This is a genomic window from Rhizobium sp. R634 (assembly GCF_002211305.1).
In the GTDB taxonomy this organism is placed as follows: Bacteria; Pseudomonadota; Alphaproteobacteria; order Rhizobiales; family Rhizobiaceae; genus Rhizobium.
Window position 1 is genome coordinate 1 of sequence record NZ_LOKW01000014.1, and the last position, 40,747, is coordinate 40,747.

A 40,747-nucleotide genomic window follows, 5' to 3' on the forward strand; every position below is an offset into this window, starting at 1 on the left:
ACCGCATCGATGCGGCGATGATTGCGCATTACGCCGAAGCTAGGCGGCTGTCGGCCCTTCCGCCGCCGAAAGCCGCGCAGCTGCGGCTGTCGGCGCTGATGACGCGGCTGTCCCAGGTCACGCGTGATCTGACAGTCCAGAGGCAGCGCCGCAGTGCAGCTCGCGATCAGCAGTGCGAGGCAAGCCTCAACGAAGTGATCGCGCTTCTGGTCCGCCAGAGCCGCACCCTCGAAGGCGAGATCGCCTCGATGATCGACGACGATCCGCTCTGGGCTTGCCTCAACCGGGCCTTCCGCTCGGTCAAGGGCGTGGCCAACCGCACCGTTGCCCGGCTGATGGCCGAACTGCCCGAGATCGGCCGGATCTCCAACAAGGCGATCGCCAAGTTGGCCGGTCTTGCGCCGATTGCCAACGACAGCGGCAAGCGCAGCGGACACCGGCCGGTGCGCGGTGGACGCTCCGGACCGCGAGGCATCCTGTTCGTGGTTGCCGCCACTGCGGCCAGACACGATCCGCACCTGGCTGCTTTCAGGCAGAGGTTGCAAAGCGCCGGCAAACCAAAAATGGTCATCCGCATCGCACTCGCCCGAAAACTCCTGGTCATTCTCAATGCAAAAGCACGAGATGCGCGAAGAGAATTCGAATATGCAACTTGACAGCCCAGATAGTCGCTCATTCCTGTGCTCGTCACAGGAATCCAGTGCGCCCAAGTCCTTGAGCGCGGAAGACTTTCTTCGATGTCATAGGTTCATTCACCGCGTGGACACGCGGTGGCTGGATTCCTGTGACGAGCACAGGAATGAAGGAGGAGAGGTCAGCGGCAAAACCACGAATGTTTGGAGCGGAAGAGAGGGGCAAGTGCCGCGCAGCCCCTCGCCCTTCTCACCACCACCCATCAAAACGACCGATTGACCGCCTTGTCATTCTCCAGCCGCGTCACGCATCCCTCCAGCTTCGCAAGCAACAAATCGAAATCGAGCGGCTTCGTCAGATAGTCCGCGGCCCCGGCGCGCAGGCCGGCGAGCGTGTTTTCGCGGTCGGTCAGCGCCGTCAGCAGGATGAAGGGAATGTTGGAGAATTGCGGGTGGTTGATCTGGATTTCCGCCAGCAGCTGGTGGCCGTCCATGACCGGCATCGAGATATCGCTGATGACGATGTCGGGCCATTTCGACAGGATCATTTCCAGGCCATCGGCGCCGTTTGCGGCTTCGAGCGTCCTGTATCCAGCTTCGTTCAGCTCCTCGACGAGGAGGTTGCGGATCTCGACTTCATCTTCAATGCACAGGACGGTGACCATAAGCTATTCCTCAAGCTGCAAAATGTTGATCCTGCAATAGACGCTCTATCGGCAGGAGAATGGTGAAAGTGGTGCCCTTGCCGAGCTCGCTCGCCACCTCGACCTTTCCGCCATGCAGTTCGACGACCTGCTTGACGACGTTGAGGCCGATGCCGGTTCCGGCGATGCCGGTGGCGCTGCGGGCGCGGTAATAGGGCTGGAAGAGTTTCGGCAGATCCTCGGCGTCCATGCCGATGCCGCTGTCGGCGACCGAAATCTCCACCGTCTTTTCGTCTGCTCGCGCGCGGATATGGATATCTCCCGCATTTGGCGAATATTTGACGGCGTTCGAGATCAGGTTGGTAAACACCTGCTCCATCGCGCTGCGGTCGAAGGTCTGGCGGTCGGGGATCGGCGCGAGATCGAGATGGAACACATGCGCGCGGCTCAGCGGCCGCTGCCGCTCGCAGCACTCGACGAGCAGCGCTTTCAGATCGCCTTCGCTGGGCTTCAGGATGATCTGCCCGGTTTCCAGCCTGCCGCTCGCGAGGATGCTTTCCATGAGGCCGACCATGCGCACGACCGCGCTGCGGATCACGCCGGCCTTTTCCAGCACGTAATCGCCGCTGACATTGGCGGTCGAGCGGCAGAGCCGCTGGGCGGCGGCGTCGATGATGGCGAGCGGCGTGCGGAACTCGTGCGAGGCCATGGCGACGAACTGGCGCTGCAGCGCGTTGACGTGGCGCTCATGCGCGAGAAGCCGGTCCAGCTCCTCCCTCTGCCTGTCGATTTCGGCGGTACGGTCGGCCACCATCTCTTCCAGATGGTTGCGGTGATGGGTCAGTTCGGCCTGGCTGTCGAGCAGGGTCATCGACGTCCGGTGCAGGCCGCGTCCGAGCCAGAACACCGCGGTGATCAATATCGCCAGGCAACCGATGCCTGCCGGCGCGATCTGCTTCAGCAGCATGAAGCCGGGGCGGATCGGCGGCCAGACGAGATAGCCGATCGTGCCGCCGTCATGCGAGGCCACCGCCACCTGCGCCCGCGCGTCCAGACTTTTCGAACGTGTAAAGCGCAGGCCTTCGAGCCTGGCGTAATGGGCGATGTTCTCGGCGACTTTGCCCTCGATGAACTTCACCGAGACGGCGATGAACTCCTGGCCCGGTTCGATCTGCATCCTGGCCGAGCTCGGCAGGATGGGTCGGGCGCTGGCGATCGCCGGCCGGTTGCCGATCATCACTGTGCGCACATGCGCCAGCCGGCCGATCGGTAAGGCCCCGGGCTTTCCGGCCCCGTCGACGAGTGCGGCGCGCATCTCCCCGGCAAGGGCGGTCATCTCGTTTGCATCGTCGCTGCCAAGCCGCGGCGGCATGGTGTCGGCCCCGTTGCGGAAGGCGAACATCAGCCGGTTGGTCTCGTCGAAAATATAGGTCCGGTCATGCCCGAAATACCGGCTCGTCCACCGGCCGATATTGTCGACCAGCCAATCATGGTTGCGCTGCTTGGCGTAAAGGAACGCATCGTCCCACTTGGTGATGCTTTCCTGCTCGCGCGGAAGCGCGTTGATCTGCTCTTCCAGCCCCTGGCCGACGAAATCGGACTGGCGGCGCAGCGAGATGTCATCGACCTTGACGGAGGCAAGCCAGGCAAAGCCGCAAAGCAACACCGCCGCCGCAGAGGTGAGCGCCACCAGAACGAACGTGATGTGCGATGTGAGCCCGACCTTCAATCCCCGCAACCTTTTGACGGCTTTCGCTGCCGGAGAAATTGACACGCAAAAGTTGACGGACGATGAATTGCTCTCGGAGAGAAATTGCCCATCCTTCGTCATGGCCGGCGTGCTTGCATTCGCCGTTTCGCCGAGCAGCCCCCTCATCCGGCTGCCGACTCTCTTCTCCCCAGCGGGGGTCCGAAGGACGGGTCGAGACCCGTGGCTCGACCCAGGTCGGCGGCCCGAAGGGTCGGATGAGGGGGCCACGGGCACATCGCTAAAGGCAAGCCGGACGCCCTGCCCCGGAGAAAGCAAGAAGCAGCGTTGGAGCGCGTGCTTCGAGGCTCCGCCCTCGCGGGCTGCGCACCTCAGCATGAGGGACCGTTGGAAGTTGCCGCGCGGGGAGAATGCCGCCGCGCTATCCAAGAGAGTCACCGCCGCACTCACGAGAGCCTCATCCTGAGGTGCCCCGTAGGGGCCTCGAAGGACGAGGCGGGTGCTCCGGCGATCGCCGGATGCAATAATTCACCCGCCAGCACTCACGGCCGGCGCACCGCGCGGATCTTGCCGCTGCTGCCGCCGCCGCAGAAGAAGCAGCCGGCACCATCGGATTCGAGGCCGGAAACGCCGGTGCCCTCGGGCATATCGAGCCGCTCCAGCACCTCGCCGGTCTCGGGATCGATGCGCCTGACGTCGCTGTCGTCGCCTTCCCAGGTGCCGTGCCAGAGCTGGCCATCGACCCATGTCACGCCTGTGACGACGCGGTTGGATTCGATGGTGCGCAGGATCTTGCCGGTCTCGGGATCGATCTGGTGGATCCGGCGGCCGCGATGCTGGCCGACCCAGAGCGTGCCCTCGGCCCAGGCGAGACCGGAATCGCCGCCATTGCCGGGGGCCGGGATGGTGGTGAGGATCCGGCCGCTCTTCGGATCGATCTTGTGGATGAGGTCCTCGGCGATCTGATAGAGGAATTCGCCGTCGAAGGCCGTGCCGGCATGGGAGGCGACCTCGATGACGCGCACCACCTCGCCGCTGTCGGGATCGAGCGCGTTCAGCCTGTCGCCCGAGGCGAACCAGACGTGCCGGCCGTCGAAGGTGACGCCGTGGACGCGCTCGGCATCCGGAAAAGGCCCATATTCGCGCAGGATCTGAGCAGCCGAATTCTTCATCTCTTCCTCCTTGTGGATGGAACCATACTAGTCGCTCGGCAGAGGTCCGGGGAGTAACAAGATCGTCGGGAATGAGGAGAGCGGCGGGCTCATCCAGCGCCGCGCCCGCCCGCGCCCGAGCGAGCGCACCCGGCCCTCGCCGGCAAGCGTGTCGAGCGCCCGCTGCACGGTACGCGGGCTCGCCCCAAGTGCGATCGCCAACGCCGAGCTCGACCACGCCTCGCCATCGGCGAGCAAGGCGAGCACCGCCGCATGCGGCCCTTCCACGAGCGGCGCCAGCACCGCAACCTTGCCGCCGCCGCGCGGCGAAAGCGCAAAGCCGCGCTTGGTCGCCGAGACCTCCGCCAGCCCGGCAAGTTCGGCGCGCAGCCGACCGATCTCGACGCGCAGCCGCGCGCGGTGGGATTCGTCGGCATGCTTGCCGCGAAAGGCGCGCGCAATCAGCGCGCCGCGCGCCACATCCGCCGGCCAGGCTTCGGCAAGCGCGCGGGCAAGCGCAAAAAGCACCGGCCGGCTTGCCAGCGGCACGACCGCGCCGGCCGCGCGCACGACATGGCGGCAGGCATCGACGACGAGCGTGCCGGATGCAAACAGCGCCTCCACCTCGGCAAGCAGCAGCGGGCGCTCGCCACCGGGCGAAACCAACCGCGCCGCGGGAAGATCGAGCACGCGGGCTGCGGCTTCGACCTCCGCCGTCAGCACCGGCATATCGGCATGGCGCGCCGCAAGCCCTGCCCGGTCGAGTGCGGCGCGCGCCGCATCCGTTCGCAGCCGCCGGATGGCGATGCCGGCCGCGACCAGCTCGTGAGCCGCCCGCAATGGCGGCGGCAACGGCGCCGGATCGAGTGCCGCCATCGCCTGCTCGGCTTCGTCCAGGCGGCCGATCAGCACCAGCCGGCGCACGGCGATATTGCCGGCATGGGCTGAATTGACCCGGTCGCCATGCGCTTCCAGAACCTTGCGCGCACCATCCAGCGCCTTGACCGGCCAGCCGAGATCGCGCGAGACGAGCGCGATCTCGGCCTCGGCGACCACACAGCGGGCGCGGGCCACCGCCTCGCGCGGGCCGAAGGCGCGCGCGGCGCTCTTCAACAGCGCCTTGGCGCGCACGAGATCGCCGAGCTGCGCCATGGCGATGCCGCGCAGCGCCAGCGCCGCCGCATCCTCGCGCAGCGCCACCCGTTTCAGGGCGCCCAGCACATCGCCCGATGCCAGCGCCCGCGCCGCGGCCGTGATCAGCGAGTCCATTCAAATCCCGTCACACTTGTCACTCCCGCCATTCGCCCGTCCGGCCATAATCTTCACTCGATCTCAGGCCACCGCGCCGGATGCTACGACGAGAGACAGGCAAAGGAGAAGACCATGACGGCAATGCTGAACGCAACCCGCGAGCAGTGGCTGGCGGCAAGACTCGATCTGCTCGAGGAGGAGAAGGAACTGACGCGGCAGAGCGATGCGCTGGCGACCAAGCGCCAGCAATTGCCGCGCGTCAGGATCGACAAGGAATACCGCTTCGATACCGACGGCGGCAGCGTCTCGCTGAAGGATCTCTTCGGCGGGCGTTCGCAGCTTCTGATCTATCACTTCATGTTCGGGCCGGATTACAGCGCCGGCTGCCCCTCCTGCTCCTCGATCGCCGATGGCTTCAACGGTTTCTTCGTCCATCTGCAAAACCATGACGTCGCCTTCTGGGCGGTCTCGCGGGCGCCGCTTGCCAAGCTCGACGCCTTCAAGCGGCGGATGGACTGGAGCTTCCCCTGGGCCTCCTCGGCCGGCAGCGACTTCAACGGCGATTTCAGCGTCTGGTTCAGCGCCGAAGAGCAGCGCTCGGGCGGCATCGAATACAATTACCGCCGCGAGCCGCCCGCCCCCGAGCCGGCGCCCGGCAGCACCCTGCAGGAATGGCAGCTGCGCGGCAGCGAAGCGCCGATCGTCCAGATCGCGTCGATGACCGGCACCGACGTCGCCACCTACACCCGCGACCGCCCCGGCGTCAGCGCCTTCGAACTGATCGACGGCGCCGTCTACCACAGCTATTCAAGCTATGCGCGCGGGCTGGACGGGCTCTGGGGCATGTATCAGTGGCTCGACCGCGCCCCGAAGGGCCGCAACGAAACCGGCATCTGGTGGCGCCACCACGACCGCTACGGCAAGGAGTGAGGCCGATGCCGCTCGCCGCCGCCGATTACCTGTCGCTGGCCGCCGCCCCGACCTTCGCCCTCATGGCTTTGCTGACGGCCGCAACCGGCAGCCACGACATGATCTGCATGACGACCCCGGATGCCTTCCCGATCGGAGGGATGGTGCCGATGTACCTGCTGATGAGCGGCTTTCACCTGGCGCCGTGGCTGAGGCTGGCGGGCGGGCGGGGTGTTGGCCGGCGGTGATTTCTTCCGCCAAATCGGCTTACGTGCCGCATGGCACCTCCCTCTGCCTTGCCAGGCATCTCCCCCACAAGGGGGGAGATCGGCAAGCGGCCCAAACTCCGCCCCCATCTACCGTTTCGCAGGACCGTCACGCTCGTTGTTTGGGGAAACCATTGCGCCCAGCCAATCTCCCTCCTTGTGGGGGAGATGCCCGGCAGGGCAGAGGGGGGTGCCGCGCGCTCGCCACAAAAAAACCAGCACCGCAGACCCCGCAACCACCTACAAAAACCGATGCCGGTTGCCCAGAGCCGGCCGCCGGCGCGGCGGCGTCCTCGCGGCAGCACCCAGCGCCAGCACAGCGACGGCGACAAGCCCGAGAAGCAGCGGCGCCGCATATCGGTGCGGCGATCGCAGCCCGCCGTCGATGCGGGCTGCATCCGTGGAGGGCCGGTAGAGATTGCCGTCGCTTTCGACGGCGCGCGGCGCCCGCTTGAAATAGGCGGCCATCAGCCGGCCGAGCGTTCTGGCGGCGAGATTGGGCGCCAGCAGATGGGCGAGCCTCGTCGCAGTGGTGACCATGCCGACCGTGGTGGTGGCGCGCGGCGATCGGGCGACGCCGACGATCGCCTCGGCCACGCGGCGCGCATCGAGCACCGGCGGCGGCGCGGAAACCTGCCGCCCGACGAAATTCGCCCCGTGCCGCAGGCCCGGCGTATCGACGAAGGCGGGGTAGATGTCGCAGATGTGGATGCGGGGCTTGTCGGCGAGCTCCGCCCTCAGCGCCTCGGAGAAACCGCGAAGGCCGAACTTGCTGGCGCTGTAGGCCGCCGCAAACGGTGCTGCGGCAAAGCCGCCGAGCGAGATCATGTTGATGAAGGTACCTCTGCCCTGTTTCAGGAAGATCGGCACCACGGCATGGGCATCGTTGATGTGGCCGATCAGGTTGGTGCGGATGATCTGCTCATGCGCCTCGATCGGCGTTTCCTCGAACCGGCCGACCGCGCCGACGCCGGCATTGCTGACCCAGACGTCGATCCCGCCGAGATCCCCAGCCTTGTCGGCGAGCGCCTTGACGGCGGCAGGCTCGGTCACGTCGGTCACGACGGAGATCGCCTCCGCCCCGAGCCCTCTGCACGTCTCGGCAACCTTTTCCAAAGCCTCGCCGTTGCGCGCCGCCAGCACCAGCCTGCTGCCGCGCCGGGCAAAGGCCTCGGCGGTGGCCTGGCCGATGCCGCTCGACGCTCCCGTAATGACCACGACTGCATTTTCGAGCTTGATAGACATTCTTCCGCCTTTCGGTCCTTGGGAAACGCAGCTCCACGGCAACGCAGGCATTAAACCCATCTGCGAAACCCGAGTTCCCGGGCAATCGCCGTCCGTGCCCGCAGCGCGGGCGAAAACGACTCGTTTTCGGCCGCTTACGGAGATTGCTTCGCATCCCGCTTCAGCGGTCATATCGGTCGAAGCCGCCGCTCCGTCCGATCCCGATTGTCTTCCCGCCTGGAATTGTGCCATGACCTCTCGACCCAGCCACGAAAACCAAGGTGCGGCACAGCATGAAGAAGATCGGATTTCTCTCGTTCGGGCACTGGACGCCCTCGCCCCAATCGCAGACGCGCTCGGCGGGCGATGCGCTGCTGCAGTCGATCGACCTTGCAGTGGCGGCCGAGGAGCTCGGCGCCGACGGGGCCTATTTTCGCGTGCACCATTTCGCCCGGCAGCTTGCAGCGCCCTTCCCGCTGCTTGCGGCCGTCGGCGCGCGGACGAAGCGGATCGAGATCGGCACTGCCGTCATCGACATGCGCTATGAGAACCCGCTCTATATGGCCGAGGATGCAGGTGCCGCCGATCTCATCGCCGGCGGGAGGCTGCAGCTCGGCATCAGCCGCGGTTCGCCCGAGCAGGTGATCGACGGCTGGCGGCATTTCGGCTACGGCCCGCCGGAAGGCCAGAGCGATGCCGACATGGCGCGGCGCCACGCCGAAGTCTTCCTCGAAGTGCTGCGCGGCGAAGGTTTTGCCAAGCCGAACCCACGGCCGATGTTTCCGAACCCGCCGGGCCTTCTGCGCCTGGAGCCGCATTCAGAGGGCCTGCGCGAACGGATCTGGTGGGGCGCAAGCTCCAACGCCACCGCCGTCTGGGCGGCCAAGCTCGGCATGAACCTGCAGAGCTCGACGCTGAAAGACGACGAAACGGGCGAGCCTTTCCACGTCCAGCAGGCCGACCAGATCCGCGCCTACCGCGCCGCTTGGAAGGAAGCCGGCCATGCCCGCCAGCCACGCGTTTCCGTCAGCCGCAGTATCTTCGCCCTCGTCGACGAACGCGACCGCGCCTATTTCGGCTATGGCGGCGACGAAGGCGACAAGATCGGCTTCATCGACGAGAAGACCCGGGCAATCTTCGGCCGCAGCTACGCCGCCGAGCCGGATCGACTGATCAAGCAGCTCGCCGAAGACGAAGCGATCGCCGAGGCCGACACGCTGCTGCTCACCGTGCCCAACCAGCTCGGCGTCGAATACAACGCCCATGTCATCGAAGCGATCCTGACCCACGTCGCGCCGGCGCTCGGCTGGCGGTAGGGTTACGGTTGCTGTGATGGGTTGATGGACGAGCGGGCTTGGCGCGGGCCTTTACATGCCATGACGAGAGGGCGTGCCGTGTGTCACCCCCCTCTGCCCTGCCGGGCATCTCCCCCACAAGGGGAGAGATCGGCAAGTCGCGCAAACTTCGCGTCCGTCGACTGTTTCGCCGGGCTGTGAGACCAGTTGTTTGGGGAAACCATCGTGCCCCAGCCGATCTCCCTCCTTGTGGGGGAGATGCCCGGCAGGGCAGAGGGGGGTCATCCCACGACACGCTCTCTCTCCTTGTCCTGTCCCCACTAAATCGCGGGCGTCCCAACAGAGCGCATCTCCCATCACATCCACCCCAAAACCAAGCCTCGGGACCTTCCTGCCTCGCTGGGCGTTGATGGTGCGAACCTTGAATCGGCCGCAGCACGACCGAATTAAGGCCGTAGCCCGAACCGCTCGAGTTGCCTCATGCCGCGCACGAACCTGAATGACATCCTGATCTTCATGGCCGTCGTCGATGCCGGGAGCTTCGTCGGCGGCGGGCAGGCGATGGGGCTGTCGCGCTCGGCGGCGGGAAAGGCCGTCATCCGCCTGGAAGACCGGCTCGGCGCCCGCCTGCTCAACCGCACGACGAGAAGCCTGAGCCTGACCGAGGAAGGGCGGCTGTTCTACGAGCGCGGGTTGCAGATCCTCGCCTCGGTCGACGAGGCCGAAGCGAGTGTCTCGGGCAAGAGCGGCGCGCCGCGCGGCGTGCTCCGCCTCACCGCTCCCGATGCCTTCGGCCGCCTCGTCGTGCTGCCGCTGCTCGAAAAATATCTTCGGGCCTGGCCAGACCTGCAGGCCGAGGTGAGCTTCACCGACCGCCTTGCCGACATCGTCGAGGAGGGCTTCGACCTGGCGATCCGGATCGGCGCGATCCCGGCGGCGACAGACAGCCGGCTGGTCTCACGCGTGATCGCCAGCGACAGGGCGCGGCTCTGCGCCTCGCCCGCCTATCTCGCCGAGCGCGGCGAACCGCGCGATCTCGACGATCTCGCCGCGCATGACTGCCTGTTCTTTGCGAGCCGCAATCAAAGGCAGGGCTGGCGCTTTCGCGGCGAAGGCGGCGCCTGGGTCAAGGCGCAGGGCCGCAGCCGCCTGCGGCTCGACAACGGCGAGGCGATCCGCGACGCCGCTCTCGCCGGCCTCGGCATCGCCCTCCTCCCCGACTTCCTCATCGCCGGCGACCTTACCGCCGGCCGCCTCCGCCAGATCCTGCCCGACCTCGAAACCGACGACGCCAGGATCGTGGCGCTCTATCCCGACAAGCGCCTGCTCGAACCCCGCGCGAGCGGCTTCATCGACCTGATGATTGAGGAACTTGGCCGCAGCTAGAGCCGGATGCTTCAGGCGAGGCCCGGTCAAACCCGCGAAAACTCTTCAGCGCCAGCGGCGCAAGCGTAGTCGCAAGATAGCCAATCCCCATCAGGAACAGCGCCGCAGCAAGGCCGAGCGTGCTGATCAGCGCGCCGCCGGCGAGGCCGCCGAAGGGGATGAGGGCGAAGCAGAGGGCGGTGTTCAATGCGGTGACGCGGCCGGTCAACGGCTTGGGGATGCGCTCGAAGATCACCGCCGACAGGATCGGGTTGAGGAAGCCCGAGGCAAAGCCTGCGATGGCGAGCGTCGCGAAGACGAGGCCGATCGGCGCATCCAGCGCCGGAACGAGAAAGCGCGGAAAGCCGGTCAACAGGAAGGCCACGGTATAGACGGTCAGGCGCGGCATGCGCTCGCCGATCGCCGCGGCAATCGCAGCACCCGCGATCGAGGCGCCGGCGAAGGCGGCGAACATCGCGCCGAGCAGTTCGGGACCATGGCCGGCATCCCGCGTCCAGACCGGCAGCAGCACCGCATGATAGGCCTGGTCGAAGAGATTGGTGACCGCCACCATGGCGACGATGCTGACGAGCACGGCATCGCCGCGCAGAAACCGCCAGCCCTCACGGAGATCGTCGAGATAGGAAGCCCGTTCGGCCGATGGAATTTCCAGCGCGGGCGTGCGGCGCGTCGCGGGTATGCCCACGGCAACGATCAGTGCCGCGGCGGCGAAGGTGGCGGCATTGACGAGCAGCGCCTGGCCCGGACCGATCAGCCCGATCAAAGCGCCGGTGCCGGCCGCCCCCGCCGTCGAGGCCAGCCGCTCGATGGCGCTGGCGACGCCGGTCACCCGTTCGAGCGGCACGCCGGAGAGCGTCGCAATATCGGGAACCATTGCCTGCTTGGCCGCATCGGAAGGGCCGCGCAGCACGCCCATCGCAAAGACGAGCGGCAGCAGCACCGGCATGCCGAGCAGGCCGAAGAGATCGAGAAGCGGCACCAGAGCAACGACGAGCACCGAGGCGGTGTCTGAGATGATGGCGATGCGCTTGGCGCCGACGCGGTCGATCAGCGGTCCGCCGAGCGCCTTGGCGACGACATAGGGCAGCATCTCCACCATCGCCGTCAGCCCCGTCAGCACGGGGCTGCTCGTCGTGCTCAGCACCAGCCAGGGAATGGCGATGGTCGAAAGCCGCGTGCCGGAAAGCGAGAATGTCTCGGCGGCGGCGAGCGCCAGGAACGGCCCGCCCCGTCTCACGGCTCGCCCTCGCCTTCGCGATGCGGCAGGCGGCCGGGATAGGGAAAGGCGTGCAGCATGACATAGAAGGGAACCATTCCGGCTTCCTGAGACGCCGCCTCCCCCAGCCGCGGGGCGGCCTGCATCGCTTCCAGGATGACATCCCTCAGCCGTTTCGTCAGCGCCTCGGCCTGATCAGCCGTCATCGGGATGATGATGTCGTCGGCGGCCGTCGCCTTGCGCCACTCGGCCGGCAGCTCGGCATATTCCTCCAGCGCCTGCTGCATCTGGCCGACCTGCAGCGAGAGTGCGGCCTGGTTGAAGGCGATGTCGAGATCGAGCGCCTCGCCTTCGGCTTCGCTCGCCGGCACCGAGGTGAGCTCGTGGCTGGCGCGCCACCAGCGGTCGCGCCGCGAGGCATGCGGCGCCTCCTCGATGAAGCCGTATTGGGCGAGCTGGCGCAGATGATAGCTCGTCGCGCCGCTGTTCAGGCCGAGCCGCGCGGCAAGCTGCGTCGCCGTGGCAGGCCCATCGATCCGGAGCATGCCGAGCATGCGCAGCCGGACGGGATGCGCCAAGGCTTTCAGCGCGGTCGGCTCGGGCACGACCCGGCTGACGGTGCGGGCATCTGCGGCAGGTTGGGGGTGCGGATGTTTCATGCCTCAATCATACAATCGCAAACATATCTTTGCAAAGATTTCTTTGTAAAAAATCACGAACGTCGAAAGACGTTTGGAAACCGCCTTCCGATCTAGCCAAGCATGACCCCACATCCTAAGACCGTCCCCGTGATCGGCATGATGTAAGGGGCAATGGGATGACCGAGGACGCACAGAAGAACATCGGCACGTGGTATATCGATCCCGATGCGGAAGATCGTATGGCCGATGGACATGCGCCCATCTGGCGCCACCTGATCGATCTCATCCTCGAGCGTGACCTGACGGACAAGAGCGTGCTCGATTTCGGCTGCAATCAGGGCGGCCTGCTGCGCCACCTCTATGCGATCCGCCCCTTCCGCAAGGCGCTCGGCATCGATATCGCCGAAACTTCGATCGCCAAGGCCGAGACGCTGAAGGGCAACCTGCCGATCCAGCATCAGGTCGGCGGCAGGCTCGACGGCTGGAGGGAAGAATTCGATCTCGCCCTCAGCCACGAAGTCATCTATCTCGTTCCCGATATCAACGCCCACGCCGCCGACATCTGGCGGGCGCTGAAGTCCGGCGGCGTCTATTATGCGGTGACCGGATGCCATACGGACAACCCGCTCTGGCCGAAATGGCGCGAGCTCGTCGCCAACCGCACCAACACCGTCGTCCAGGACCGGTCGATCACCGATTACGGCCGCGCCTTCGAAAAGGCGGGCTTCGACGTCTCCGCCCGCAAGCTCGAATATGACGGCTTCATTCCCTTCGTCGCCGACGGCTGGACGCCTGATTTCGCCGATGCGCTGAATTACTACACCCAGACCAAGATCGTCTTCAGGCTGGTGAAGCGCTAAGCTCGCTGAAGTTTCATCAGCTCGACATCGAAATGCGGCGGGCTGTCGGGGGCGACCTGGACGAAGCGGCCCCTGACGCGGAAGATTTCCTGGATGAGCCCGCGTTCGGCAAGATCGCGCGGGGCGCCGTCGAATCTTAGCTCGCCTTTTTCGAGCAGCGAGATGCGGTCGCTGACGGCGATGGCCTGGTTGATGTCGTGGATCGCCATGACGACGGTCACGCCCTTTTCCCGGCTCAGCCGATGCACGAGATCCAGCACCTCCACCTGATAGCCGATATCGAGGAAGGAGGTCGGCTCGTCGAGCAGCAGGATCTCCGCTTCCTGGGCGAGAGCGGCCGATATCCAGGCTCTTTGCCGCTCGCCGCCGGACAGTTCCCGAAGGCTGCGGTCGGCGAGCCCGGACAGGCCGGTGCTTTCGAGCGCCCATTCGATCGCGTCTTCGTCACGGCTGTCATAGGAGCGGAACAGGCCGACATGCGGATAGCGGCCCTGGCGCACGAGCTGGGCGACGGTCATTTCGTCGGGTGCTGTCGGCTGCTGCGGCAGGAAGGCAAGCCTCTTCGCCAGCATGCGGCGCGACAGGGAGGCGACGGCAACGCCGCCGAGCGACGCCCGGCCTCCGGCCGGCCGGATCAGCCCGGCCAGCGCATGCAGCGCCGTGCTCTTGCCCGAGCCGTTCGGGCCGATCAGCGCCCGGATCTCGCCCCTTTCGAGCGAAAGGCTGAAGGCGCTGAGCGCCTTTCGCTGGCCGTACATCACCGAGAGGTCGGAACAGGACAAGGGCATTTCGGCCTCACATGGTTTTGCGCAGCAGCGCGAGCAGGAGCGGCACGCCGCAGACGGCCGTGACCACACCGATCGGGATTTCCTCGGCTTGGCCGAGCAGCCGGCCGATGAGATCGCCGAGCGTGACGATGACGGCGCCGAGCACGATCGTCAGCACCAGCGACAGCAAGAAATTCCGTCCCGCCAGGAAACGGGCGAGATGCGGCACGACGAGACCGATGAAAACGACAGGGCCGACGGCGCCGACCGCGCTTGCCGCAAGCGCAGAGGATACGATCAGCACGAGCGAGAACTGTCTCTTATAGCCGAGCCCGAAAGAGCGGGCGACGGATGCATCGAACTGCAGCAGCGTCAAGGGCCGGTAGATGACCGGCAGCATCGCGAACCCGGCGATGGTGAACGGCAGCAGGAAGAGCGCGTGATCCCAGCTGCGGGCGTAAAGGCTGCCCGACAGCCATTCGAGGATGATCTCGATGCGGGCCGATCCCCAGCCGGCGATGAGGCCGATCGCCACCGCATGCAGAACCGCCCCGACCGCGACGCCGCAGAGCGTGATGCGCAGCGCGCTGAGGTCGAGGCGAAAGGCCAGGAGATAGATGACGCCGCCGGCGAGCAGGCCGCCGGCAAGCCCCGCCGCCGGCAGCCAGGCGACCGGTAGTTCGGCCAGCGTGTTCGAGCCGGGCTCGAAGATATAGACGGTGAAAAGCAGGAAGATCGTCACCGACAGCGTCGCCCCCTGCGAAACGCCCATCAGCGACGGATCGGCCAGCGGATTGCGGGTGATGGTCTGCAGCAGATATCCCGCCAGCGCGAAATGAATGCCGGCCAGAATCCCGGTGGCGATGCGCGGCAGCCGGATATCGAGGATGATCAGCCGCGCTTCCGCCGAGCCGCCGCCGGTCAAAACGGCCGCGACATCGCGCATCGGAATATCGGCGACGCCGAGGAAGATCGCCGCCGCCAGTGACAGGACCGTAAGGATGGCCAGTGCGGCGGCCATGCCGAAGCCTGGCGAAGCGGCCGATGTCGATGCCGGGGCGCTCATCGGGTCTCACCCGCTAGGCTCAGCCGCCCGCGCTGGACGAGATAGATGAAGACAGGCCCGCCAAGCAGCGCGGTGACGATGCCGACGGGCAGCTCGCGCGGGATGGCGATGCTGCGCGCCAAGACGTCGGCGACGCTGACGATCAGCGCGCCGAGAGCAGCGCTGAGCCCAATCTCCCATCCCGTGCCGCGCGGCTTCAGCAGCCGGGCGATGTGAGGAGCGGCGAGCCCCACGAAGGCGACCGGTCCGGCGACCGGCGCGACGCCCGCGACCGGAAGGACGGCGAGAACGAGGATGAGCGGTTTCCACAGGCCGAGCTGCAGGCCCATGCCGGCCGCCGCATGATCGCTCAGCATGAACATGGCGATGACACGCCGCAGCAAGAGCGCGCCGGCGACGCCGGCGATCGTCCAGGGCAGCATGTAGAAGAGATGCGACCAGCTGCGCCCCTGGAAACCGCCGGCGAGCCAGAAGAGCAGCGATGCCGATTGCGGCCCGGTCAAAAGCAGCACATAGGTGGTGATCGCACCCAGGAAGAGCGAGACGCTGACGCCGCCGAGCGCCAGCTGCAGCGGCCGTCCCTGCCCGCCATGCGAAACCCAGAACGTCACCGAAGCTGCCGCGAGCCCGCCTGCAAGGCCGATGAAGGGATAATAGGCCGGCGATACCAAGGGCAGGAAGACGAAACAGCAGACGATCGGTGCGACCGCCCCCGACGTGACGCCGGTAATGCCGGGATCGGCCAGCGGATTGCGCGTCAGCGTCTGCAGCACATAGCCGGAAACGGCAAGCCCCGCTCCGCCGGCAGCCGCCGTCAGGCTGCGCGGCAGCCGCAGCGTCCAGACGAGAATGGATTCGATCTTGCCATCGGGCGCCAGGAGCACGCGGATGACGGTTTCAACCGACAGCGTCTTGGCGCCGATCAACAAGCCGAGCAACACCGCCAGAATAGCGGCGATGACGATGAGCCCTATGGCCAGGAATGATTGCCGGGGGCTCATCGCCGGTCTCGTCCCCGGCTTAGTTCTGCAGTTCGGCCGGGATCAGCTTGGCGGCTTCCGCCTTGACGTCGACGGCCGGGAACGTGTCGGGATAGAGGTAGTGCGCGGCCTCACGCAGCACGATTTCGCGGGCGATCGGGCCGTTAGTCTCGACCCACTGGTCGCCGACATAGAAGACCCGGTTGTTCTTGACCGCCGAAAGCTGCGACCAGATCGGGTTGCTCTCATGCGGGCGATCCGGGCCGGAATCGTAGACGAAGATCACTTCCGGGTCCTTCTCCAGCATGGTTTCGAGGCTGAGGTCGATGCCGAACTCGCCGCCCGGGGTCTTCGGGCCGGGAACATTGTCGCCGCCGATCGCAGCGACGATCGAGGCCGAGGTGTTTTCCGTGTGGAAGGCGAAAGGTGTCGCACCACCCCACATGATCAAAAAGCGCGGATGCTTGTCCTTCGGCGCCTTGGCGGCGAACTCCGCCAGATGCTTGCGGAAATCGGCGTTCAGCTGCTCGCCGCGCTCGGGCTTGCCGAGCAGCTTCGAAAGAGCGGCGGTTTCGCTGTAGCTCTCTTCGAGCAGCTCCATATTATAGGCGACGTAAGGCGCGATGTTCTGCAACTGCGCCGCATTGCCGACCGTATAGCGGCGGATCGCGATGATCAGGTCCGGCTTGGCTTCGGAGAGAAGCTCGAGATTGGGCTTGGCGCGCTGGCCGATCTGCTTCATCCCGGCGGTCAGGCCGAGCAGGAAGTCCGGCTCGCGGCCTGCCGTCATATACGTGCTGGCGACCGGCTTGATGCCGAGCGCGAGTGCGACGTCATCGGCGAAATAGGAAATCGAGGCAATGCGCTTCGGCTGCGCCGGGACTTCGACGGTCACGCCGCGGTCGTCGACGATCGAGACCTTCTTGTCATCGGCATGCGTGGCGCCTGCCGCCAGCATTGCGGACAAGCCCAGGGCGGAGAAAAATTGGCGTGCGTATCGAGTCATGTCTGAAAACTCCCCTCTCGTACCGGCAGGCTTTAGCCAAAAAAGCGGAGTTTAACAATCATGATTTTCTTGCGCGTCTGCTTCGAAGACGATGCTGGCTCAACCCTCGGCCAGAGTGAAGACGGCGCAAGGCTCGGCGATGCCGCGCAGGGCATGCTCGCCGAGCGGCGTCAGGGTGGCCGCGGTGTTTTCTGCGACGGCGCCGGAGATCAGCACGCTTCGGCCGAGCGGCTTGCAGAGCCCTTCCAGCCGGCTGACCAGATTGACCGCCGGGCCGATGGCGGTGAAATCCAGCCGGTCGGCCGCGCCGATATTGCCCCAGAGGATCTCGCCGAAATGCAGCGCGGCGCCGAAGGGCAGCGGCGCCAGCCCCTCGGCCTCACGCATCCGGTCGAGATGGATCATGCCGGCACGAATGGCCGCGACCGCCCGGAGCGCGGCCTCGCAGGCTTCGCGGTCGCCCCGCGCTTCCGCGCCTGTCGTGACCGGAAAGATCGCCAGCACGCCGTCGCCGATGAATTTCAGCACCTCGCCGCCGAAAGCATGGACGGCGCCGGCGACGCGGTCGAAATAGGCGTCGAGCGCGGCAATCATCGCATGCGGCTCGGTGACCTGGGAAAGTGCGGTGAAATCCCGCAGATCGGCGCAGAGAAGAGCGGCGCGGATGGTCTCGCCGCTGCCGCGGGCGAGCGCGCCGGATTGAACCCGGGCCGCACTGCGCCGGCCGAGATAGGCTTCGAGCAGCGCCGTCCGCGCCTCCCGCGCCGCAAGTGCCGCAAGCGGCGCGGCGGCAAAACGCGCGACCTGCCGCAGCCGGGCGGCTTCTTCGGGAGCGAAGGCCTCCGCCCCTGCCTTATTGGCAACGCCGGCCCATCCGAGCAGCGGGTCATCCTGCGAAGGCCCTATCCTTTCCTCCCAGACCGGCCCGAGCCCGGCCAGCCACTCGCGCCCGGCATCGCTGCGCGGTGCTGCGGCAAAGGCGAGCGCCTCGATGACCGCCCCGGTCTCGGCCCGCCACAGCCAGGTGCGCCGCGCAATGATCGGATGCGGCACCGAAAGCGTCAGCGCGCCGCCGGAAACCGGCAGCCCTTCGGCAAGCAGCCGGCGCCCGAGCTCGGCCAGAAACCGCTCGGGACCGGGCGACGCCGCAGCCTCGTCAACCAGCCAGGCAAGGGAGGAAGGCAGATCCATGCGCCGAGAATGGCACCGCCCCCAAGGCTCCGCAAGCCCGGGGCATCCGCCCGCGGATGCTCCCGCGGCCCGGCAGGACAGCCAAGGGCTGTCCGGAAGGGCCTCCTCTCGGCTCTATCTCCCCCAGGGCATCCGTGTGCGGATGCTCCCGCATGCCCAACGAATCTCCCGCCGGAGCCGCCCGCCACCCCTGTCAAGCCCACCACCGAAAAACCCTGTTGAAAACCTGCCTCGACGGTGGAAGACAACCAGATATACACCTTTGGATTGCGGGACATTCGTTTCATAATGTGCCAGCCTGTCCTTAGCGATTGAGGGGTTGCTATGGGCACGACATTCTGGCCGAAAGATCCGCTTGATGGGAATGACATGACGCTGCTGACGACGATCCTTCGGCGGTGGTGCGCACGCTATGAGATCGAGTTCACCGCGGAAGAGAGCACGCGGAAGGCGAAGGAACTCGTCGAATGGTTCGAATTCGGCGTCAAGGACCCGATCGAGCTGGAAGAGCTGATCGACGGCAAGCACTGGCTGGTCAGCCGGATCTGACCTCGGCACGACCACAGGATCCAAAGGAAAAGGCCGGGCGAAACATCGCACCGGCCTTCGTTCGTCAGCCTCATGCGGAGGCTTTTAGTAGTCGTCCCGCCAGCGGCGCTCGCGGTCCCAGCGGCGTTCATGGCGCCAGCGCGGGCCGTCCCAGTCGCGGTGGCGGCGTTCCCAACCCCAGCGGGGCGGACCGCCATAGAAAGCCACCGGCGGCGGGCGGCGCCAGTTGCGGCGGCATTCGCCCCAGCGGGTCAGGTGCCAGCCGCGGCCGCAGGCGTAGTCGACCTTGGTGACATCGCCCTTCGTGACATCGCTCGCGACCTTGCTCGGGACGTTGATTGTTCCCATCGGCATCGCCTGCGCTGTGCCGATCGAGAGGCTGCCAGCAAGCAAGGCAGCCGCGATAGAAAGTGCCTTCATCGAAAACTCCATTTCATCCAGCCGTACCCACCTTAGGGTTGGCAAATTGAACTGGAGATGAACCGGGCATTCATGTTTGCAGGTGAAAAAACCGTGCTTTTTGACGGCCGATCGAGCCCCGGCCGGCCGTTTTTCCCGCAGCGGCAAGCGCTTGAGAAGCGCCCCGCGCCCGCGGAAAATCATTCATGTCCTGCCGTAAAAAGGATCAGGACCCGGATCGCGGCCGGCAGCGACCGCGGTGAGCCGCCCGAGATAATGCGCCCAGCCCTCGGCATGGCCGGCGCACTGCTCCTCGCTCGGCAGGCCGCTATGGGTGAGTCGGAGCAACGTCCCGTCCGGCTGCTCGATCAGGTCGATCTCGACCAGACTGGAGCCCGGCGGCACCACCTCGCTGCCGTCCCATCCGAAGCTGTAGGCGAGCCGGTGCACCGGCACGACCTCGCGAAACGAGCCCCTGGCGAAGCGGGCGCCGGTGACGTTGACGAGATAGAGCCCGCCCGGCTCCGGCTCGATCTCGGCCTCCGTTCCCATCCAGCGCAAAATCTTCTCCGGATCCGTCATCAGCGCAAATACCGCCGCCGGCGGCGCCGCAATATGCGCCTCGCGGCGCACGACGAAAGACTCTGGCATGCCTCCTCCCATGATAGTGGTGGCTGGCCCCGCCTGATGCGGGACGGCGCGTGATGCTGCTTCGGCGTGAATGTCCTCATGGAAGCATGTAGGCGGAGGAGCGCGCTGAGCAAGGGCGATGGAAGCCGCTCCTCGCATCGTCGGCACCGGTGCCGCTACTAAACGTCGCAACGCCACTCGTCATTGTGCACTTCGCTTCCGCTCCGTGCATTCGCGGCTCGGCCGCTCACCCCCTCATCTGCCTGCCGGCATCTTCTCCCCGCCGGGGAGAAGCGGAATCGCCACAACGTCTCGCTCTTTGGAACGTTCGCAATGGAATGAAGACCCGTGCAGCTTGCTCCCCCTTCGCCCCAGCGGGGAGAAGATGCCCGTTAGGGCAGATGAGGGGGGTGAGGAGCGAAAGCGACGAACGCCTTGAGCGGCAAGCGAAAGGCAAGCGGCTTCCATCACGCCTATGGATAGGTAGGTGGAAGACAATCAGCCGAAGCATGCCTCCCTGAGATTGCGGCCCACACCGCCTCAGAACCAATTCCCCCCTATTGCCAGCGCGCCGCCTTGCCCCTATTGTCGCGCCGTTCTCAGGGCGGGGTGAAAGTCCCTACCGGCGGTATGCAGTTTCGATTGCGAGCCCGCGAGCGCCTTCTCTAGGGAAGGGTCAGCAGATCAGGTGAGATGCCTGAGCCGACGGTCATAGTCCGGATGAAAGAGAACGCGCGTTCCTGCTGCCCTTGCCGGCAGCCGGTGAACGTTCGTGATCGCCTTGGGTGACGTGTCTGTACGCCAAAGGAGATTACCATGACACCCACCCGTTATGCCTTCGTCAAAGCCGGCTGGCACGCCGATATCGTCGACCGTGCGCTCGAAGGTTTCCAGCAGCTTATTCCAGCTGAGCAGATCGACGTTTTCGACGTTCCCGGCGCATTCGAAATGCCGCTGCTGTCGCGCGATCTTGCGGCGTCCGGCCGCTACGCCGCTGTCATCGCCGCCGCCTTCGTCGTCGATGGCGGGATCTACCGTCACGAATTCGTCGCCCAGGCCGTCGTCGATGGCCTGATGCGCGCCGGCATGGATACCGGCGTCCCGGTTCTGTCGGTCTCGCTCACCCCGCATCACTACCAGGAAACCGAGCACCACACGCAGATCTACCGCGCGCATTTCGTCGAGAAAGGCCGCGAGGCGGCCCGCGCCGCCCTGATGATCGGCAAGACGCGCGCCGCTCTTGCGGCCTAAGGAACTGCGCAACTGACGGCGGGACCAGCCCGCCGTCTTCTCCTTGCGAAGGGAAGAATTGATTCGACGCCTCGCCCGCGCTGTGGTCCACTCGACCCGACATGTATCGCCATTCTTAATGCGTCCAAACCTTGAGGGAGCTGAAGATGAGCAATGCAATGCGCAATGAAACCCCCACAGAATCCATCAGAACACGGCCCGCCGACACCAAGCTCGAAGTGGTGGTCATCCCCGTTTCCGACGTCGACCGCGCCAAACGTTTTTACGACGGCCTCGGCTGGCGGCTCGACGCCGACTTCGCCAATGACGCCGATTTCCGCGTGATCCAGTTCACCCCGCCCGGCTCCGGCTGCGCCATCATCTTCGGCAGGAACGTGACCGCTGCCGCCCCCGGCTCCGCCCAGGGCCTCTACCTCGTCGTCTCCGACGTCGAGGCCGCCCGCCGCGATCTCATCGCCCGCGGCGTCGCAGTGAGCGAGGTCTTCCACGACGCATCCGGCGTCTATGCCGGCAAGGACGAACCCTATCTCTTCGGGCGCCTGCGCATCGCCGGCCGCGATCCCGAGCATCGCAGCTACCGTTCCTTCGCCTCCTTCAAGGATCCGGACGGCAACGGCTGGCTGTTCCAGGAAGTCACCACCCGCCTGCCCGGCCGCATCGACGCCGAAGAAACGGCCTTCTCGACCTCGAGCGACCTGGCCTCCGCGCTCCGCCGCGCAGCCAGCGCCCACGGCGAACACGAGAAACGCAACGGCGGCCAATACGACGAGAACTGGCCGGACTGGTACGCCGAATACATGGTCAGCGAACAGGCCGGCCGGGAGCTGCCGCTATAGGCAGTGGCAGGATGGTCACCGCTGAGACTTGCGGATACAGGACGCGCTGTTGCGGCACGTCCTTCGAGGCTCCGGCCTCTGGCCTGCGCTCCTCAGGATGAGGAGCGTTGGAGAATGCCGCGCTGATAAAAGCAGGCGGAGGATATTGCGTCGGTTGCTCACGAGCGTCTTGATCCCGCAGCAGCCCGTCATTGAGGCGCCTGCCGCCAACGCCCCTGATTTGACGGCGCGGCACGCCCCAACGCCCCGAATTGAGGGCGCGGCACGCTCCAACGCCCCTCATCCTGAGGCGCGCAGGCCAACGGCCGGAGCCTCGAAGGACGCGCTCCGGCATCGCTCCTTGCGAGCACCCGCCGCTCACCGCTCGAATATATCCCGCCACTGCTTCTCGCCGATCAGGCAATCCGTCGCCGGCAGGCCGGCGATCTTCCGCACCTTTGCCGGCGGAGGAAGGCCGCTGATCTCCAGCACCAGCTTGCGGCGCACGGCGATGGCGAAATCCTCGATCTTGTGGACCGGCAGCACGAAGGCGCCGGGGCCGCCGATCACGCAATCGGCGTAATATTTGTCGAGCCCGCCCGGCGCATCGGAAGGGCGCAGCATGATGGCGAGGCCGTTGATGACCATGCCTCTTGCCACCGCCTTGTCGCGGGCGGGTGTCACCGGATCGCCTGAATTGTTCGGGCCGTCGCCTGAAATGTCGATCACCTCGCGCCGGCCCTGGAAGGGGCTGGTGACGATCATGCTGGCGCCTTGGTCGATCGCAGTCGAGATCGAGGTGCGCCGCTGGGTGGCGATCGGCCGGGCGCCGAGCTTGTCGGCAAAGGCGATCGCATCCGCTTCCGTCTCGATCACCTGCCAGTCGATCATCGAATCCTGGACGACGTAGCCAGCCCATTCGAAATAGCTGATGGCGATGCGCCCGGTGAGCCCGCTCTGGACCGCGGCGATGAATTCCTTGTGCTTGAGCGCCTCGACGTAACCCTCGCGCTGGATGCTGATCTCCTCGAAATCCATCGACCGCGAGGTGTCGACGGCAAGCACCAGCGTTACATCGACCTCGTTTACCGCAGCCTGTGCCGCCGGAGCGACACCGGAAAGACCCATGAGCACCGCAAGCGTCGTCAGCATCGGCAGATCCCCACGCATTCAAGCCGCGCAACTCTATCACAGCTTGGTCTGGGAAGGGTGCACCGGCACGCGCGCGGCTTCAATTTTCGGTGATGGAAAAGCGCTCGGCTCGCCATTTCGAGGCTGTCATGACCGCGGTGCCTCTGAGCTGGCAGCGCTTCCCTGCCTCAGCGCCAAACCCATGCCATCAATGCAGCGGCAGCCATAAGGGGCTTTTCCATGCCTTCAGCGCTTCGAGAAAGACCTGCAGGCGCAGCGGCAAAAACCGCCGGGTGGGATAGACGGCATGCACGAAGATTTCCTCCGATGACCAGTCCGGCAGCAGGCGGACGAGCTCGCCTTTGCGTATCTCTTCGTCGCAATAGGTCGAGGGCAGCAGCCCGATGCCGTGGCCGCGATAGGTGAAGGCGCTGACCGCGTCGAAATCCCGGCTGGAGACCGGCCCCGATACCCTGACGCCGATCGATTTCCGTCCGCTGACCAGATGCCATTCCGCTTCACCGTTGCGGCCGTTCAGGAGCACGCAGTCGTGATCCCTGAGGTCCTCCGGCTTCGAAGGAGGTGCCCTGCCCTTCAGATAGTCCGGGGCGGCAACGAGATACCGGACGCTCTTGCCGAGCCGCTGCGCGACGATGGAGGAATCCTTCAATTCGCCGAAGCGGATGCCGAGATCGATATTCTCGGCCACCAGATCGAGGAACAGGTTGGTGACGAAGAGATCGATCTGGATATCGGGATAGGCCTTCAGAAAGGAAGAGACGAATTCGTAAAAGGCTTCCTGCCCGAAGATGACGGGAACGGAGATCTTCAACAGGCCTTCCGGCTTTCTCTGCGTTTGCGTGAGCGCCTGCTCGGCATCGAGCAGATGGGCGAGCGGCTCGCTGCACCTGGCGTAGTAGGCTTGCCCCTGCGCGGTAAGACTGAGCTTACGCGTCGTGCGCTGGATGAGCGTCACGCCAAGCTGCTCTTCGAGCGACGTCACCTTCCGGCTGACGGTTGAAACGGGCATGCCGAGCGAGCGCGCCGCACGGCTGAAACTGCCGTACTGCGCCACTTTCACGAAAACAGCGATGTCGTTGAGATCGGCCATGTCGAGACCTTTGCATGAATGCAAAAGAGAATCCAGATATTTCCATCTAATCGCGCAATCGGGTTTTCGCCATATTCACCTTGCGAAAACAACCACAACCCGATGGCGGCGCGATCGCAGCGGCCCCATCTCGAGCGACCCCGCCTGTGCATGGCCCGCGTTGCCCGAACCAGATCAATGGAGTTCAACATGACCAAGCAAAAGACAGTCATCGTCACGGGCGCCTCCCAGGGTATCGGAGCCGGCCTCGTCAACGCCTTTGTCGAGCGCGGCTACAACGTCGTGGCCACCTCGCGTCAGGTCAGCACCTCGGATGCTCTCAAGGCTTCCGACAGGCTGGCCCTCGTCGACGGCGATATCGGCAACGCCGAGACCGCAGCGCGCGTGGCCAAAACCGCGATCGACCGCTTCGGCTCGATCGACGCGCTCGTCAACAATGCCGGCATCTTCCTGACCAAGCCCTTCATCGACTACACGATGACGGATTTCCGCAAACTCTCCTCGACCAACCTCGAAGGCTTCATCCACCTGACCCAGCAGGTCATCCGGCAGATGCTGGCCCAGAAGACGGGCGGCAACATCGTCAGCATCACCACGCCGCTGATCGACCATCCGATCGCCGGCTTCTCCGCCTCGGTTTCGATGATGACCAAGGGCGGCATCGACGCCATCTCGAAGAACCTCGCGATGGAATATGCAAGTGACGGAATCCGCGTCAACACGGTCGCTCCCGGCGTCGTCGATACGCCGCTGCACAAGGACAACCCGAAGGATTTCCTGAAGACGCTCTCGCCGATGGCAGGCATTTCCAATGTCGATGAGATCGTCGATGCGGTGGTCTTCCTGACCGAAGCGCCGCGGGTCACCGGGGAGGTGCTGCACGTCGACGGCGGCGCACATCTCGGCAAATGGTAAACCCGCTCGAAACGAAGGCAGCCGGTGCGGAACGCCGGCTGCAGGATCTCGGCATCGCCCTTCCCCCGCCGCCGACGCCCTTCGGCGCCTATGTCGAGGCGGTCAGGACCGGCAAGCTGGTTTTCTTCAGCGGCATGCTGCCGGTCGTCGACCGCAAGCCCCGCTATATCGGCCGCGTCGGCGGCGCACTGACTGCCGAAGACGGCCGCAAGGCGGCCGAGACGGCGACGCTGAGCGCCCTTGCCGCCGCCAGGGAATATCTCGGCTCGCTGGACAGGGTGGCAAAGGTCGCCAAGCTCGGTGTCTACATCGCCACCGAAGGCGATTTTCGAGACCATCCGAAGGTCGCCGACGGCGCATCGGAATTGCTGCTGCAGGTCTTCGGCGAAGACAGGCTCTCCGGCCGGGTCGTCCTCGGCGTCGCCAGCCTGCCGTTGGGTGTACCGATCGAGCTCGAACTCGTGCTTGAGGTCGAGGACTGAATGGCAAGGGCGCGCCGCGGCGCGCCCTGCATCTCACCCCGCAATCAACAGCAAGACATACGCGATCACGCTCACCATCAACCCGCGAAAAGCGAAGGTGACGCAGCGGTATTTGTTGCGGGCGATGGCGGAGAGGATGTTGGCGTTTTCGAGATACTGGTCGAAGAGGTAGCGCTCGTCGCGCCGGAGGGCGGCGTCGAAAAACATGTCGCGATGCTTCGGCCAGGCGCCCCAGAACAGCGAGGTGGACGTGCCGAGATGCCGCGGCAGCACGACGAGAATCGCCGACAGGATGGAAAAGACCGAGGCTGCGGCAAGCAGGCCGGAGAACAGCACGCTGCCCGACGTGCCGCCGGTATAACGCGCCAGGCTGAAGACCGCCCTCACCTCGCTGGAGCTGACCAGAAAGGCGAGCATGAAAGTAAAGATATAGGCAGCCTTTTGATCGGATATCTTGATCTGATCATAAAATATGTCGTTGATTTTCTTGATATGGTCAAAATACTCGGCGCTGACGTCGCCGCTCGACGGGTTGCTCAGCATAACGTCCGTGGCACTTTCGAATTCGCTCACCTGAATACTCCACCCTCAAAGTGTTTCCCTGATAGTACACTTTGGAACGAAAGCAAGAACACGTGTGCAACATGCTTGACTTTTCCACTCTACACGGACAAAGGGGAAGCGGGTATGGGGCGGAGTCATGCGCGGTTATTCCAATAACATCTGTCGCGTCGGGGTGGCGCTGGCGTTTGCAGTGCCCGGTTTCGGGCTGCCGGCGATGGCCGATCCCGTGCCGCGCGCAACGCCGGTCGCAGGCTCCGTCATCGCCCGCAAGACCGGCGAGGAAGTCCGTTTCATCGACGTGTCGGATTGGCGCGTCGTCGACATCAATCAGGATCTTCTGACCGGCGACGTGCTGCGCACCAATGCCAACGGCCAGCTCGCCATCGTCTTTTCCGATCACACCCAGGTCCGTCTCGGCCGCAATTCCTCGCTACAGGTCAAGAAGATGGCGGCGAGCGGCGACACGATCCTCAATCTGCAGTCCGGCACGATCTGGGCGCGCGCCGAGCGCGGCGGCCAGGGCCTGACGGTCGAGACGCCTGCGGCGGCGGCCGCCATCCGCGGCACCGACTGGACGATGACGGTCGAGGGCGCCAAGACCTCGATGATCGTGCTGGAAGGGCGCGTCGCGCTCTCCAACCCGCAGGGCAGCGTCGAGGTGAGCGAAGGCGAAGGGGCGGTCGCCACCATCGGCCAGGCGCCGACCAAGATCATCAGCGTCAATCCGGATGACCGCGAGCAGATGCTGTTCTATCTCGACCTGCGCGATGGCTTCGACCTGATGCCGACCTCGCCGCTGCGGGCCGACCGCATGGCCTCCGAGCGCCGCCGCTTGCTGGCGCTGCCGCCGGAGCGGCGCACGACCGAGGACTGGCTGGAGCTCGCCGAAGTGCAGAGCGCCTTCGACGGCCGCCAGGCCGCGGCCGCAACCTTGCAGAAGATCCGCGGCCGCAAGCTGACGGCGGCCCAGCAGGCGCGCGTCGACCTGATCGACGCCACCATCGCCGGCTCGGAGAAGCGCTATTCCGATGCCGCCAAGCTGTTCCAGAAGGCTCTGCCGCATCTCGACCCGACACGTCGCAACATGGCGCAATATGGCGGCTATTTCGCCCGCTCGCTCGCCGATCCCGCCCATGCCGAACCGCCGCCGGCCAATACTACCGGCCCCTATGGCGCGATCATGCAGGCCTATACGACGGGCTTCCTGAAGGACCCGCGCGCAGCGATCGAGATCATCAAGAAAGCCGAGCAGCGCTATCCCGACGATCCGACCCTGCCGGCGATCCGCGCCCAGCTGGCGGAACTCACCGATGACCGCGAGCAGATGAAGGAAGCGATAGAGCGCTCGCTGTCGCTCGACCCGGATCATCCCATGGCTCTGTCGGCCCGTGCCGGCTACAGGGCGACCTATGAAAGCGACATCGACGGGGCGCTTGCCGACCTTAACCGCGCCATCGCACTTGCTCCCGGCGCATCAGGCACGCTGAATTCGCTCGGCCTGCTGCAGAGTTCGCGCGATGCCAATGGCGAAGCGGAAAAGGCCTTCAAGAAGGCGATCGAGCTCGATCCGCAGGACCCGCTGCTGCGCGCAAACCTCTCGATCCTCTATCTCGACCAGGGGCGGATGAAGGAAGCCAAGCGCGAAATCGACACGGCAATCGCGCTTGATCCATCCTTCGATCTCGCTCTGCTCGCCCGCGGCCGCTATTACCTGCAAACCGGCGAGCGCGAAAAGGCGCTGCAGGACCTGCTGGCCGCCAGCACCGCCAATCCCGGCCATTCGCAGTCGCAGTTGATGCTCGCCGCCGCTCACTACGAAAAAGGCGACCGCATCCCCTCCCAGCAGGCGCTCGACAATGCCGACCGGCTCGACGACAACGACCCGGCAATCTCGGCCTTCCGCACTGCGGTCGATATCGACGATTACGACGCCGACGGCGCGATCCGCAACGCTCAGGAATACCTGCGCCGTTCGCGCGCCCGCGGCGGCGATTACGGCTCGCTCGGCGCCAATGCGAGCGCCGGATCGACGCTCAACAACGCCTTCCGCCTGCAGGGCCTGGATGCCTGGGGCCGCTATTACGGCGATGCCGTCTTCGATCCCTTCAAGGGCACCGGTTATATCGACCAGTCGATCAAGGGCAGCATCTTTCCCTTCGTCAACGCGACGAGCTTCAGCGACGACAACATCATCCAGAACCGCGGCAACGCGTCGAGCTACTCATCCTTCATCCAGGGCCTGCTGCTCTCTCCGCACATGCTGTCGGGCCGTTCGCGCTCGGCAACACTGTTCGACGTGCCCTTCATCGAAGGCTCGCTCGGCGGCGGCATCAACAGCGTCGACGGCCATACGAGACGTATCGGCGAGGCCGATATCCAAGGCTATTCCAACGAGACGATCCCGATCAGCTTCTATGGCAATCTGACCTGGGAAGAGCTGGCGCTCGATCGCGATTATCGGGATTTCGGCGGCGTTCAGACGGACAACAAGTTGCTGAGCGCCAACGGTTATCTGACCGCGACGGTCACGCCTGACGATCGCGTGGTGGCCTTCGTCAACCATGGCAAGAATGATGGAACGCTGAACGCGCTATCCCAAGGCTCGACACTGACTGATTTTCTCAACCTCTTGGGCTTCGGAGTTCGGACTGAAATCTCTTCGGAATATAGCTATCGACGCTCTATCAACGAGGCGACGAATGCCGGCCTAGGCTGGAGCCACACCTTCGGTTACGAAAACATATTGAACGGTGCCCTCCTCTATTCGGAGAGCAAGTCGCAAACGTCAAACTCCCTGCAGGTCGATGATGCACCGGTTCTAGGTCTGCCAGACCCCGACATTATTCCGTTCTTGGATGCAACCGAGGAAGTGTCTTCGAAGACCTATATCGGCGCTCTCAGCCACTCCATTGGCAGCGGACCACTGACCTGGCGGTATGGTATTGAAGGTGGCTGGATCGATGCCAGCACGACCACCTTCTCTCGCCTTCGGGAACTCTTCCCGCTCTTGCCGCTCATTCCCGAAACCACCGACGGCCCGGACACATTCAGCAACCGCATCAATATCGGCCGCGCCTATGTCGATGTGCTGCACGAAATCACCCCCGATCTCAAGGGCGAATACGCCTTGTTCGCCACGCGCCTGGAGGGTGACGGCATCGATGTCAGTCGGTTGGAGCCGCGCTTCGGCCTCGCCTGGACGCCGATTCAAAACCACTGGCTGCGCGCCGCCTTCGTGCGGCAAAGCTTCGACACCACCGTGCCGACCCTTGCCCCGATCGGCATACTCGGACTGCAGGCCAATCAATTTTCCAACAACCTGCGGGGTTATACGGATACGGTCGCCCTGCAGTGGGATGCCGAATGGACCGACCGCTTCTTCACTTCGGTCGAATACCAGCATCAGGAACTGCATGATTTCTCGGTCGATTTTCCGCTGATCTCGCTTCCCTCCGATACCAGCCTGCCGATCTCGCGCGGCAGGATCGATCGCGCTGCCGTCACCGCCAACGTGGCGCTCGGCAACGGCTTCGGCCTGTCGGCCACCTATGCCTATATGGATTCGGAAAACCGGGATCCGCTTGAGCCGATCTATGGCGGCCCTCTTCCTTTCATACCGCAGAATTCCGGGCAGATTGCACTGACCTGGGTCAACGAAGCCAAGGTCAAGACGACGCTCGCCGCCAACTATATCGGCGAACGCGACGGCGATCGGTTCGGCACCAAGCTCGACGATTACTGGAGCCTCGACGCTCACCTCGTTTGGGAGCCGTTCGACAAGCGCATCGAGCTGGAGGCCGCCGCCTATAACCTGCTCGACGAGGACTTCGAGATCACGCCCGGCGTGCCCGGCTGGGGCCGCGCGTTCAAGGGCACGCTCAAAGTCCGCTTCTGATGCGGGCGCAGGAGAAACCCCGGCAGGTTAGGCAGACCGGCAGCCGCCATCTCAGGCTCCTGGTGCTGTCGCTGACGACGCTGATCGCCATCTCGCTGCTGTCGCGCCTGCCCGCCTGGTCGCTGCTGGAGCTCAGAAGCTTCGACTATCTCTCGACCGTCGACGATCCCCGTCCGCCGCCCGGCGGACCCGTCATCGTTGCGATCGACGAACCCTCGCTGGCCGATATCAACGCGCAATGGCCCTGGCCGCGCAGCCTACATGCCGAGCTCATCAGCCAGCTGCGCGCCGCCGGCGCCCGCGTCATCGGCCTCGACATCATCATGGCCGAGCCCTCGAACCCGGATAATGACGCGGCGATCACCAGGGCCGTCGGCCCCGATATCGTGCTGGCCGGCGACGAAACGCTGATCGAGACGCCGCAGGCCTCGCAGCTGATCCGCGCGACACCGCTGCCGCAGCTGACGGAAGCAGGCGCCGTGACCGGCATCGCCTCGATTGATCTCAGCGGCGACGGCATCTTCCGGCGCATTCCGGGCTATGAGGACGGCTTTGCCGCCATGCTGGCCAAGGCGGCCGGCGTGGCTCCCGAAGCCCTGCCGGCCGGCCAACTCATCCAATCCTTCGGCCCGGCCCGCAGCTATCCCACCGTCTCCTATTACCAGGCGCTCGATCCGAAGGGCCTGCTGCCGCCGGATTATTTCAAGGACCGCGTCGTGCTCGTCGGCCTCAGCCTGCAGAATGCGCCGGCGATCGACAAGGGCGGCGTCGACGCCTTTGCGACGCCCTATACGGTGCATACCGGCAAGCTCGTCTCCGGCGTCGAGATCCAGGCCACGATCTACGACAATATCCGCCGCGGCCTGTCGATCGCCGAAGCCCGGCTGCCGACGGTCGCCGCCTGCATCCTGATATCGGTGCTGCTGGCCGCCACCACCGTCTGGCGCTCGACCGGATGGCTGACGATCGTGACCAGTGCCGCGGCCCTCCTCGCCTTCGCAGCCGTCAGCGCCGCCGGCATCCGGCTTGCCCATGTCTTCGTCTCGCCGCTCGGCCCGACCGTCGCCTATATCTCCGTCGTCTTCGGCCAGGCCGCTTTCGATTTTGCCGAGGAGCGCCGCAACAAGCGCCAGATCACCCGCGCCTTCGCCCAATATATCTCGCCCGATCTCGTCAAGCGCCTGTCGAACGACCCCTCGCAGCTGAAGCTCGGCGGCGAGCGGCGCACGCTCTCGGTGCTGTTCTCGGATGTGCGGGGCTTCACCACCATCGCCGAGACGCTGAAGGACGATCCGGAGCAGCTGACCGGCCTGATCAACCGGCTGCTGACGCCGCTCTCCGACGTGGTGATGGATCACGGCGGCACGATCGACAAATATATGGGCGACTGCATCATGGCCTTCTGGAACGCGCCGCTCGACGATCCCGACCACGCCCTCCACGCCGTGCGCGCCTCGCTTGCCATGCAGGCGGCGATTTCGAGGCTTAACGGCCAGCTGGAGCGGGAAGCGGCAGCGCTCGGCCGCAAGCCGCACGTCCTGAAGATGGGCGTCGGCATCAACACCGGCGAATGCATCGTCGGCAACATGGGCTCGACCCGCCGCTTCGACTATTCCTGCCTCGGCGACAGCGTCAACCTCGCCTCCCGCCTCGAAGGCGCCTCGAAGAATTACGGCGTCGCCCTGCTGCTCGGCGAAGAAACCGCAAGGCTGGTGGCCGCCGACTACACCACCGTCGAACTCGACCGCATCATCGTCAAGGGCCGCACCGTCCCCTCGCCCGTCTTTACCGTCGTGCACAAGGCCGGCGCCGCAGCGCTGGCGGCGCATCAGGCCTTCATCGAGGCGAAATATGCCGGCACGCTTGTGCCATCCGATGCCGTCTTCGACAAACTGGCTGCTGACATACCCGAGCTTGCCTCCTACTACGCGATCGTGCGGGATGGACTGACAGAAGGCGGGGAATGACGGCGCAGCAATTTGTCGCCACATGAGTTGAGCGCGGCACACTCCAACGCTCCTCATCCAGAGGCGCGCAGGCCGAAGGCCGGAGCCTCGAAGGACACGCCGCAGCGTTGCTCCTTGCATCCATAACCGCCAGCGCACCCGCCTCGCCCTTCGAGGCCCCTGCGGGGCACCTCAGGATGAGGCTCTCTTGAGCGCTGGCGGCATCCTCCAACGCCCGTTGTCATCGGTGCAGCATCCTCCAACGCCGCTACTATCGCGCGGCACACTCTAACCTCCCTCATCCTGAGGTGCGCAGGCCATAGGCCGAAGCCTCGAAGGACACGCCGCAACATTGTCCCTTGCATCCATCAACCGACAGCGCGCCAGCCTCGTCCTTCGAGGCCCCTACTCAGGGTGAGGCTCTCTTGGGCCTCGCCGCGGCATCCGCCAGATCGACGGGAGGAGATCGTTATGCGGCCCGCAGCATGGCAATCTCAGGTCCAACCACCGCGATAAACAATCCAGGATCGCCAAGAGCCCTCGCTGACAGCATCGCCCCATGGACCGAGGCCATCAGCATCTGGGCCTGCTCTTCCGGCCGCTTGTCTAGCCGGAACAGGCCCTGCTCTACGCCGGCCTGCAGCACCGAGGTCAGCCATGCCGCCAGCCCTTGGAAATGGGCGCGGACGCGTGAGGCCACCTCGTCGGGCAGCATCTGCATTTCGCTGGCGAGCATGGCGCAGACGCAGAAGGGCTGCGAGGCGTTTTCGATGCAGGAACGCCAGTAGTCGATGTAGAACTGCAGCTGATCGGCAGGGCTTGCGGCCTGCTCGCGCAGCGACTGCAATCCCGCCTGCGCCTGCCTAGTGTAGCGATCGACCAGCACCGCGACCAGCTCGGCCTTGGCAGGAAAATGATGGTGGATGCTCGCCTTGCGGATGCCGATCGCAGCCGAGATGTCGGCATAGCTGAAGCCGTTATAGCCACCCGCCACGATGAGCGACTGCGCGATATCGAGGATCTTCTCAGAGGTCGAAGCCGTTGATTTCATAGCGCCGCCTACCTTCTGGTAGGGGGATTGTCAAGCCCTGGGGCTTGGCTCTCCCGTCACAAGATGGTGTCCGCGAACCGCATTGACTCCTTTTCACTGCCTTCCTACTAGTAGGTAGACAAAACAAGGAGCCTGCCGATGCAAAAACAACCTTCGAACCAGTCCGACTGGCTACGATCCTATTATTTCACCCGCGCCGCATTTTCGCTCGTCTGGATTGCCGCCGCCATTCTCCTCGCCGGGCAGCCCGGCGCTGCGGCCTTGCTGTTGGTGATCTATCCCTTGTGGGATGCGCTCGCCAATCTGGTCGACGCCCGGGTCAATGGCGGCCTGCGGGCCAATCCGTCGCAGACGCTGAATGTCGCGGTCAGCACGGTCACGGCGCTCGCCGTCGTCATCGCGCTCGGCGTCGGCACCAATGCCGTCCTCGCCGTCTTCGGGGCCTGGGCGATCCTCTCGGGCCTGTTGCAGCTCTCTACCGGCGTCAGGCGTTGGCGCACCGAGGGCGCCCAATGGGTGATGATCCTGAGCGGCGCGCAATCCGCCCTTGCCGGCGGCTTCATGATCGGCCGATCGCTCGGCTCCGCCACGCCGACGATCCTCGATATCGTGCCCTATGCGGGCTTCGGCGCATTCTACTTCCTGCTCTCCTCGATCTGGCTTGCCGTCGCAGCGCGTCGCAAGGCGCATGCATAGGCGCTATCCGGTTCTTGCGGCGGCAAACTTGCCGCCGCCGGAGCCTGTATGCGGGCCATTCAAGATCTCGGCGATGCGCAAGATTTGCGCAAGACGATGACAGTCTTTCGCGCTATGAAGGGTGATCACAGTCCCCGCCCATAGACCCCGAGGTCACCCCCATGGCTTTGAACGTTCTCTTCATTGGCGGCACCGGCCAGATTTCCTATCCTTGCGTCGAACGCGCCGTTGCCGCGGGCCACCATGTCAGCGTCTACAATCGCGGCTTGAGGGATGCCGCCCTGCCCGCCGGTGTCACCTCGATCGTCGGCGAGCTGGGATCGAGCGCCTACGCCGATCTCGCCAAGGCCGGATATGACGTCGTCTGCCAGTTCATCGCCTTCACGCCCGATCAGGTTGCCCGCGACATCGGGGTCTTTTCTGGCCATTGCGGCCAGTACATCTTCATCTCCTCGGCCTCGGTCTATGAAAAGCCGCCGCGTCACTACGTGATCACCGAGGAGACGCCGGCGATCAATCCCTACTGGCCCTATAGCCAGGCCAAGATCGCCTGCGAGGAGCTGCTCAAGACGTCCGGCAATCTCGCCTGGACGATCGTGCGCCCCAGCCACACCGTGCGCACCGGCCTGCCGATCATGATGGGCGACAGCGACATCATGGCAAGGCGCATGCTGGACGGCGAGCCGATCATCGTCGCCGGCGACGGCCACACGCCCTGGACGCTGACCCGCTCGGTCGATTTCGCCGTGCCTTTCGTCGGCCTGTTCGGCAAGCAGGCGGCGCTGAAGGAGATTTTCCACATCACTTCCGACCGCGCCCATATCTGGGACGATATCCAGAAGACGATCGCAAGGCTGCTCGGCGTCGAGGCGAAGATCGTCCACGTGCCGACGGACACGCTGATCCGCTACAACGAGGAATGGATCGGCCCGCTCCTCGGCGACAAGGCCTGGACCGCGATCTTCGACAATTCCAAGGTCAAGCGCGTCGCAGGCGACTTCACCTGCGCCGAAAGCCTCGACGAGATCCTCGCCGACTCGATCATGCACCTCAAGCAGCGTCTGGCCAAAAGCCGGCCGCCGAGGGGCGAGATCGATGCCCTGATCGACAGGATTTGCGCCGAGCAAGGCGCTCTCGGTTAGACTGGAGGGCGACAGTGCGCCACGGATGCGCTATCGCCTCGCTTATCAAGGAATGACCGGCTGGAAATAATTTCGACGACGGCCGCCTACTCTATTTCTTCCTTACATTGATATTGACCGTCACGTCCTTGATCGTTCCTTCGCCGTAGGACACCCTCACCTTATACATATCCTTTCCGGAGTATCCGCTACTGGAAGTATAATATTCGGACACGCCAGGCGATTTCCGGGAGTTGCACCTGATCTGAGGGGCGCCTGTCGGATAATGTGAGAAGATCTTTTCGCTGACGAATTCCACCGATCCATGCGCGGGGGGCTGCACCAGCTTTATGCTCGGCATTGTCGCAGCGGTACAGTCTGCATTCAAATTGTAAGACTGGCCCATTTTTGTCCGCTCTCCACTCACGGCGCGACTATGATCCGTGGAGACTTGGACACCATCCTGGGTAGTCACGCATCCGGACAGACCCAAAGCTACGGAAAATAGGGAAATGAGAATATGGTTTGCTCTGAAAAATCGCGAGCCCGGCATTCTTCTTTCATCCTTTGGTTTTAATAATATTACAATTCACCTTACCCAACCGGCAGCTTATTGCAATGGCGCCGACCGTCCGGGGTGATCCGGCGGCAGGTGCCTTGTGCTTGCCCAGATGCGAGGTCTTGTCCGCCCGCTAAAGGTACAGCGCCATTCTCCGACGCCTCTGCATGGGCGCGGCATCCTCCAACGCTCCTCTGAGGCTCCCTTGGGCGCCGGCGCCCTGGCGGCCTGGCTATTCCCGTCGCCGCGCCTCCAGCGGAGCCTCCTGCCTGAAGCCGTCGAAACGGCGGCCGCCGTGCGAAGCGAGCTCGCGGTCGGCCAATGCGAGGAGCCGGCCGCCATCGCCCTGCGCCGCCAGCCTGAACGCAGCGTCGAAATCGTCCGCCAATTGCACATCGAGCCTGCGCAACAGGCGCGGTGCCCATTTGCCGCGGCCGGTCCATGCGCCGCGCCCGAGCAGTATCAGGTCGGCAAGCTTCTGGTGGAGAGCCGCGGCGATGGCAGCGATTTCTTCCGGCGGGCGGTCGCCGCGCAGGTCATCGGCAAGATCGGTGACCTGATAGCGCAGCATGTCGTAGCTTGCGCCGGCAAGCGGCTTCGGCCCTGCGGCCAGCACTTCCGCCGCCCTCGCCTGGATCAGGCGCGCACGCTCGCTCTCCGGCCCGACGATGCTGCCCGTTGCAACCATGTTGACCATGATGGGATAGCCGCTCTCGGCATCGGCATGAAGATAATGCGCCAGCGTCTCTTCATCATGGACGAAGGCCTCGACCGGAAAACCTTCTTCCGTGAAGGATTCCCGCCAGGCTCTTTCCAGCGACGGAAACACCACGACCAGGTCGATATCCGAGAAGGCGGTGCCCTCGCCGCGGATGATGGAGCCGGAGACATAGGCGAAGGCGGCCCCGGCATAGCGGCTGGCAAGGGCGCGGCGAGCGGCGGCAAGCGCCCGCTCGGCAACGATCTGTTTCTGGATATCCACGATCTCGTCCTCGAATGGGGAGACGAGCGGCAACAAAAAACCCGCTCGTTTCCGGCGGGTTGGTCTCGGCAGCAATGAATGGAATTCAGTTCACGCGTCCGCCACCCACCGCCCGGGCGGTGGTCGTAGACGACGTGGAGACTGCGAAATTCCTGCTCATGACTGCCAGCGTATCGTCCGGCCGCGGTAGCGTCAATCCGGCAAGAATGCTTCCCCGCCCCGCAGTTTTGCGTCTAAGATGACGCCAAGACTCGTCAACAGGAAGGCCCGCCCATGTCCGATCTCGCTACCGTCATCCCGCTTCCCGCCCCGGTTCTGCTGCCGGTGGATGGCCGGGACGATCGTTTTCCGGTGCGCCGCGTCTATTGCGTCGGGCGCAACTATGCCGACCATGCGATCGAAATGGGCCATGACCCGACGCGCGAGCCGCCCTTCTTCTTCCAGAAGAATGCCGACAATCTGCTGCCGGCAGGCAATGGATTTCCCTATCCGCCGCTGTCGAACGACGTGCATTACGAGGTCGAATGCGTGCTGGCGCTGAAGGCGGGCGGCGCGAACATCAAGGCCGAGAATGCGCTCGACTGCATCTATGGCTATGCCGTCGGCATCGATTTCACCCGCCGCGACCTGCAAGGCGAAGCAAAGAAGCTCGGCCGCCCCTGGGAGCTCGCCAAGGCCTTCGAACATTCTGCCCCGGTCTCGGCGATCATGCCGGCAAGCCGTCTCGGCCATCCCGCCGCCGGCCGGATCTGGCTGGAGCAGAACGGCAAACGCATGCAGGACGGCGACCTCAACCAGATGATCTGGAAGGTGCCGGAGATCATCGCCGAACTGTCCAAGCTCTTCGTGCTGGCGCCGGGCGACATCATCATGACCGGCACGCCGGCCGGCGTCGGCGCGGTTGCGAGGGGCGACCGCATCACCTGTGGCATCGACGGCGTGGCGACGCTGTCGGTCGACGTCGTGTGAGGAGAGGCCCATGCCCATCTACGCGCTTGGCGGACTGACGCCGAAACTGCCGCCCGCCGGCCTCCACTGGATCGCGCCGGATGCGCATGTCATCGGCGATATCGACCTCGGCGAGAATGTCGGCATCTGGTTCGGCTCGGTGCTGCGCGGCGACAATGAGAAGATCACCATCGGCGCCGGCACCAACATCCAGGAAGGCGTCATGGCCCATACCGACATGGGCTTTCCGCTGACGACGGGAGAAAGCTGCACCATCGGCCACCACGCCATCCTGCACGGCTGCACGCTCGGCGACAACGTGCTGATCGGCATGGGCGCAACCATCCTCAACGGCGCAAAAATCGGCAACAACTGCCTCGTCGGCGCCAATGCGCTGGTGACGGAGGGCAAGGAGTTTCCCGACAATTCGCTCATCGTCGGAGCGCCGGCGCGTGTGGTGCGGGTGATGGATGAGAAGGCCGTCGAGGGCATCAGGCGCTCGGCAGAAAATTATGTGAAGAATTGGCAGCGCTTTGCGCGGGATCTGAAGCAGATAGGTTGATTGGCGGAGGTTTCTCTCCGGGAATATATCCTCCATCTGCCTTTCGCTTGCCGCTCAAGGCGCTCGTCGCTTTCGCTCCTCACCCCCCTTCATCTGCCCTAACGGGCATCTTCTCCCCGTTGGGGAGAAGAGGCAGCAAGCCGAGGGCTTCGCGTCACAGAGGATCCGCTCGAGAAGGGCGAGACGCCGCTTCGATTCCGCTTCTCCCAAGCGGGGAGAAGATGCCGGCAGGCAGATGAGGGGGTGAGCGACGCGAGGAGCGAGTGCCCTGAGCCCAAGCGAAGGGCAAGATAGGCACACCACAATCACCCCTCACCACACACCCGGAACCCACCGCCACCGCACCCGATCCATATATTCCACATATCCCTCGAGCCCCCGGCGCAATTCCATCTCCTCCCCGAGCGTCCGCCCGAACAAGACGACGACCAGCAGCCCCGCGGGGATCAGCGCATAGAGCGAGCCGAGCGAAAGCGCCATGCCGGCGGCGAGCACGATGGCGAAGGCATAGCCGGGGTGGCGGATGACGGCATAGGGGCCGGTATCGATGACCTTGTGGTCGCGGTCGGTCTGGATGCGCACCGTCGGCTCGAAATGGCGGTTGACCGATTGCGCCCAGGTGAGGCCGAGGTAGCCCGCCGTCATCAGGATATAGCCGATCAGCACGACCCAGCCCGGCTGCGGCGCCCAGTGGAAGCGCCCGTCGTCGAAGGCGCCGACCGGAAGGATGGCGGCGAAGAGGATGATTGTCAGCGTCGCAACCACGGCGTCCCAGGGCTTGGTGCCCTTCTGATATCGGCTGCGCGCCGCAAACAGATCCGGATTCGAACGCCAGATCCAGACGATCGCGACTGCCGTCAGCGCGATGAAGAGACCGAGGAAGATCCAGCCGCGTGGCCAGTCGAGCCTGCCGGCCGGCCAGAACAGCGCGGCGAACATGATGATGACTGTTATGGCGAGCGAGCCGAGCGAAGGCGCGACGGCCTGGCCGAACCGGGTCTGCTGCTGCGTCATGACCGTTCTCCGCACCCGCGGACGCGCCCTGCTGCCGGCAGATCTCGTCCGGGTCTAACAGCCCCAGGCCGGATTTAGGAGGTGAAAGCCGCGCAGCAAGCCGCTAGCATCCCAGAAAATGACAGGCTTACTCGGCCGCTTCCAGAAACTGGCTCGCCCCCGACGAGGCGGCGAGTGCACGAACCCTCGCTTCGGTCTTGGCGATCAGCTGATAGAATTCGTCCTGCGCCTCGACATCCAGCTGAATGACGGCGTTGACGTCGTCGGGCGTATCGCAGACACAGGCGACCGCCGAAATGGGACAAATGCCGCCGGGGTAACGCTTGCCGGTACCGGTATAGGCGCGGCGGCCCCAGCGCTCGGAATAGACCGTTTCCTCCCGGTCGAGATGGAGGATCGTTCCCTTGCAGGCGGTCACGATGGCTGCCTTGCCGTAAGCGAACCAGTGATAGTTGAGCTTGCGGAGAATATATTTGCCAGTGATGTCTTCGCCGGCGAGCTCGGCCGGGTTTTCTATCATTCGGATCATGACAGGGTCCTCAACATTTGAGCAATATCTGTCATCTCTTCTTGCGCCGCAAGTCGAAAAACGCTGCTTTTGTAGGGACTTAGTCACAAAGTGTTTCTGATTCTTACATCTTGCACGCGTCAAGCAGCGAATCGGACATGCAATTCTTCGTCGAATTTAGTCCAGCCGCACCCGGTTTTAAGCTTTTCCGAAGCGTGGCCTATGCCTCTCTTGCGATTTTCTTCTCAGAACCGATATGTCTCCATGACGGTCCGCCTTCGCCAATCCGGGAAGCTGCCGGCAGGAGATTTCATGGTCGACGCGATCAAACCCATCACCTCCACCGCCGCATCAGAACCGACCAGGATCGGCATCAGCACGTCGATCGACGCCGAGCCCGACAATGCCTGGGTCGCCGCCCGCCAGTCAGAGATCACCGCCGATCAGCTGGCATTCAAGAGAGCCGCCGAAAAGGAAGCGGCAAACGATCTCATCCCGCATGCCGATCTGCTCGTCGATGACGAGGAGGCGCAAAAGCGGCGCAGGCATGCAGCATCGGAAGACGGCGAACAGGCCGGCGAGCAAGCGGAACGACCCTTGCTATCAGGCGAAAGCGAGCGGATCGGCACCCGCAATTTCGACGACGACACGCCTTTCGGCGAGCGCACCGCCATCATCTGATGCAGCGACGGACCATCAGTTCCCACTCGCCAACTGAGCCTCGATCGCCGACTTGTCGATCACCGACCAGACCTCGACGATCCTGCCGCCGCGAAATTCGTAGATCACGTTCTCGGCGAAGGAGATGCGCCTGCCGTTGACATCGAGGCCGAGAAACTGTGCCTTCGGCCGGCAGTCGAACTGGAGCCGGCAGGCGAGATAAGGCGGATCGGCAACCAGCATCAGCACATTGAAATGAAGATCGGGAATCTCGTCGAAATCCCGCTCCAGCATGGCGACGTAACCTGCAAGCCCGAGCCGCCGGCCATTATGGACCGCGCCATCATCGACGAACCGGCCGAGATCCGCCCAGTCCTGCCGGTTGAGGCAGGCGATGTAGCCACGGTAGGTGTCTTCGAGCTCGGTTTTGGTCACGGGCGCGCTCCTGGCTTGCCGACAGCGTCGCGGCAGAGATAGCGCCGAAATTCGCGCCCACCAGCGGCGAGTACGCCCGAGCGCGAGGCGATCGTCTAGGTTATAAGGGCAGACCATCTCCATCCGCCGACGGTAAATCTGTCGGCGACGTTAGCCCACCCACCCTTGTATCTGCACGTTAGAGATTTTGTGCGATGGAAGCGATTGCGCCTCTGGCCGGGTGGCCACCCGGCCAGAGGCGTGACGAAGTCGCCCGCCCTCCCTCCGGTTACAACCGTGAATGAGCCTGGGATCTTCGTCATCGTCACGTACGACCGAATAGTCGCTTGG

The 40,747-nt window shown here is 64.7% G+C and carries 39 protein-coding genes, 1 pseudogene and 1 riboswitch; of the genes and pseudogenes, 18 read left to right on the forward strand and 22 right to left on the reverse strand.

What is annotated here, in order from left to right; genetic code table 11:
* Positions 1–656, forward strand: a 656-nt coding sequence (locus ATY77_RS17195; RefSeq protein ID WP_088688296.1) for a transposase, incomplete at its 5' end; no start/stop codon positions are given.
* 239 nt (positions 657–895) lie between these two features.
* Here ATY77_RS17195 and ATY77_RS17200 read toward each other — a convergent pair.
* The 4 genes from ATY77_RS17200 to ATY77_RS17215 form a co-directional block, all read right to left on the reverse strand.
* Positions 896–1,297 (reverse strand): response regulator, encoded by a 402-nt coding sequence (locus tag ATY77_RS17200; RefSeq protein WP_088688297.1) that lies wholly within the window; start codon positions 1,295–1,297, stop codon positions 896–898.
* A gap of 10 nt (positions 1,298–1,307) precedes the next feature.
* On the reverse strand, positions 1,308–3,005 hold the full coding sequence (locus ATY77_RS17205; protein ID WP_088688329.1) for an ATP-binding protein: 1,698 nt from the start codon (positions 3,003–3,005) through the stop codon (positions 1,308–1,310).
* Positions 3,006–3,526: 521 nt separating this feature from the next.
* Positions 3,527–4,156, reverse strand: a complete 630-nt coding sequence (locus ATY77_RS17210) for a PQQ-binding-like beta-propeller repeat protein (RefSeq protein WP_088688298.1) — start codon at positions 4,154–4,156, stop codon at positions 3,527–3,529.
* A 27-nt stretch (positions 4,157–4,183) separates the two neighbouring features.
* Positions 4,184–5,404 carry a helix-turn-helix domain-containing protein gene (locus tag ATY77_RS17215; protein WP_088688299.1) on the reverse strand — a complete coding sequence of 407 codons (1,221 nt, stop codon included), beginning with the start codon at positions 5,402–5,404 and terminating at the stop codon, positions 4,184–4,186.
* 114 nt (positions 5,405–5,518) lie between these two features.
* Here ATY77_RS17215 and ATY77_RS17220 point away from each other — a divergent pair, with 114 nt between their 5' ends.
* Complete coding sequence (locus ATY77_RS17220) at positions 5,519–6,316, forward strand: DUF899 family protein (protein WP_088688300.1); 798 nt, start codon at positions 5,519–5,521, stop codon at positions 6,314–6,316.
* A gap of 20 nt (positions 6,317–6,336) precedes the next feature.
* Positions 6,337–6,543: pseudogene (locus ATY77_RS17225) on the forward strand (hypothetical protein); the annotation flags it as partial.
* A 258-nt stretch (positions 6,544–6,801) separates the two neighbouring features.
* Here the strand turns inward: ATY77_RS17225 and ATY77_RS17235 are convergent.
* The gene (locus ATY77_RS17235; protein WP_088688301.1) at positions 6,802–7,806 is read right to left on the reverse strand and encodes an SDR family oxidoreductase; all 1,005 of its coding nucleotides are present in this window, start codon (positions 7,804–7,806) and stop codon (positions 6,802–6,804) included.
* A gap of 272 nt (positions 7,807–8,078) precedes the next feature.
* On the opposite strand from ATY77_RS17235, the gene ATY77_RS17240 reads away from it, so the two are divergent.
* Together ATY77_RS17240 and ATY77_RS17250 are read left to right on the forward strand one after the other, a co-directional pair.
* Entirely contained in the window at positions 8,079–9,101 is a 1,023-nt protein-coding gene (locus ATY77_RS17240) for an LLM class flavin-dependent oxidoreductase (protein ID WP_088688302.1), read from the forward strand.
* A 459-nt stretch (positions 9,102–9,560) separates the two neighbouring features.
* Entirely contained in the window at positions 9,561–10,466 is a 906-nt protein-coding gene (locus ATY77_RS17250; RefSeq protein ID WP_088688303.1) for a LysR family transcriptional regulator, read from the forward strand.
* Here ATY77_RS17250 and ATY77_RS17255 read toward each other — a convergent pair.
* Both ATY77_RS17255 and ATY77_RS17260 read right to left on the reverse strand, forming a co-directional pair.
* Positions 10,429–11,703, reverse strand: coding sequence for an MFS transporter (locus ATY77_RS17255; protein ID WP_088688304.1), 1,275 nt, complete (start codon positions 11,701–11,703; stop codon positions 10,429–10,431). The genes ATY77_RS17250 and ATY77_RS17255 overlap by 38 nt on opposite strands.
* Entirely contained in the window at positions 11,700–12,341 is a 642-nt protein-coding gene (locus ATY77_RS17260; RefSeq protein WP_088688305.1) for a helix-turn-helix domain-containing protein, read from the reverse strand. Before ATY77_RS17260 ends, ATY77_RS17255 begins: the two co-directional genes overlap by 4 nt.
* A gap of 158 nt (positions 12,342–12,499) precedes the next feature.
* Here ATY77_RS17260 and ATY77_RS17265 point away from each other — a divergent pair, with 158 nt between their 5' ends.
* The gene (locus ATY77_RS17265) at positions 12,500–13,183 is read left to right on the forward strand and encodes a class I SAM-dependent methyltransferase (RefSeq protein ID WP_088688306.1); all 684 of its coding nucleotides are present in this window, start codon (positions 12,500–12,502) and stop codon (positions 13,181–13,183) included.
* Here the strand turns inward: ATY77_RS17265 and ATY77_RS17270 are convergent.
* The 5 genes from ATY77_RS17270 to ATY77_RS17290 all read right to left on the reverse strand — a co-directional run bounded on the left by ATY77_RS17270 (position 13,180) and on the right by ATY77_RS17290 (position 18,193).
* Positions 13,180–13,971 (reverse strand): ABC transporter ATP-binding protein, encoded by a 792-nt coding sequence (locus ATY77_RS17270; RefSeq protein ID WP_088688307.1) that lies wholly within the window; start codon positions 13,969–13,971, stop codon positions 13,180–13,182. The two genes, ATY77_RS17265 and ATY77_RS17270, sit on opposite strands and share 4 nt — an antisense overlap.
* 7 nt (positions 13,972–13,978) lie before the next feature.
* Entirely contained in the window at positions 13,979–14,971 is a 993-nt protein-coding gene (locus tag ATY77_RS17275; protein WP_088688330.1) for an iron ABC transporter permease, read from the reverse strand.
* A 41-nt stretch (positions 14,972–15,012) separates the two neighbouring features.
* The gene (locus ATY77_RS17280) at positions 15,013–16,017 is read right to left on the reverse strand and encodes an iron ABC transporter permease (protein WP_088688308.1); all 1,005 of its coding nucleotides are present in this window, start codon (positions 16,015–16,017) and stop codon (positions 15,013–15,015) included.
* A 19-nt stretch (positions 16,018–16,036) separates the two neighbouring features.
* Positions 16,037–17,002 (reverse strand): ABC transporter substrate-binding protein, encoded by a 966-nt coding sequence (locus tag ATY77_RS17285; protein ID WP_088688309.1) that lies wholly within the window; start codon positions 17,000–17,002, stop codon positions 16,037–16,039.
* Positions 17,003–17,101: 99 nt separating this feature from the next.
* Complete coding sequence (locus ATY77_RS17290; RefSeq protein ID WP_088688310.1) at positions 17,102–18,193, reverse strand: adenylate/guanylate cyclase domain-containing protein; 1,092 nt, start codon at positions 18,191–18,193, stop codon at positions 17,102–17,104.
* A 324-nt stretch (positions 18,194–18,517) separates the two neighbouring features.
* On the opposite strand from ATY77_RS17290, the gene ATY77_RS17295 reads away from it, so the two are divergent.
* On the forward strand, positions 18,518–18,742 hold the full coding sequence (locus tag ATY77_RS17295) for a hypothetical protein (RefSeq protein ID WP_088688311.1): 225 nt from the start codon (positions 18,518–18,520) through the stop codon (positions 18,740–18,742).
* 84 nt (positions 18,743–18,826) lie between these two features.
* Here the strand turns inward: ATY77_RS17295 and ATY77_RS17300 are convergent, their stop codons facing one another.
* Together ATY77_RS17300 and ATY77_RS17305 are read right to left on the reverse strand one after the other, a co-directional pair.
* A complete protein-coding gene (locus tag ATY77_RS17300) occupies positions 18,827–19,162 on the reverse strand; it encodes a hypothetical protein (RefSeq protein WP_088673750.1) in 336 nt (111 codons plus the stop codon).
* A 183-nt stretch (positions 19,163–19,345) separates the two neighbouring features.
* Positions 19,346–19,792, reverse strand: coding sequence for an SRPBCC family protein (locus ATY77_RS17305; protein WP_088673406.1), 447 nt, complete (start codon positions 19,790–19,792; stop codon positions 19,346–19,348).
* Positions 19,793–20,362: 570 nt separating this feature from the next.
* Positions 20,363–20,507: riboswitch (FMN riboswitch) on the forward strand.
* Positions 20,508–20,587: 80 nt separating this feature from the next.
* On the opposite strand from ATY77_RS17305, the gene ATY77_RS17310 reads away from it, so the two are divergent.
* Positions 20,588–21,022, forward strand: coding sequence for a 6,7-dimethyl-8-ribityllumazine synthase (locus ATY77_RS17310; protein WP_088688312.1), 435 nt, complete (start codon positions 20,588–20,590; stop codon positions 21,020–21,022).
* Between the two features lie 146 nt (positions 21,023–21,168).
* A complete protein-coding gene (locus tag ATY77_RS17315) occupies positions 21,169–21,858 on the forward strand; it encodes a VOC family protein (protein ID WP_088688313.1) in 690 nt (229 codons plus the stop codon).
* Between the two features lie 357 nt (positions 21,859–22,215).
* On the opposite strand, the gene ATY77_RS17320 is transcribed toward ATY77_RS17315, so the two are convergent.
* Entirely contained in the window at positions 22,216–22,989 is a 774-nt protein-coding gene (locus tag ATY77_RS17320) for a DUF1194 domain-containing protein (RefSeq protein ID WP_088688314.1), read from the reverse strand.
* A 187-nt stretch (positions 22,990–23,176) separates the two neighbouring features.
* Positions 23,177–24,079 (reverse strand): LysR family transcriptional regulator, encoded by a 903-nt coding sequence (locus ATY77_RS17325; RefSeq protein ID WP_088688315.1) that lies wholly within the window; start codon positions 24,077–24,079, stop codon positions 23,177–23,179.
* Between the two features lie 189 nt (positions 24,080–24,268).
* On the opposite strand from ATY77_RS17325, the gene ATY77_RS17330 reads away from it, so the two are divergent.
* Positions 24,269–24,994, forward strand: a complete 726-nt coding sequence (locus tag ATY77_RS17330) for an SDR family oxidoreductase (RefSeq protein WP_088688331.1) — start codon at positions 24,269–24,271, stop codon at positions 24,992–24,994.
* Positions 24,988–25,476 carry a RidA family protein gene (locus ATY77_RS17335; RefSeq protein WP_088688316.1) on the forward strand — a complete coding sequence of 163 codons (489 nt, stop codon included), beginning with the start codon at positions 24,988–24,990 and terminating at the stop codon, positions 25,474–25,476. The genes ATY77_RS17330 and ATY77_RS17335 overlap by 7 nt, the downstream gene beginning before the upstream one ends.
* A gap of 33 nt (positions 25,477–25,509) precedes the next feature.
* Here ATY77_RS17335 and ATY77_RS17340 read toward each other — a convergent pair whose 3' ends face one another.
* Positions 25,510–26,049 carry a Pycsar system effector family protein gene (locus tag ATY77_RS17340; protein WP_088688317.1) on the reverse strand — a complete coding sequence of 180 codons (540 nt, stop codon included), beginning with the start codon at positions 26,047–26,049 and terminating at the stop codon, positions 25,510–25,512.
* Between the two features lie 127 nt (positions 26,050–26,176).
* Here ATY77_RS17340 and ATY77_RS17345 point away from each other — a divergent pair, with 127 nt between their 5' ends.
* Both ATY77_RS17345 and ATY77_RS17350 read left to right on the forward strand, forming a co-directional pair.
* Positions 26,177–29,935, forward strand: a complete 3,759-nt coding sequence (locus ATY77_RS17345; protein WP_088688318.1) for a FecR domain-containing protein — start codon at positions 26,177–26,179, stop codon at positions 29,933–29,935.
* Positions 29,935–31,902, forward strand: coding sequence for an adenylate/guanylate cyclase domain-containing protein (locus ATY77_RS17350; RefSeq protein ID WP_088688319.1), 1,968 nt, complete (start codon positions 29,935–29,937; stop codon positions 31,900–31,902). The genes ATY77_RS17345 and ATY77_RS17350 overlap by 1 nt, the downstream gene beginning before the upstream one ends.
* 448 nt (positions 31,903–32,350) lie before the next feature.
* On the opposite strand, the gene ATY77_RS17355 is transcribed toward ATY77_RS17350, so the two are convergent.
* On the reverse strand, positions 32,351–32,932 hold the full coding sequence (locus tag ATY77_RS17355) for a TetR/AcrR family transcriptional regulator (RefSeq protein ID WP_088688320.1): 582 nt from the start codon (positions 32,930–32,932) through the stop codon (positions 32,351–32,353).
* A gap of 138 nt (positions 32,933–33,070) precedes the next feature.
* Here ATY77_RS17355 and ATY77_RS17360 point away from each other — a divergent pair, with 138 nt between their 5' ends.
* Positions 33,071–33,628 carry a DUF308 domain-containing protein gene (locus ATY77_RS17360; protein WP_088688321.1) on the forward strand — a complete coding sequence of 186 codons (558 nt, stop codon included), beginning with the start codon at positions 33,071–33,073 and terminating at the stop codon, positions 33,626–33,628.
* A gap of 161 nt (positions 33,629–33,789) precedes the next feature.
* Positions 33,790–34,770: an SDR family oxidoreductase gene (locus ATY77_RS17365; RefSeq protein ID WP_088688322.1), complete on the forward strand. Its 981-nt coding sequence runs from the start codon at positions 33,790–33,792 to the stop codon at positions 34,768–34,770.
* Between the two features lie 770 nt (positions 34,771–35,540).
* Here ATY77_RS17365 and ATY77_RS17375 read toward each other — a convergent pair.
* Positions 35,541–36,293 (reverse strand): nucleotidyltransferase domain-containing protein, encoded by a 753-nt coding sequence (locus ATY77_RS17375; protein WP_088688332.1) that lies wholly within the window; start codon positions 36,291–36,293, stop codon positions 35,541–35,543.
* A 270-nt stretch (positions 36,294–36,563) separates the two neighbouring features.
* Between ATY77_RS17375 and ATY77_RS17380 the strand changes: the two genes are divergently transcribed.
* Positions 36,564–37,259: a fumarylacetoacetate hydrolase family protein gene (locus ATY77_RS17380; protein WP_088688324.1), complete on the forward strand. Its 696-nt coding sequence runs from the start codon at positions 36,564–36,566 to the stop codon at positions 37,257–37,259.
* A gap of 10 nt (positions 37,260–37,269) precedes the next feature.
* Positions 37,270–37,800, forward strand: a complete 531-nt coding sequence (locus ATY77_RS17385; protein ID WP_088688325.1) for a gamma carbonic anhydrase family protein — start codon at positions 37,270–37,272, stop codon at positions 37,798–37,800.
* A 312-nt stretch (positions 37,801–38,112) separates the two neighbouring features.
* On the opposite strand, the gene ATY77_RS17390 is transcribed toward ATY77_RS17385, so the two are convergent.
* Positions 38,113–38,814 carry an isoprenylcysteine carboxylmethyltransferase family protein gene (locus ATY77_RS17390; RefSeq protein WP_088688326.1) on the reverse strand — a complete coding sequence of 234 codons (702 nt, stop codon included), beginning with the start codon at positions 38,812–38,814 and terminating at the stop codon, positions 38,113–38,115.
* 127 nt (positions 38,815–38,941) lie between these two features.
* Positions 38,942–39,343 (reverse strand): hypothetical protein, encoded by a 402-nt coding sequence (locus tag ATY77_RS17395; RefSeq protein WP_088688327.1) that lies wholly within the window; start codon positions 39,341–39,343, stop codon positions 38,942–38,944.
* Positions 39,344–39,634: 291 nt separating this feature from the next.
* Here ATY77_RS17395 and ATY77_RS17400 point away from each other — a divergent pair, with 291 nt between their 5' ends.
* Positions 39,635–40,003: a hypothetical protein gene (locus tag ATY77_RS17400; RefSeq protein ID WP_088688333.1), complete on the forward strand. Its 369-nt coding sequence runs from the start codon at positions 39,635–39,637 to the stop codon at positions 40,001–40,003.
* A gap of 15 nt (positions 40,004–40,018) precedes the next feature.
* Here ATY77_RS17400 and ATY77_RS17405 read toward each other — a convergent pair whose 3' ends face one another.
* A complete protein-coding gene (locus ATY77_RS17405; RefSeq protein WP_088688328.1) occupies positions 40,019–40,417 on the reverse strand; it encodes an ester cyclase in 399 nt (132 codons plus the stop codon).
* Positions 40,418–40,747 lie beyond the last annotated feature (330 nt).

Excerpts from the sequence above, each read along its gene's own strand:
- ATY77_RS17300 (WP_088673750.1), bottom strand. The coding sequence starts at position 19,162 with ATGAAGGCACTTTCTATCGCGGCTGCCTTGCTTGCTGGCAGCCTCTCG.
- ATY77_RS17315 (WP_088688313.1), top strand. The coding sequence starts at position 21,169 with ATGAGCAATGCAATGCGCAATGAAACCCCCACAGAATCCATCAGAACA.
- ATY77_RS17220 (WP_088688300.1), top strand. The coding sequence starts at position 5,519 with ATGACGGCAATGCTGAACGCAACCCGCGAGCAGTGGCTGGCGGCAAGA.
- ATY77_RS17385 (WP_088688325.1), top strand. The coding sequence starts at position 37,270 with ATGCCCATCTACGCGCTTGGCGGACTGACGCCGAAACTGCCGCCCGCC.
- ATY77_RS17360 (WP_088688321.1), top strand. The coding sequence starts at position 33,071 with ATGCAAAAACAACCTTCGAACCAGTCCGACTGGCTACGATCCTATTAT.
- ATY77_RS17400 (WP_088688333.1), top strand. The coding sequence starts at position 39,635 with ATGGTCGACGCGATCAAACCCATCACCTCCACCGCCGCATCAGAACCG.
- ATY77_RS17210 (WP_088688298.1), bottom strand. The coding sequence starts at position 4,156 with ATGAAGAATTCGGCTGCTCAGATCCTGCGCGAATATGGGCCTTTTCCG.
- ATY77_RS17250 (WP_088688303.1), top strand. The coding sequence starts at position 9,561 with ATGCCGCGCACGAACCTGAATGACATCCTGATCTTCATGGCCGTCGTC.
- ATY77_RS17380 (WP_088688324.1), top strand. The coding sequence starts at position 36,564 with ATGTCCGATCTCGCTACCGTCATCCCGCTTCCCGCCCCGGTTCTGCTG.
- ATY77_RS17240 (WP_088688302.1), top strand. The coding sequence starts at position 8,079 with ATGAAGAAGATCGGATTTCTCTCGTTCGGGCACTGGACGCCCTCGCCC.
- ATY77_RS17270 (WP_088688307.1), bottom strand. The coding sequence starts at position 13,971 with ATGCCCTTGTCCTGTTCCGACCTCTCGGTGATGTACGGCCAGCGAAAG.
- ATY77_RS17390 (WP_088688326.1), bottom strand. The coding sequence starts at position 38,814 with ATGACGCAGCAGCAGACCCGGTTCGGCCAGGCCGTCGCGCCTTCGCTC.
- ATY77_RS17215 (WP_088688299.1), bottom strand. The coding sequence starts at position 5,404 with ATGGACTCGCTGATCACGGCCGCGGCGCGGGCGCTGGCATCGGGCGAT.
- ATY77_RS17280 (WP_088688308.1), bottom strand. The coding sequence starts at position 16,017 with ATGAGCCCCCGGCAATCATTCCTGGCCATAGGGCTCATCGTCATCGCC.
- ATY77_RS17265 (WP_088688306.1), top strand. The coding sequence starts at position 12,500 with ATGACCGAGGACGCACAGAAGAACATCGGCACGTGGTATATCGATCCC.
- ATY77_RS17365 (WP_088688322.1), top strand. The coding sequence starts at position 33,790 with ATGGCTTTGAACGTTCTCTTCATTGGCGGCACCGGCCAGATTTCCTAT.
- ATY77_RS17345 (WP_088688318.1), top strand. The coding sequence starts at position 26,177 with ATGCGCGGTTATTCCAATAACATCTGTCGCGTCGGGGTGGCGCTGGCG.
- ATY77_RS17305 (WP_088673406.1), bottom strand. The coding sequence starts at position 19,792 with ATGCCAGAGTCTTTCGTCGTGCGCCGCGAGGCGCATATTGCGGCGCCG.
- ATY77_RS17290 (WP_088688310.1), bottom strand. The coding sequence starts at position 18,193 with ATGGATCTGCCTTCCTCCCTTGCCTGGCTGGTTGACGAGGCTGCGGCG.
- ATY77_RS17275 (WP_088688330.1), bottom strand. The coding sequence starts at position 14,971 with ATGGCCGCCGCACTGGCCATCCTTACGGTCCTGTCACTGGCGGCGGCG.
- ATY77_RS17325 (WP_088688315.1), bottom strand. The coding sequence starts at position 24,079 with ATGGCCGATCTCAACGACATCGCTGTTTTCGTGAAAGTGGCGCAGTAC.
- ATY77_RS17335 (WP_088688316.1), top strand. The coding sequence starts at position 24,988 with ATGGTAAACCCGCTCGAAACGAAGGCAGCCGGTGCGGAACGCCGGCTG.
- ATY77_RS17200 (WP_088688297.1), bottom strand. The coding sequence starts at position 1,297 with ATGGTCACCGTCCTGTGCATTGAAGATGAAGTCGAGATCCGCAACCTC.
- ATY77_RS17285 (WP_088688309.1), bottom strand. The coding sequence starts at position 17,002 with ATGACTCGATACGCACGCCAATTTTTCTCCGCCCTGGGCTTGTCCGCA.
- ATY77_RS17295 (WP_088688311.1), top strand. The coding sequence starts at position 18,518 with ATGGGCACGACATTCTGGCCGAAAGATCCGCTTGATGGGAATGACATG.
- ATY77_RS17235 (WP_088688301.1), bottom strand. The coding sequence starts at position 7,806 with ATGTCTATCAAGCTCGAAAATGCAGTCGTGGTCATTACGGGAGCGTCG.
- ATY77_RS17320 (WP_088688314.1), bottom strand. The coding sequence starts at position 22,989 with ATGCTGACGACGCTTGCGGTGCTCATGGGTCTTTCCGGTGTCGCTCCG.
- ATY77_RS17260 (WP_088688305.1), bottom strand. The coding sequence starts at position 12,341 with ATGAAACATCCGCACCCCCAACCTGCCGCAGATGCCCGCACCGTCAGC.
- ATY77_RS17330 (WP_088688331.1), top strand. The coding sequence starts at position 24,269 with ATGACCAAGCAAAAGACAGTCATCGTCACGGGCGCCTCCCAGGGTATC.
- ATY77_RS17355 (WP_088688320.1), bottom strand. The coding sequence starts at position 32,932 with ATGAAATCAACGGCTTCGACCTCTGAGAAGATCCTCGATATCGCGCAG.
- ATY77_RS17395 (WP_088688327.1), bottom strand. The coding sequence starts at position 39,343 with ATGATCCGAATGATAGAAAACCCGGCCGAGCTCGCCGGCGAAGACATC.
- ATY77_RS17350 (WP_088688319.1), top strand. The coding sequence starts at position 29,935 with ATGCGGGCGCAGGAGAAACCCCGGCAGGTTAGGCAGACCGGCAGCCGC.
- ATY77_RS17310 (WP_088688312.1), top strand. The coding sequence starts at position 20,588 with ATGACACCCACCCGTTATGCCTTCGTCAAAGCCGGCTGGCACGCCGAT.